Raw genomic sequence first — 56,463 nt, 5'->3', positions numbered from 1 at the left:
TCGCCGGCCTCCAGCGGGGCATAGGCGCCGCCGCCGGCGGCCGCCACCGCGCGCAGCGCCGGCGCGTCGAGGCGGGTGCGGCCGAAACTGCCGTCGTCGCGACGATAGGCGGCACCGGCCGCGCTGCCCAGGCCCAGCACGGACACCCGGTAGCCGTCGGACGCGGCCGCCGCCGCGGCGCGCGCGGCGACGCCCGAGGCCTCGCCGGTCAGCAGCAGGATGTCGCCGCGCTGCGCGCCCGCCTGCCGCAGCAGGCGCACGGCGTGGCGGATCGCGCGCTCGGGCCGGTGGCCGTCGACCGGCATGATCGCGGGCGAGAGCGCATCGAGAAACAGCGCCACGTTGGCCGCGTCCGAGGTCAGCGGCGCGACGGTGAACGCATCGTCCGCCCAGACCACCAGCCCGGTCTGGCCGCTGCCGCGCGCCCGCAGCAGCGCGGCGATCTTCGCCCGCGCCTGCAGCAGCCGCGAGGGCGGCAGATCGTTGGCGAGCGCCGCGCCCGACAGGTCGAGCGCGATCACCAGCGGCGCCGCTTCCTGCGCCAACGGCTGCGTTGCGCTGCGCCAGCTCGGTCCCGCCAGCGCCGCCACCGCGAGCGCCAGCGCCGCCAGCAGCGCGGCCAGCCCCCAGGCGCCGCGTCCGCCGCCGCGCGCGGCCAGCAGGTGCGGCAACAGGTGCGGGTCCACGGCATCGCGCCACGCCGTGGCCCGCCGCCGGCGGCGCAGCCCCCACCAGGCCGCGAGCGGCAGGACCAGCAGCGCCCACAGCCAGGCCGGGCGCAGGAACACCAGTGCGCCGAGCCCGCTCATGCGTCCGCCTCCCGCCGCCGCAGCCGCGCGTTCGGCCAGGGCGCCAGCGCGAGCAGCCCGAGCAGCAGCGCCAGCGCGAGCGGCACGTGGTAGCGCTCGACGCGCGGCCGCACCGCCTCGGCCGGCCGCTCGACCGGCTCCAGCCGGTCGATCTCGGCATAGATGCCGGCCAGCTCCGCGGTATCGCGGGCGCGGAACATGCGCCCGCCGGTCATGTCGGCGATCCGCTCCAGCGTGGCTTCGTCGATCTCCTCGGTGCCGCGCGACGGCAGGCGGAAGCCGAAGACGGACATGCCGCCGCCCTCGCCGCCGAAGGCGATGGTATGCACGCGGACCTGGGCGTCGCGCGCCAGCTCCGCGGCCTTGAGCGGATCGAGCAGCCCGGCGGTGTTGACGCCGTCGGTGAGCAGGATCAGCACCCGCTGCCCGGCCGGCTGCGCGCGCAGCCGCTTCACCGCCAGCCCGATCGCGTCGCCGATGGCGGTCTCGCGCCCGGCCAGGCCGACCACGGCGTCGAGCAACTGTTCGCGCACGCTGTCGCGGTCGAAGGTCAGCGGCGCCACTGTGTAGGCGCGGCGGCCGAACAGCAGCAGGCCGACGCGATCGCCGGCGCGGCGGTCGAGGAAGTCGGCGATCACCGCCTTGGCCGCGGTCAGGCGATCGACCACGCGGCCGCCGAGCAGCATGTCTTCCTCCGACATGCTGCCGGAGAGATCGACTGCCAGCATCAGATCGCGCGCGGCCCGGGGCGGTTGCACCGGCTCGCCCAGCACCTGCGGCCGCGCCGCCGCCACGCACAGGCACGCCCAGGCCAGCGCCGCGATCCACAGCCGCGCCCCGCCACGGCCGCGGCCCGCGCCGCGCGGCGGGGCCACCGCCCGCAGCCGCTCGCCCCAGGGCACGCGCAGCGCGGCGCCGCCCGGCCGCACCGCCGGCAGCAGGCGCCGCAGCAGCCAGGGCAGCGGCAGCGCGAGCAGCAGCCAGGGCCAGGCGAAGCCGTCGAAAAGTCCGCCCAGCGCGCTCATCGCCGCAGGCTCCAGGCCAGGAAGACCGATCGCGCGGCGGCGCGCAGCGCCTCCGCCTCGGCCGGCGCCACATCGCGGCGGTAAGCGCCGTCGCGCAGCAGCCGCGCGGCCTGCGCCGGCAGCCCTGGCAGGCCGCCGCCGGGCTCGCGGACATGGCGCAGCCAGTCCTCGCCGTCCAGCGTCGCGGCGTGCGGGTCGTGCCGGCGCGCGGCGCGGCGCAGCAGTTCGGAGATCGCCGCCACCTGGGCCGCGGGCGTCGGCGCGGCGGCGACGGCCGCGTCGTACAGCGCGCCCAGGCGCCGCCGGTGCCGGCGCGCCCGCCAGCGCCAGGCCAGCAGCGCCAGCGCGACCGCCAGCAGGGCCAGCACCAGCAGCCACCAGCCGGGCGCGGGCGGCCACCACGCCGGCGCGGGCGGCTGGTGGATGTCGCGCAGCACGAGCGCGGAGGGCGCCATCACCGCGCCCGCGATCCCGGCGACGCGGCCAGCCACGCATCGCTGGCCGCGTCCGTGGACAGCGGCACGATGCGCACGCCACGGCCCGGCAGGTCGGCCAGCAACGCTTCCAGCGGCGCCACGAACGCCTCGCGCCAGCGCGCGCGCTGCGCCGGCGCGCCGAGATCCAGGTCGATGCGCCCGGCGCTGTCATCGAAGCCCAGGACCGCTCGCGGCGGATCGGTCTCCAGCGGATCGGTCAGCGCCACCACGGTCACCTCCGCGTGCGCCGACAGGCCGGTCCAGCGCTGCAAGGGGATCGCCGACAGGCTGGCCGGCTCGGCCAGCACCAGCAGGCGCGAGCCGGGCCGCAGCAGGCGCGCGGCGTGGTCGAGCGCCACCGCCAGGCCGGCATCGTCCTCCGGCGGCGCCGCGTACCAGCGCACCAACGCATCCAGCACCCGCAGCGCCCCGCGCGGGCCCGCCCGGGGCGGCACCGGCGGCTCGCGCAGGCTGCCGCGCAGCGCGGCGACGCGATCGCCGTCGCCGATCGCGCGCCACGCCGCCACCGCGCCCGCGCGCGCGGCCTGCACCGATTTGAAGCGCACGCGGGTGCCGAAGTACAGCGCCGGCGCGGTGTCGGCCACGACCAAGGACAGCCGCTCGCGCTCGACCTGGTAGAGCTTGGTATGCGCCTGCCCGCTGCGCGCGGTGAGCCGCCAGTCGATGTGGCGCGCATCGTCGCCGGGGGTATAACCGCGCGATTCGGCGTACTCCATGCCGCGCCCGCGCAGCGGCGAGGCGGCCTGCGCGGCGCTGCCGTGGCGCGCACGGCGCGGCGCGCGACGCCCCAGCGCCGCACCGCGCAGCGCGACGAGCTCGGCGAGCGTCGGCGCCACGCCGTCGTTGCGGTCGATGGGGCTGGGTTGCGTCATCGGTCGTGTCTCTTGGCCACGGATCGCGCGGACCGGCGCGGATCGCTCGACGGGATTGCGCGCGCGCCCGCGCGAGCCGTGGTGGAAATCGCCCCTTATGGCAGCGGCACCCGCTCGATCAGCGCCGCGACCAGGCGATCGCCGTCCCAGCCTTCCGCGGTCGCCTCGTAGCTGGGCAGCACGCGGTGGCGGAGCACGTCCGGCGCCACCGCGCGCACGTCCTCCGGGGTCACGTAGTCGCGCCCGGCCAGCCACGCGCGCGCCCGCGCGCAGCGCTCCAGCGCGATCGAGCCGCGCGGGCTGGCGCCCCAGGCGATCCGGCGCGCCAGCTCGGCGTCGTAGCGCTGCGCATCGCGCGAGGCCAGCACCAGTTCCACCAGATAGCGCTCGAGCTGCGGCGCGAGGTGCAGGTCCAGCACCGCCGCGCGGGCGTCGAACACGTCGCCGGCCGGGATCCGCTGCGGCGGCGCCTGCGCCTGCCGCAACGTCTGCCGCGCCCGCTCGCGCGCCAGGCGCAGGATCTCGGTCTCGGCGGAGGCGTCGGGATAGCCGATGCGCACGTACATCAGGAAGCGGTCGAGCTGCGCCTCGGGCAGCGGGAACGTCCCCTCCTGCTCGATCGGGTTCTGCGTGGCCATCACCAGGAACAGCGCCGGCAGCGCGTAGGTCTCGCGGCCCACGGTCACCTGCCGCTCGCCCATCGCCTCCAGCAGCGCCGACTGCACCTTGGCCGGCGCGCGGTTGATCTCGTCGGCCAGCAGCAGCGAATGGAACACGGGGCCGGGCTGGAACTCGAAGCGCCCGTCCTGCGCGCGCCAAACCTCGGTCCCGGTCAGATCGGCCGGCAGCAGGTCGGGGGTGAACTGCACCCGCGCGAAGCTCGCTTCCAGCCGCGCCGCCAGCGCGCGGATCGCGCTGGTCTTGGCCAGCCCGGGCGCGCCCTCGACCAGCAGGTGACCGTCGGCCAGCAGCGCGATCAGCAGGCGCTCGATCAGCGCGGACTGGCCGACGATCTCGGCCGAGAGGTCGTCGCGCAGCACGCGGAAGGCATCGTGCAGGCGCGGGACATCGGGAACAGGGGGCTGGGCCTGGGAATCCATGGATCGCCGCTCGGCGGCGCGGAGTGCGCCGGGGCCCAGTTTGACCGAAACGGCGCGACAAGGTTCTCCGCCCCCGCGACGATCGCGACGGCGTTCAGATCGCGCACCGGCGCCGGAAGCGCCTCGAAAACGGAAACGGGGCCCCGCGGCCCCGTTTCCGCACGCGGGCGGCGGCGCCTCAGCTGCGCTGCGCGACCCGCATCACCTTCGGCGTCACGAAGATCAGCAGCTCGGCTTTCTCGCGCGAGCGGTTGCGGTTCTTGAACAGGTTGCCGATGATCGGCAGATCCGCCAGGAACGGCACCTTGGATACATCGCTGCGGTCGCGGAACTCGTACACGCCGCCGATGGAAACGGTCTGGCCGTCGTCGATCAGGACCGCGGTGGTGATGCTGCGCTTGTTGAGGTTGGGCACCTCGCCGAAGCCTTCCATATCGGTAAAGCCGCTGATCTCGTCCTTCTTGATCTCCATCGCCAGGAACACGCGGCCGTCGGCGGTGATCGTCGGGGTGACCTTGAGTTCCAGCAGCACGTCCTTGAACTGCACGGTCGGCACGTTGTTGCTCTGTCCGCCCGTAACGGTGAGGTAGCCGACTTCCTGACCCTGGCTGATCACCGCCTCGCGCTGGTTGCTGGTCACGATGCGCGGATTGGAGATCACTTCGCCGCGGCCCTCCTGCTGAAGCGCGGAGATTTCCAGGTCCCAGTTGACGTAGTTGCCGAGGATGGTCAAAGCCAGCGAACCGGCAGCGCCTTCGATATTGGAGACCGGACGGTTGAAGTTGAGGGGGTTCGTGAATACCGGCGGACCGTCGCGGTCGGGATTGTTGAGCGACCGGAGAAAAGACTGGTTGCTGTCGATGCTGCCGGACGTAATGACGCGGTCCTTGGCGCCATACACCCCGAACCGCGCCCCCAGGTCGCGCGCGAACGACTCGTTCGCGATCACGATGCGGGCCTCGATCACCACCTGGTCGACCGGCTTGTCGAGCGCGGCGACCAGCCGCTTGATCTCCTCCACGCGCGCGGGGATGTCGATCGCGAGCAGGGTGTTGGTACGGCGGTCGAAGCTCAGGCTGCCGCGCGAGGACAGGAAGCCGCGGTTGCCGCCGGAACTCGCGCCGGCGCCGCCGCTGCCGGCCTTGCTCTCCTCGGTCAGCAGCTTGGCGATGTCCTCGGCGTTGCCGTAGCTGATCGGGATGTACTCGGTGACCATCTCCGCGCGGTCCTCGATCGCCAGCCGCGCGTCCTCGCGCGCCTGCTCGAACGCGGCGATCTCCGACTGCGGCGCCACCCACACCACGTTGCCGTTGCGGCGCTTGTCCAGCTGCTTGGCCTGCAGCACGATGTCCAGCGCCTGGTCCCACGGCACCTCCATCAGGCGCAGGGTCACGTTGCCCTGCACCGAGTCGGAGGCGACGATGTTGATGCCCGACTCCTCCGCGATCATCTGCAGCACGGTGCGGACCGGGATGTCCTGGAAGTTGAAGGTGACGCGGTGGCCGCTGTAGGTGCGCGGCCCCTCCTCGATCACGCTGGTCGTCGCCGACTGCCCGGCCGCGGGCAAGCCCACGGCGCCGACCGCGCGCTGCGGCGCGGCCGCGCGCGGCACCAGCTCGACGACGTACTCGCGCCCGGACTGGTAGGCCATCGGCTCGAACTCGCCCTGGGCGCTCAGCACGATGCGGGTGCCGGTGCCGCTCTGCACGGCGTCGATACGCTGCACGGGGGTGGCGAAGTCGGTCACGTTGAGCGGGCGCTGCAGCGAGGGCGGCAGGCTGCTGTTGCCGACGTCGATGACCACGCTGTTGCCCTGCGTGCGCATGTCGGGCACCGCGCCCTCGCCGTCGAAGGTGAGGATCAGCTTGCCGGAGCCGCCGTCGCCGCGCTTGAAATCGACCTTGGACACGCCAACCGCGCCGGGCAGGCGATGCGCGGGATCGACCGCCGCAGGCGTCGCCGACTGCGCGGCCAGCGGCGCCAGGGACGGCGCCGGCTGCGCGGCGTTGACCCCGGCCGCGGCCGCCAGCAGCCCCGGCAGCAGTCCGATCAGGACGCCGCGCGCCAGAGGCCGGCCCTGCGCTTTGCTAACGATCATCTCGAATCCCCTTTCAATTGTCATTGAGCGCAATCGACGCCGGCCGTTCCAACCAGCCGCCCGCGCCGTCCGACACCAGTTCCACCAGTTCCACGCGGTCCTCGGCCACGGCGGTCACGCGCCCATCGTTCTGGCCGAGATAGTCGCCCGGCCGCACCCGGTGGGTGACCTTGTCGGGCGCCATCACCAATGCGACCAGGCCGCCGCCGCGTCCGATCGTGCCGACCATGTCCAGACTGTCCAGCGGGAATTCCTCCAGCGGCTGCTTGCGGCGGTTGGAATCCGGCCGCGGGCCGCTGCCGCCGGCATCGGCGGTGAAGGCGTCGCTGAAGGGATCGCGCAGCCCCTGCGCGGCGTACTCGAAGGTCTCGAACTGCTGCATGACCGGCAGCGGCTCCAGCGGCGGCGCCGGACGCGCCTGCACCTCGGCCACCCATTCCTCGAGATTGGGCGCGCCGCCCGGGGTGCTGGTCACGCCGCGGCCGCAGCCGGCCAGCGCCAGGGCGAGGCCGGCGAGCGCGCAGGTGCGCCCCACGATGCTTCGCATCCGCATGTCAGCGCCCTCCCCCGGCGTTCGCCTGTTCCTGCTCGGCGGTCTCTTCCTCGTCGAGGTAGCGGTAGGTCTTCACCGTGCCGGCGAGCTCCAGCGCGCCGCCGGGGCCGATCGAGGCGCCGTCGCGCGGGCGCAGCGAGATGTCGTGCATGGTCATGATCACCACCCGCGGCAGCGAGGCCACGCCGCTGACGAAGGCGCCGAACTGGTGGTAGCTGCCGCGCATCCGCAGCGCGATCGGCTTCTCGGCGTAGAACTCCTGCGGCGTTTCCGGGCCCGGCTGGAACAGATCGGTCTGGATGCCGGTGGCCAGCGCGGTCTGCGAGATGTCCACGATCAGGTCGGGCATCTCGGTGCGGCTGGGCAGCTGGCGCAGCATCTGCTGCAGTTGCTGTTCCATCTGCGCGAGCTGCTGCTTGAGCGGCTCCAGGTTGGCCGCGCGGCCCTGCTTCTCCTCGAACTGCGCGCGCTTCTCGGCCTCCTGCCGCTCCAGCCCCTCCAGTTCGCTGCGCTTGTCGCGGATCACCACCCACCACAGCAGGCCGAAGATCAGCAGGCCCACCAGCACGCAGAACCCGATCTTGTACTCGCGCGGCCAGGACCCGGTGTTGTTGAAGTCCAGCTCGCGGAGCGACATCTTGCGCTTCTGGCTCACGGCGCGGCTCCTCCGGTCGGGGTCGCTTCCGCCGCCTCGTCCGCCGCGCCCTCGGGGGCGCTGGGATTGGCCAGGGTGACGGTCAGCCGGAACGCGTAGGGCAGGCCCGGCATCGCCGCGCCCTCGGCCGCGCGGGCTTCGATGATCGACAGGTCCGGGCGGGTCATCCAGCCGGAGCCTTCCAGGTTGCGCATGTAGGTGCTGACCCGGGCGTTGGACTGCGAACGGCCTTCCAGGGTCAGGCGCTCGCCCTCCTGCTTGAGCGAGGTCAGCATCACCCCGTCGGGGATCGTGCGCACCAGCGAGTCGAACAGGTGCACCATCTGCGAGCGGCTGGCCTGCAGCTTCTCGATCACGTCCTTGCGCGCCAGCAGCCGCGCGCGCTGGCGGTCCAGCTCGTCGATCTCCTTGATCCGCTCGTCGACCTGGGCGATCTGCTGGTCGAGGAAGGCGTTGCGCGCGCGCTGCCCCTCGATCTGGGCGTTGTAATAGGTGTTGACCGCCAGCCACAGGGCGAGGCCGGCGACCGCCGCCAGGGCCAGCATCGCCCCGAATTCCTTCTGGCGCTGCTTGCGGCGCTCGGCGCGCCAGGGCAGCAGGTTGATGCGGGCCATCAGTCGAAGCTCCTCAGCGCGAGGCCGCAGGCGATCATCAGCGCGGGCGCGTCCTGGGCCAGCGCGTGCGCCTGCACCCGCGGCCCCAGGGTCATCTGCGCCAGCGGGTTGGCGACCACGGTCTGCACGCCCAGTTGCTCCTCGACCATCTCCGGCACGCCGGCGATCGCCGCGCAGCCGCCGGCCAGCACCACCTCGTCGACGCGGTTGAACTCGCTGCCGGCGTAGAAGAACTGCAGCAGGCGGCTGATCTGCTGCACCAGCGCCTCCTTGAACGGTTCCAGCACCTCGATCTCGTAGCTCTCCGGCAGGCCGCCCTGGCGCTTGGCCAGGCCCGCCTCCTCGTAGCTCAGGCCGTAGCGGCGCATCACCTCGTCGGTGAGCTGCTTGCCGCCGAACACCTGCTCGCGGGTGTACAGGCTGCGACCGCCGCGCAGGATGTTCAGGGTGGTCATGGTGGCGCCGATGTCGACCAGCGCGACGATGCCGTCGCGCGGCGCCGCCAGCGCGCCGGCCAGCAGCGCGTAGGCGTTCTCGATCGCGAAGGCCTCCACGTCCATCACCTTCGCCGTCAGCCCGCCGAGCTCCAGCGCCGAGGCGCGCATCTCGACGTTCTCCGAGCGCGAGGCCGCCAGCAGCACGTTGACCATCTCCGGGTTGCCGGGCACCGGGCCCAGCACCTCGAAGTCGAGGTTCACTTCCTCGATCGGGTACGGGATGTAGTTGACCGCCTCCAGCTCCACGGCCGACTCCAGCTCGTCCTCGTCGAGCTCGCCCGGCATCGGGATGACCTTGGTGATGACCGCCGAGCCGGCCACCGCGGCGGCGGCGTGCTTGGCCTTGGTGCCCGAGCGCGACACCGCGCGGCGGATCGCCTCGCCCACCGCCTCCACCTCGACGATGTTCTTCTCCACCACCGCGTTGGGGGGCAGCGGCTCGACCGCGTAGTGCTCGACGCGATAGCGCTCGCCCGAGCGCGACAGCTGCAGGAGCTTGACCGCCGTCGAACTGATATCCACGCCTACCAGCGGCGGCTGCTTTTTTGAGATGAGCCCCACAGAAATTCCCCTTGCGTCACGTGCGCTTGGCTGCGCTACGTGCCCCGGCGCATTAAATAACGGACTTCGTGCGCCTTGGCAACAAGCAGGCGGCCGGACCGTGCCCCAGTGCGCGCTTCCCGGGCCCCGGCCCTTCGCGGCCGCGCGGCGCCGCCGGCGGAAGCTGAATGCGCCGGCATCGGTCCCCGGGACGGCCAGCCTCTATACTCCGCGGCCAGACTCCCAGGCCACGCCCCCCGCAGGAAACGCCCTCGATGTCCCGATTCCGCCGCCTGTTGCGCTGGTCCGCGCTCGTCTTCCTCGGAATGGCCGCGCTGGGCATCCTCGCCGCGGCGACGCTGTACTTCGTCGTCTCCGCGCGCCTGCCCGACGTGCAGTCGCTGCGCGACGTCGAGCTGCAGGAACCGCTCTACGTCTACGCCCGCGACGGCAAGCTGATGGCGCTGTTCGGCGAGACCCGGCGCTACCCGGTCCGGATCGAGGACGTGCCGGAGCGGGTCAAGCAGGCCTTCATCGCGATCGAGGACAACCGCTTCTACCAGCACCATGGCGTGGACTACAAGGGCGTGGCGCGCGCGATCTGGCTGCTGGCCACCACCGACGACCGCCGCGTGCCCGGCGGCTCCACCATCACCCAGCAGGTGGCGCGGCAGTTCTTCCTCAGCTCCGAGTACAGCTACACCCGCAAGCTGGCGGAGATGCTGCTGGCGATGAAGATGGAGCGCGAGCTCAGCAAGGACGAGATCTTCGAGCTGTACCTGAACAAGAGTTTCTTCGGCAACCGCGCCTACGGCATCGCCGCCGCGGCCGAGTTCTACTACGGCAAGGCCCTGGACGCGCTGAGCCTGGACGAGATCGCCACCCTGGCCTCGATCCCCAAGTTCCCGTCCAGCGGCAACCCGGTCACCAACCCGGAGCGCGCGCGGATCCGCCGCGACTACGTGCTGCAGCGCATGCGCGAGCTGGGTTTCATCTCCCAGGCCGACGAGCGCCTGGCGCAGGCCGCGCAGATGCACGCCGAGCCGCACGAGCGCCCGGTGGAGGTGTACGCGCCCTACGTGGCCGAGATGGTGCGGCAGGAGATGATCGCCCGCTACGGCGGCGACGTGCTGACCCGCGGCTACCACGTGACCACCACCATCGACCCGGTGGCGCAGACCGCCGCCGACCGCGCCCTGCGCGAGGGCCTGCTGGCCTACGACCGCCGCCACGGCGTGGCCAAGCCGGAACAGCACTTCGAGCTGGCCGACGACGAGGACGCCGCCACCGCGGCCGCGCGCCTGCGCGGCATTCCGGCCCAGGGCGGCCTGCTGCCGGCGGTGGTGATGCGCAGCGGCGGCGGCACCCTGGACGCGGTCCTCGCCGACGGTACCGAACTGACCCTCGACGCGGCGGCCAGCCGCTGGACCAACCGCGCGCCGTCGGCGCTGGCCGTGCGCGGCGACGTGATCCGCGTGCGCCGGATCGAGACCGCCGCCAAGCCCGCGGCCGAAGGCGAGGACGCCCCGCCGCCGGCGATCAGCTACCAGTTCGCGCAGCTGCCGCGCGCGCAGTCGGCCCTGGTGTCGCTGGAATACGACACCGGCGCGCTGCGCGCCCTGGTCGGCGGCTTCAGCTTCGCCGGGCAGAAGTTCAACCGCGCCACACAGGCGCGCCGCCAGCCCGGCTCCAGCTTCAAGCCCTTCATTTACGCCGCCGCCTTCGAGAAGGGGTTCAACCCGGCCTCGATCGTGGCCGACGCGCCGGTGGTCTTCCGCATGCGCCGCGGCCAGGAATGGCGCCCGCAGAACGACGATGGCCGCTTCGCCGGCCCGATGCGCCTGCGCGAAGCGCTGGTGCGCTCGCGCAACCTGGTCTCGGTGCGCCTGCTCGACAGCATCGGCGTGGACTACGCGCGCCGCTACATCAGCCATTTCGGCTTCGAGGAATCCGAGCTGCCGCCGAACCTGTCGATCGCCCTGGGCACGCCCTCGCTGACCCCGATGGAGATCGCGCGCGGCTATGCGGTGTTCGCCAACGGCGGCTCGCGGATCACCCCGTGGTTCATCGACGAGGTCAAGGACCGCGACGGCCGGCAGGTGTTCAAGGCGGAGCCGGCGGTGGCCTGCCGCGGCTGCGGCTCCGACGGCCGCGCCGCCACCCCGGCGGAGACCTACGTCGTCGACGGCTTCAATCTCGGCCCGGCGCAACCGCCGGCGCCGCCGCGCCCCGCGCCGGCGGAGACGCCGCCCGAAGCGATCCAGGTCGCCCGCGACCCGGATGCGCCGGTCGCCCCGCGCGCCATCGACGAGCGCGTGGCCTACCAGCTGGTGTCGATGATGCGCGACGTGGTCGCGCGCGGCACCGGCGCCGCCGCCAGGGTGCTCGAGCGCGAGGACATCGGCGGCAAGACGGGCTCCACCAACGACCATCGCGACGCCTGGTTCTCCGGCTTCGGCGGCAACCTGGTCACCACCGTGTGGGTGGGCCGCGACGACAACCGCTCCCTCGGCTACCGCGAGTACGGCGGCCGCGCCGCGCTGCCGATCTGGATCGACTACATGCGCGCCGCGCTCGACGGCCAGCCGATCGCACCGAACGATCCGCCGGCCGGCATGGTGCAGGTGGCGGTGAGCGCCAGCGGCCGCCTGCTGCCGGGCGGTACCGGCGGCATCCTGGAGTACGTCAAGGCCGAGGACCTCGATCGCATGGCCGCGGAGGCCGACGACGGCTACGACGAGGCCATGCCCGGCGAGGAAGCCTTCGACATCTTCTGAAGCTTCCGGGGCGACGCCCGCGCGCGACGCCTGAACGCACCGGGACCGCGCAGGCGATGCCGCCCTGCCGCGGCATCGCCCGGCACGCGGGTGCGGTACATTCGGCCGAACCCAGCGGGGGACTCCTCATGCATCGCGCCCGCCAGCACGCCGAAACGCGCACCCGCGAACGCCGCCATCGCCTGGCCCACGAGGCCGCGCGGCTGATGGCCGAGGGCGGCATCCGCGACTACTACCAGGCCAAGCTCAAGGCCGCCCACCGGCTCGGCATCCGCGACGACGCCTCGCTGCCGCGCAACCGAGAGATCGAGGCGGCGCTGCGCGAGTACCAGCGGCTGTTCCTGGGCGAGGACCAGGCCGGCGCGCTGCGTCTGCGCCGCGAGGCCGCCGCGCGCGCGCTCGACTTCTTCGCCGCCTTCGAGCCGCGCCTGGTCGGACCGGTGCTGGACGGTACCGCCGACGCCAACTCGCCGGTGCAACTGCAGCTGTTCGCCGACGATCCGGACGCGGTGACCCGCTTCCTCGACGAGCGCGGCATCCCCGCCGAGCTGCGCAGCCGCCGGCTGCGCATGGACCGCGATCGCGTCGAGGACGTCCCGGTGTGGGTGTTCCTCGCCGACGGGGTCGGCTTCGACCTCGCGGTGCTGCCGCGCGTGGCGCTGCGGCAGGCGCCGCTGTCGGGCATCGACGAGCGGCCGATGCGGCGCGCCTCGGCGGCGCAGCTGCGGCAGCTGCTGGCCGAGGACGAGATCGCCGGCTACGAGGCGCGCGGCGCGAGCGGGCGCTGAGGCGCGGCGGCGCGCACCGAACCCGCCCAGCCGAACACGTTGAGCTCGATGACCACGAACGCCGCCAGCCACAGGCTGGCGTCCCAGGCGTCGAGGCGGGCCTCGCGCTGGCCGCCGATCGCCAGCGCCCACCACGCCAGCACGAAGGCCGCGAGCGCGGCGTAGAGCGCCCAGGCCGCCAGGCGACGGGCCCGGTGGGTGCGCCGCCAGTGCGCGGGCATGCGCAGTTCCAGCTCCAACGCGAGCACCACGCCCAGCCAGGTGGCGGCGTTGGCGAAGTCCAGGCGCTCGCCGGCCAGCGCGTAGTCCACGCAGGCCCAGACCACCGCCAGGCCGGCCAGGCCGCGCAGCAGGCGCACCGCCGCGCGCGACCACCGCGGCAACCGCCAGTCGCCGGTCTCCCACTCGAACAGCAGGAGCAGCAGCACCCAGGCGGCGGTGTCGATGGCCTCGGTGGGCGTGCCCTGCAGCGCGTACAGCGCCACGTTGCCCGCCAGCAGCGCGTAGATCGCCCACTTGAAAAGCGCGAAGCCGCGGACGGGCCGCGGCTTCGGGGCGACGGCGATGGCCGCCGGCGCCATCAACGCTTGTCGATGGCCACGTAGTCGCGGGTATCGGCGCCGGTGTAGATCTGCCGCGGACGGCCGATCTTGGCCTCCGGATCGACCTGCTGCTCCAGCCAGTGCGCGACCCAGCCGGCGGTGCGGCCGATGGCGAACATGACGGTGAACATCTCGGTCGGGATCTTCAGCGCCTTGTAGATGATGCCGCTGTAGAAATCGACGTTCGGGTACAGCTTGCGCTGCACGAAGTACTCGTCCTTCAGCGCCGCCTCCTCGAGCTTCATCGCCACTTCCAGCAGCGGATCGTCGATCTGCAGCTCGCCCAGCACCTTGTGGGTCATCTCGCGGATGATCTTGGCGCGCGGGTCGAAGTTCTTGTAGACGCGATGGCCGAAGCCCATCAGGCGGAAGCCGGAGTTCTTGTCCTTGGCCTTGGCGATGGCGCTGTCGACGTTGTCCGGGGTGCCGATCTCCTCGAGCATCTTCAGCACCGCCTCGTTGGCACCGCCGTGCGCCGGCCCCCACAGCGCGGCGATGCCGGCCGCGACGCAGGCGTAGGGGTTGGCGCCGGTGGAGCCCACCAGCCGCACGGTGGAGGTGGAGGCGTTCTGCTCGTGGTCGGCGTGCAGGATGAACAGCAGGTCCAGGGCCTTGGCCACGACCGGGTTCAGCTCCAGCGGCTCGCTGGGCACCTCGAACATCATGTGCAGGAAGCGATCGACGTACTCGAGGTTGTTGCGCGGGTAGCGGATCGGCCAGCCGATCGAATAGCGGTAGGCGGCCGCGGCGATCGTCGGCATCTTCGCCAGCAGGCGGATCGCCGCCATGCGGCGCTGCTCGGGATCGGCCAGGTCGAGGGTGTCGTGGTAGAAGGCCGACAGCGAGGCCACCGAGCCGCACAGCATCGCCATCGGGTGGGCGTCGTGGCGGAAGCCGTTGAGGAAGCTCTTCAGCGCCTCGTGCATCATCGTGTGGTGCGTCACCTCGTGGGTGAAGCGCTCGAACTCCTGCTTGGTCGGCAGCTCGCCGGAGATCAGCAGGTGCGCGACCTCGAGGAAGCTGGACTGCTCGGCGAGCTGCTCGATCGGGTAGCCGCGATACAGCAGCACGCCGTTGTCGCCGTCGATGTAGGTGATCGCGGACTTGCACGACGCCGTGGCGGTGAAGCCGGAATCGTAGGTGAAGCAACCGGTCTCCTTCGGCAGCTTGGCGATATCGATGCAGGGATTGCCGAGGGTTCCGGTCAGCACCGGCAACGTCACCGACTTGTCGCCGGCGCTCAGCGTGACCTGGTCAAGTGTTGACACAGCACACTCCTTACTGAGGGTCGTGGCGGCCCCGGGGGACGCGACGACGGCATGGGTCATGCGGGAGAGAACCGCGGCGCGGCCGCGGGAACCACCATTATCGCATACCGGCGCGTAGGGACTGCTCCGCCATTGGTCGCATGCGCGGACGGGCCGGGCGCGCAAACGCCAGCGGCCGCCACGAGGGCAGCCGCTGGATGCGATCGGTCCGTCGGTCCGCGCCGCGCGATGCGCGGCCGGCGCTTACTTGGCGTAGCGCTTGCGGAACTTGTCGACGCGGCCGCTGGTGTCCATGATCTTGTTCTGGCCGGTGTAGAACGGATGCGTGGCCGAGGACACTTCGATCTTGACCAGCGGGTACTCGTTGCCGTCCTCCCACTTGACGGTCTCCTTCGCCGTGGCAGCGAGGGTCGAGCGGGTCAGGAAGCGGAAATCGGAAGTCACGTCCTGGAACACGACTTCGCGGTAATCGGGATGGATGTCGGCCTTCATGGCGGCACCGGGCTTGCGGGAAGCCGCTTAGTGTAGCGGGCGGACGCGGCGGGCGCAATCGGCCCCGGGCAGCGCCGCTCAGCCGGCCGCGAGCGCGCGGCGCATCCGCTCGTGGAACCGCGCCGGGGCGTAGCGCAGCGCGATCCGGGCGTTGTCCGGGGCGCCGTCCTGGCGCAGCCAGTCCACGACGGTGGCGCCGCGGGTGTGGCGGCCGTCCAGCTCCACCGCCAGCGGCCGCTCGGCCCACGCTTCCACGCCCTCGGGCTCCAGCGCCACCGCCATCGCCAGCGCGTCGGCGGCATGCCAGAGGTCGCCGCGGCGATCGACCGACCACAACCGGGTATGGCGCGAGATGTCGGCGTAGAACCGCGCCCGCGGGGAATCGGCCTGCAGCCAGGCTTCGGCCTCGGCATGCGGGAAGCCATGCGCGATGGTCGCCTCCCAGTCCACCAGGTCGAAGCGCGGAAAGGCCTGGAACACGATGTGCGCGGCCTCCGGATCGAAGGCGATGTTGAACTCCGCCGCGGGGGTGATGTTGCCGTGCGCGGTGACCGCGCCGCCCATCACCACCAGTCGCGCCACCCGCTGCGGCAGGCTCGGGTCGAGTTTCAGCGCCAGCGCGAGATTGGTCAGCGGGCCCAGCGCGACCAGCAGCAACCGGCCGGCGTAGGCATGCGAGAGCCGCAGGATCGCCAGCGCCGCGTGCTCGGCCTCGGCCTGCCGCGCCGCGGGCGCGTAGCCGACGTCGCCGAAGCCGTCCTCGCCGTGCACGTAGCCGGCGTCGCGGGCCGGGTGCAGCAGCGGCGCCTCGGCGCCGGCGAACACCGGCACGTCCAGCCCGCACACCTCGACCAGCTTCAGCGCGTTGCCCACGGTATGGCGCAGGCCGACGTTGCCGGCGGCGATGGTCAGCCCGACGACGCGGTGCGCGGGATCGTCGAAGGCCATCAGCAGGGCCAGGGCGTCGTCGACCCCCGGATCGGTATCGATGAGCAGCGGAATGCGTTCGTCCATCGGGCCATTATGCCCGCGACGCGGGTCAGGCCGCCGCGTAGCGCGAGGCGCCGCCGATCCAGCGCTCCACCAGGCGGTCGGCCACGCCCGGCGCCTCGGCCTGGAGGCGCTCGGCCAGCGCGTGCACCTGCGGCAGCAGCGCGGCATCGCGGACCAGGTCGGCGACGCGGAAACTGGCGATGCCGGTCTGCCGCGTGCCCAGCAGCTCGCCCGGCCCGCGCAGCGCCAGGTCGCGCTCGGCGATGACGAAGCCGTCGTTGGTCTCGCGCATCGTCGCCAGCCGCTCGCGCGCCAGCCGCGACAGCGGCGGCTGGTACAGCAGCACGCAGCTCGACGCGCTGGCGCCCCGCCCCACCCGGCCGCGCAGCTGGTGCAGCTGCGCCAGGCCCAGCCGTTCGGCGTTCTCGACCACCATCAGCGAGGCGTTGGGCACGTCCACGCCGACCTCGATCACGGTGGTGGCGACCAGCAGCCCGAGCGCGCCGTCCTTGAACGCGCGCATCACCGCCTGCTTCTCCGCCGCCTTCATGCGCCCGTGCACCAGCCCGACGCGCACCTGCGGCAACGCCGCCTGCAACTGCTCGAAGGTGCTCTGCGCGGCCTGCGCGACGACCTCGTCGCTGTCGTCGATCAGCGTGCAGACCCAGTACGCCTGCCGCCCCTGCGCGCAGGCCGCGCGGATGCGGTCGATCAGCTCGGGCCGCCGGTGCGCGCCCAGCGCCACGGTACGCACCGGCGTGCGCCCGGGCGGCAGTTCGTCGATCGCCGACACGTCGAGATCGGCGTAGGCGGACATCGCCAGCGTGCGCGGGATCGGGGTGGCGGTCATCACCAGCTGGTGCGGCAGCAGGCCGTCGTCGCCGCCCTTGTCGCGCAGGGCCAGGCGCTGGTGCACGCCGAAGCGGTGCTGCTCGTCGATGATGGCCAGCCCCAGCCGGCGGAAGGCCACGCCTTCCTGCATCAGCGCGTGGGTGCCGACCACGACCTGCGCGCTGCCGTCGGCGATGGCCTCCAGCGCGCGGGCGCGGGCCTTGCCGGAGACCTTGCCGGCCAGCCACGCGGTCTCCACGCCCAGCGGCCGCAGCCAGCCCTGCAGGCTGGCGAAGTGCTGCTCGGCCAGCAGCTCGGTGGGCGCCATCAGCGCCGCCTGCGCGCCGGCTTCGACCGCCAGCGTCGCCGCCAGCGCGGCGACCACGGTCTTGCCCGAGCCGACGTCGCCCTGCACCAGCCGCAGCATCGGCCGCGGCCGCCGCAGGTCGTCGCGGACCTGCGCGAACACCCGCCGCTGCGCCGAAGTCAGCGCGAACGGCAGCGACGCCTCCAGCCGCGCCGCGAGCGCGCCAGGGCCGTCGAATGCCGGCGCGGCATGCCGCTGCCAGGCGATGCGCTGGCGCCGCAGGCTGAGGTGGTGCGCCAGCAGTTCCTCGATCGCCAGCCGCCGCTGCGCCGGATGAGTGCCGGCCGACAGCGCGGCCAGGTCGGCGTCCGGCGGCGGCCGGTGCACGTACAGCAGGGCCGCGCGCAGGCTCGGCACCTCGCCGCGCAGCGCCGCCGGCAGCAGTTCCAGCGCATCGTCGCCGGGCAGGCGCTCCAGCGCGCGCGCGATCAGCTTGCGCAGCAGCGCCGGGCCCACGCCCTCGACCTGCGGATAGACCGGCTCCAACTGTTCGTCCAGCGGCGCTTCGTCGCCGCCGAGCGCGCGGTAGCTGGGATGCACGATCTCCAGGCCGTGCGGGCCCGGGCGCGGCGTGCCGTAGGCCCGCAGCCGCGTGCCGGGGGCGAACTGCGCGAGCTGCGCGGCGCGGAAATGGAAGAAACGCAGCAGCAGGGCGCCGCCCGAGGCGTCGCGCAGCGCCACCCGCAGCACCGGGCGGCCGCGGAAGCCCCGCTCGGCCGCCTCCACCGTGCCTTCCACCTGCGCCGGCACGCCCGGGCGCAGGTCGCGGATCGGGGTCAGCCGGGTGCGGTCCTCGTACTGCCGCGGCAGGTGCAGCCACAGGTCCTGCAGCGTGGCCAGCCCGCGCGCGGCCAGCCGCTGCGCGGTCTGCGCGCCCACCCCGGGCAGCGTCGTCAGCGGCGCCCTGCCCGGTTCGGGCGATGCGGCGCTCATCGCCTCATCCCGCCCCGCGCGCGGCGCGCGACGGCCGCTCAGCGCAGCGCGAGGATCGCATCGACCTCGAACGCGGCGCCCTTGGGCAGCGCCGAGACCTCGATGGTCGAGCGCGCGGGGTACGGCGCGGAGAAGAACTCGGCCATCGCCGCGTTGACCGCGGCGAACTCGCCCAGGTCGGTCAGGTACAGGCCCAGCCGCACCACGTCGTCCAGCGATCCGCCGGCCGCGGCGCAGACCGCCTCCAGGTTGCGGAACGCCTGCCGCGCCTGCGCGGCGACGTCGCCCGGCACCAGTTCGCCGGTGGCCGGGTCCAGCGGGATCTGGCCGGAGAGGAACACGGTGTCGCCGGCGCGCACGGCCTGCGAATACGGGCCGATGGCGGCCGGGGCCTGATCGGTGCTGACGGGAATGCGGGGCATGCGGACTCCAGCGTGATGAGTGGGGCGAGTGGCTCGGATCGGAGGCGATTCTAGCGTTCGCCGAGCGCCGCCGCGTCGTGCGCGGGGCCGAACTCCAGCGCCACCCGCAGCGGACGCTGCTCGCGCAGCAGCAGCGCGCGCGCCTGCGCCGCCGCCTCCGGCGGCAGCGCGTCGTCCACGGCGAGCGCGTCGCCGGCCAGGGTCGCGACCACCCGGCCGTCGCGCAGCACCAGCCGCGCGCCGGGCAGGCGCGGCACCTTGTCGCCCGGCAGCAGGGTACCGGCGAGATTGAGCGGGTCGGACGCGCCGATGCAGACCAGTTCGCCGTCCGCCGGCCGCGCGCGGACCCCGCGCAGCAGTCCCACCGCCTCCGGCAGCGCGTACTGCTCGCCGGACAGCCCGGCCACGAAGCGCCCGCCGCGCACCTCGCCGCGCGCCTCCAGCCGCCGGTACACCCGCACCAGTTCGCGCCAGGGCGGCAGCCAGCGCGGTTCGCGTTCCAGGATCCGCCAGCCGACCACGCCGTAGCGGCGCAACAGCACGCGCGCGGCGTGCTCCACGTCGGCCTCGTCGCGCGGGCCCGACGGCCGCCGCGCCGGCGCCCAGCGGCCGGCATCGGCGATGCCCAGCGCCATGCGCGCCCCGCGCCGGCCGCGGCCGCGCACCGACGGGCGCCGCGACGGCGGCACCAGCAGCGCGCGCAGTCCGGCGAAGCTGTCGCAGTGCGCCACCCCGGCGGCGGCCAGTTCCGACAGCGCATCCTCCAGCTCGGTGCGCAGCAGGCGGGTCTCGTCGAGCAGCTCGTCGAAGAACGCCGCGCCGCCCGCCGACAGCGCCTCGGCCACGCGCCGCGCGCGCGAGGACAGCGCGGCGGCGTCCGCATCCGACTGCGCGATCCGCGCCCAGCGCGCCGCCTCGCGGCGCGGCAGCAGCGCCACCGGCGTCTGCCGCAGGCTGCCGCCGCGGGTCCCGACGCCTGCGTCTGCCCCGCGCGGGCGCAGCCGCAGCCAGGCGATGCGCCCGGCGGTGCACAGTTCGTCGAGCCAGCCGATCGCGTAGCCGCGTACGCGCGCGGCCAGCAGGTCCGCCTCCCACGCCGCCGCCGGCGCCTCGTAGCCTTCCAGCTGCGAGAGTACGCCGGCCAGCGCGTCCGGGCCGGTGCCGCGGGTCGCCGGCGCCACCCGTTGCCAGTCGCAGAGAAAGCGCACGAAGTCGGCCAGCGACACCGGCTCGATCTCGCGCCGAAGCCGGCCCAGGGTCTCGCGATGGATCCGCGCCAGCAGGCCGCGCTCGCACCATTCGATCGCCGCCGCGCCCACGGAAGGCGCGGCGGGCGAGAACCGGCCCTGCGCGGCGCTGCCCTCCCGCTCCAGCGCGAGCAGCGCGGCCTGCACGACGGCGGGGCGCAGGCCGAGCGGCGCGGCCAGCGCAGCGACGGTCGCCGGCCCGAGCGCGCCGAGCCGGCCGCGCAGCAGTTCGCGCGCCGCGTCCTCCGTGCTCCAGTCCACCGCGGCGTAGTCCGGCGGCGCCTGCAGCGGCGGCGCGGCCCCGGCGCCTGGATGCAGCGCACGCAGCATCGGCAGGCGCTCGGCCGCGACCCAGCCTTCCACGCCCGGGCCGGCAGACAGCCGCGTCGCACGCCCCGCGCGCGCCAAGCTCTCCAGCAGGGCGGACGCGCCGGGCATGCGCGCGGCCTCCTCAGCCGTCAGCCAGCCCAGTTGCATCAGCGCATCGTGCAGCTCGTCGGCGTCGCGCGCCTCCGGCCAGGCCTCCGCGCGCACCCGCTCGATCGCCTCGGGATCGAGCCGGCCGAGGTCGTCGGCCTGGGCGGGATCGGCATAGCGGCGATGCTGCACGGCCTGGGTGCGGCGCTCCTCCAGCGGCGCGTCGTCGAGGAACGCGTAGGGCCGCGCATTGACGGCTTCCGCCGCCAGCGGCGAGGGCGCGGCGAGATCGCGCGCCACGACCTCGATCGCGCCGGACTCCATCCCGCGCAGCACCGCCAGCCAGCCCGGCGCGTCCATCGCCTCCTCCAGGCAATCGCGCAGGGTCTGCGCGACCAGCGGGTGGTCCGGGATCTCGCGCTCGCCGACGATGTTCTCCAGGCACGCGACCTGGTCCGGGAACACCGCCGCCAGCAGGTCCTCCGACTTCATCCGCTGCAGCTGCGGCGCGACCTTGCGCCCGCCGGCGAAGCGCGGCAGCGCCAGCGCGGTGGTCGCGTTCCAGCGCCAACGCACGCCGAACAGCGGCGCGTCCAGCAGGGCCTGCACCAGCACGTCGCGGGCGCTGGACGAATGCAGGTAGCGGGCGACCTCCTGCAGCGGGAAGCTGTGCGAGGTGGACAGCGACAGCACGATCGCGTCCTCGGTCGCCGCCGCCTGCAGCTCGAAGTTGAACTGGCGGCAGAAGCGCTTGCGCAGCGCCAGGCCCCAGGCGCGGTTGACGCGGCTGCCGAACGGCGCGTGGATCACCAGCTGGGTGCCGCCGCTGTCGTCGAAGAAGCGCTCCATCACGATCCGCGACTGCGTGGGCAGCGCGCCCAGCGCCGCGCGCGCGGCGGCCAGGTAGTCCAGCAACTGCACCGCGGCGGCCGGCACGACGCCGGGGATTTCCTGCAGCCAGGCCAGCGCGGCGGCGCGCGCGCGCGCGCCGGCGGCCGCGCCCGGCGCATCGAGCCGCGCTTCCACCTCCGCGCGCAGCCGCGACACGCCGGCCGACAGTTCATCGCTGCGGCCCGGCGCCTCGCCGATCCAGAACGGGATGTTGGGCGGCAGGCCCTTGGCGTCCTCCACCCGCAGGCGGCCGGGCTCGATGCGCAGGATGCGGTAGCTGGCGTTGCCGAGCTGGAACACGTCGCCGGCCAGGCTCTCGACCGCGAAGTCCTCGTTGACCGTGCCGATGCCCTGCGCCTCCGGCTCCAGCAGCACTGCGTAGTCGCCGGTGTCGGGGATGGTGCCGCCCGACATCGTCGCCAGCATGCGCGCGCCCTTGCGCCCGCGCAGGCGCCGGTTCACCGCGTCGCGGTGCACGTGGCCGGCGCGCGGTCCCTGGCGCCCGGCGTAGCCTTCCGACAGCATCCGCACCACGGCGTCGAAGTCGGCGCGCGGCAGCGCCCGATAGGGCCAGGCGCGCCGGACCAGCGCGTACAGCGCGTCCTCGTCCCAGTCGCGCTGCGCGGTCTCGGCGACGATCTGCTGGGCGAGCACGTCCAGCGGCACCGACGGGATGCGCAGCGCGTCCAGCTCGCCGCGGCGCACGCAGTCCAGCAGCGCGGCGCACTCGACCAGCTCGTCGCGGCTGGCCGGGAACAGGCGCGCCTTCGGCACCCCGTCCACCGAATGCCCCGCGCGACCGGCGCGCTGCAGGAAGGCGGCGATCGAGCGCGGCGAGCCGATCTGGCAGACCAGGTCCACCTCGCCGATGTCGATGCCCAGCTCCAGCGAGGCGGTGGCCACCAGCAGGTCCAGCTCGCCGCGCTTGAGCCGCTGTTCGGCATCCAGCCGCGCCTCGCGGGCCAGGCTGCCGTGGTGCGCGGCCACGCGATCGCGGCCCAGGCGCTCGCCCAGGTGGCGCGCGGCGCGCTCGGCCATGCGCCGGGTGTTGACGAACACCAGCGTGGTGCGGTGCGCCCGCGCGAGCGCGGCGATGCGGTCGTAGAGCTGCTCGGCCTGGTCGTTGGACAGCACCACCGACAGCGGCGTGGGCGGCACCTCCAGCGCCAGGTCGCGCTCGCGCGCGAAGCCGACGTCGACGATCGCGCAATCGCGCGGCGCCGAGTCCGCATCGGCGCCGGTCAGGAAGCGCGCCACCGCCTCGATGGGCTTCTGCGTCGCCGACAGCCCGATGCGCTGCAGCGGGCGCCCGCACAATGCCTCCAGCCGCGCCAGCGTCAGCGCCAGGTGGCTACCGCGCTTGTCGCCGGCCACCGCGTGGATCTCGTCCACGATCACGCTCCTGACCGTGGACAGCATCGCCCGGCCGGATTCCGAGCCCAGCAGCACGTACAGCGATTCCGGCGTGGTCACCAGCACGTGCGGCGGGCGCCGGCGCATGCGCGCGCGCTCGGCCTGCGGCGTATCGCCTGTGCGCACCGCGGTGCGGATGTCGACCTCGGGCAGTCCCAGTCGCGCCAGTTCCGCGGCGATCCCGGCCAGCGGCGCCTCCAGGTTGATCCGCACGTCGTTGGACAGCGCCTTCAGCGGCGAGACGTAGACCACCCAGGTTTCCTCCGGCAACCGCGCGTCCGGGCGCGCCAGCGCCTCGCGCACCAGCGTGTCGATCGCGGTCAGGAACGCGGTCAGCGTCTTGCCCGAGCCGGTCGGCGCGGACACCAGCACGTCGCGCCCGGCGCGGATCGCCGGCCACGCCCGCGCCTGCGCGCCGGTGGGCGCGGGAAACGCGCTGCGGAACCACTGCGCGACGGCGGGATGGAAGGCGTCGAGAGGCATCTGCCCGGTTCGGAAGGCCGCGCGCGGCGGCGGGTGCGACGGTCGCGCCTTCCGTGGCATCTTCGTTGGATTGCCCGGTCGGCTGCGCCGCATGGCCGGAATGTGCGCCCGTCCGCGGCCGGCTTCAACCGCGCCCGCCCCGGCGGTTCAGGCGCGCCCCTACGTCCAGAGGCCCTCCCCATGCCAAGAATGCTGTTCGCCGCCCTGTCCGCGCTGTGCCTGCTTGCCGGTTGCACCACCGCCCCGCCACCGGCCGACGCGGTGCTGCTCGGCCGCGTCTTCGACGCGCGCGCCGGGCGCGTGGTGGAGGACGGCGCGGTGGTGGTCGCATCCGGGGCGATCCTCTGCGCCGGTCGCGCGCGCGACTGCCGCTGGAATGCACGCACGCCGGTGCACGACTACGGCCGCGCGCTCCTGTTGCCCGGCCTCATCGATCTGCACGTGCACGCCCGGCCGCACTTCCTCGGCGCGTTCCTGCCTTCCGGCGTGACCACGGTGCGCGATGCGAACAACACGTTGGATATGATCGCCGCCATGCGCGCCACGGCGGGCGCGCCGCGCATCCTCGCCAGCGGCCCGATGCTCGACGGCGAAGGCAACGTGTTCTCGGGCGGCCCCTCGCCGCTCGGCAGCCGCCCGCTCGGCGAGATCATGCCGATCACCATCGCCGGCGAGGACGATGCGGCCGCGGCGGTGAACGCGCTGGCCGAAGCCGGCGTCGAGTGGATCAAGCTCTACGAGCAGGTGCCGCCGGCGGCGTTCGACGCCGCGTCGCGCGCCGCCGGCGCGGCCGGCCTGCCGGTCATGGCCGACCTGGGCACCATGCTCACCCGCGGGCTGACCCAGGCCGAGATCGACGCGACCCAGGCCGCGCGCGCCGGCGTGTCGAGCCTCGAACACCTCAGCGGCGCCGCGCTCGCCTACCGCCGGCTCGGCGGCGACCCGCTCGCCGACGCCCTCGACGACGCCTTGCTGGACCGCATCGCCGGCGAGATCGCCGCCAGCGGCATGGCGGTCGTCCCCACCGTAGGCAACGCGCGCCAGTTCGCCAGGCCGGGCAGCCTCGCCCTCGACGACCTGCCGGGCGCCGGACGGATGCGCCCTTACTTCGCCGACTATTGGAAATATCTCGAAGGCGCGGTCTCGGGCGACCGCGCCACGCCCCGTGCCGCCGCCGACCTGCGCTTCGTCTCGGCGCTGCTGCCGCGCCTGCTGGCCGCCGGCGTGCCGATCGGCGCGGGCTCGGACCTCCCCGCCGCGCCGTACATGCTGCCAGGCGGCGCATTGCACCAGGAGCTGGCGGCGCTGGTCGACGCCGGCCTGGAACCGGTGCAGGCGTTGCAAGCGGCCACCCACGTCGCCGCGGACATCCTCGGCCGCCCCGACCTCGGCCGGCTCGAGACCGGCGCCCGCGCCGACATCGTGGTCGTCGACGGCGACCCGCTCGCCGACATCCGCCACACCCGCAGGATCGCCGCGGTGTGGTTCGAAGGCGAACCGCTTGATCTCGACGCGGCCTGGCGCGCGGTCGAAACCGCGCTGCAGGCGGCCACGGATGAGCAGGCCCAGGAAGCGGCATGAAGGAAAGTAGCGGCACCGCTACCGCAGCCGCGCCGGCGGCGCCTTCGCCGCCCCGGGGGCGGACAGCCGCGGCAGCGTATCGCCGCTGGCGCGTGCGCTCGCCGGATGGTGGGTCGTGTTGGATTCGAACCAACGACCAGCGGATTAAAAGTCCGATGCTCTACCGACTGAGCTAACGACCCGGCGCTCGACGAGGCGCGGGACAGCCCGGGCGCCTCGGGGCGGGAATTGTGCCACGCCCGCCCAGGTGGGGCCATCGACGCGGCCGCCGCCAGGCGGCCGGCGCCGTTCAGTCCGCGCGCGCGAACACCAGGCTGGCGTTGGTGCCGCCGAAGCCGAAGCTGTTGGACATCACCGTGCGCAGGGCGGCATCGCGGCGCTCGCGCACGATGGGGAACGCCTCGGCCTCCGGGTCCAGCCGTTCGATGTTGGCGGAGCCGGCGATGAAGCCCTCGCGCAGCATCAGCAGGCTGTAGATCGCCTCGTGCACGCTGGCCGCGCCCAGCGAGTGCCCGCTCAGCGCCTTGGTCGAGGACAGCGGCGGCACCGCTTCGCCGAACACCTCGCGCACGGCCGCCAGCTCCACCAGGTCGCCGAGCGGGGTCGAGGTGCCATGGGTGTTGAGGTAGTCGATCGGACCCGGCGGTTCGTGGCCCAGGCCGGCCAGCGCCATGCGCATACAGCGCACCGCGCCCTCGCCGGAAGGCGCGACCATGTCGGCGCCGTCGGAGGTCACCCCGTAGCCGACCAGCTCGGCCAGGATCTCCGCGCCGCGCGCGCGCGCATGCGCCTCGTCCTCCAGCACCAGCATGCCGGCACCGCCGGCGATGACGAAGCCGTCTCGGTCGGCGTCGTAGGGCCGCGAGGCGGCCTGCGGCGCATCGTTGCGGCGGGTGGACAGCGCGCCCATCGCGTCGAACTGCGCGGTCATCGCCCAGTGCAGCTCCTCGCCGCCGCCGGCGATCATCACGTCCTGCGCGCCGTGGCGGATGAGGTCGGCGGCCGCGCCGATGCAGTGGGCGGAGGTCGCGCACGCGGCGGAGATCGAATAGCTCAGCCCGCGGATACCGAACGCCGTGGCCAGGGTGGCCGATACGGTGGAGCCCATCGAGCGCGGCACCATGTACGGGCCGACCTTGCGCACGCCGCGCGCGCGCAACAGGTCGGCGGTCTCCACCTGCCATTGCGGCGAGCCGCCGCCGGAGCCGGCGATCAGGCCGGTGCGCGCGTCGCGCACCTGCGCATCGCTCAGGCCCGCCTGCGCGATCGCGTCGCGCATGGCGACGTAGGCGTAGCCCGCGGCGTCGCCCATGAAGCGCTTCAGCTTGCGGTCGATGTGCGCGTCCAGGTCGATCCCGGGCACGCCCGCGACCCGGCTGCGCAGGCCGAGTTCCGCGTACTGCGGCACGAAGCCGATGCCGGAACGCCCCGCGCGCAAGGCTGCGGACACGCTCGCGGCGTCGTTGCCCAGGCACGAGACGATGCCCATCCCGGTGACCACCACCCGGCGCATGCTCAGAAGCCCTCCGTGGAGGCGAACAGGCCCACGCGCAGATCGGACGCGGTGTAGATCTCGCGCCCGTCCACCAGCGTGCGGCCGTCGGCGATCACCATCTCCAGCCGCCCGCGCAGGACGCGCCGGATGTCCAGCTCGTAGGCGACGAGCTTCGCGCTCGGCAGCACCTGGCCGGTGAACTTCACCTGCCCCACGCCGAGCGCGCGACCGCGCCCGCTGGCGCCCAGCCACGGCAGGTAGAAGCCGCACAGCTGCCACATCGCATCCAGGCCGAGGCAGCCGGGCATCACCGGGTCGTCCTCGAAGTGGCAGGCGAAGAACCACAGGTCCGGGTGGATGTCCAACTCGGCCTTAACCACGCCCTTGCCGTAGCGCCCGCCTTCGGACGAGACCTCGGTGATGCGGTCGAACATCAGCATCGGCGGCGCCGGCAGGCGCGGGTTGCCGGGGCCGAAGAGCTCGCCGCGCGCGCAGGCCAGCAGTTGCTCGCGGTCGAAGGAAGCGGATCGGGTCATGTCGTCGTGCCGTGTGGAAAGCCGCCTACTTTGCGACATTTCCGCCCGAAAGCCTTGACCGTAATCAAAACATCCGGCATACGCGGGCGTACGCAAGCTGGCCGCCCGCGGCGCACGGGCGCGAGGACCGACCATCGCGGCCAGCCTCGGCACGGCCGCGATCTCCCCTCGCCGCCGGCGCCTGCCGACGGAGGCGGCACCGCCGGCGGCAGGCGTGCCGCGCTCGCGAACGCGACCGGCGGCGTGCGTCGGCGACGTCAGCGCGAAGCCAACGCCCGCACCTCGACCTCCACCCGGCGATCCGGCGCCAGGCACTCGACCAGCGCCGTACGCGGCAGCGCATCGCTGCACGCGGTGGTCACCGGCTGCGATGCGCCGCGCCCCACCGCGACCACCGCATCGGCCGGCACGCCGTGGGCGACCAGCAGCGCGCGCACCGTCTCCGCGCGCTGCTGCGACAGCCGCTGGTTGGCGCTGTCGCTGCCGATGCGATCGGTATGCCCGATCACGGTCACCGTCGCCGCCTGCGCGTCGCCGATCTCGGCGGCGAGCTTGCGCAGCTGCTCGCGGCCGGCAGGCCGCATGTCACGCTCGGCGTGGCCGGCGAACGCGAACAGCGCGTCCGCCGACAGGGCGATCCGGCGCACGCCCTCGGTCGCGGGCGCGGGCGCGGCCACGGGCGCGATCTCGGGCGGATCCAGCAGCGCCGCGCACGACGCCGGCTGCCAGTGGAAGCTGCGGCCGAGCAGATCCTTGTCGAAGATCACCTTGTACTGGCAGGTCTTGACGCCCTCGGGCGTGCGGAAGTGGAACAGGTAGTCCCATTCGCGCACGCCGATCAGGCCTTCGCGGAAGTGGGGCCGCCCCAGGGCTTGGTAGAGCTGGTCCTTGGTGACGCCGGCACCGACCGCGCGCAGGTCGTCGAGATTGGGGAACGTGCCCTGGGCGAGCACGGCGCTGTCGGGATCGGGGAAGACCACTTCGCCGGCCACGCCCTCGGGCGTGATGTCGCGGCTGACGTGGCGGGTACCGCATGCGCTCAGCGCGATGGCCAGCGCCGAGGCGGCCAGGGCCAGGCCGATGCGGGTGTTGAACGGAGTCTTGGTCATGTCGTTGGACCTCTGCGTGGGGAGCGCGCCTGCGGCGCGGCCGGGCGTGCCCGCCCGGGGTTCCCCGTGGATGATGGATGCGGTGGGCCCGGCACGGTGGTGCCGGGCCCCGGGGTTCACCACTGAATGCCGGCGCCGACCGAGAAGCCCCAGTCGCGGGCGGTGTTGCCGCTGGCCTGGGCGCGGTAGACGTAGCGGCCGTTGTCGGTGATGCCCGACAGACCGATCGCCATGCCGTACTCGCTCTGGTAGCCGCCGAAGCCGACCGCCAGCATGCTCTTGCCCGGCAGGTAGGCCTGCGGCAGGCCGGCCATCGCCATCGCCGACGCGGTCGCGCCGCGGTAGCCGCGGTCGATCGTCCACAGATCGCCCTCGATCTGGTTGATGCGACCGTCGGTGTAGGCGTTGGCCGCACCGATGGCGTGGTTCACGCCGGCGTTGAGCTGGTTGACGTTCACCGCATCGGTACCGGCGATACCCGGCGCCACGCCGGTCACCGTGCGCCCGCCGACGTTCACCTCGCCCGTGGACGAACTGTTGCCGACGTAGGCCGCGTTGTAGCTCGCCTGCGCGCCCACCGTGGTGGCCGAGCCCGCGCCCAGGGCCACGCTGTTGCCGTGGCTGGCGGTGGCGCCGTGGCCGAGCGCGGTGCTGTCGGCCGCCGAGGCGGTCGCACCCTGCCCGAGCGCGGTGCTGCCGGCGCCGCTGGCGACGCTCTGGTTGCCGACCGCGACGCTGTCGGCCCCGCTGGCCACCGCGCCGTTGCCGCCGGCGGCCGCATTGGTTCCGGTCGGCGCCGGCGCCACGTAGGGCTCGTCCTGGCTGATCCGGAACGGGCCGCTGGCGCCGTTTTCCAGGTTGGTGATGCGATTGTCGACCTCGACCACGACGCCTTCGATGTCGGTCACGCGATCGCCCAGGTCGGTGATGTCGCCGCGGATGTCCACGATGTCGCCCTGGATGTCGGTGATGTCGCCGCGGATATCGACGATGTCGCCCTCGATCTGGGTCACCCGGCCATCGAGCTGATCGATGCGGTTGTTGACGCCGCCGATCTGGGTGTCGGTGTAGCTGTTGGCCTCGCTGATCGCGTGGGTGACGCCCGCCTGCAGCTGGCTGACGTTGACGCCGTCGGTCGCCGCCGAACCCGCCGCGACGCCGGTCAACTGGCGTCCGCCGATGTTGAGCTCGCCGCTGGAATCGCTGCTGCCCACGTAGGCGCCCTGGTAGCCCGACTGCGCGCCGACCGTGGTCGCCGAGCCCGCGCCCAGCGCGATGCTGTTGGCGTGGCTGCTGACCGCGCCGGCCCCGATGGCCAGGCTGTTGAGCGACAGCGCCTGCGCCTGCGCGCCCAGCGCCAGCGCGCCGGTGCCGTCGGCGCTGCTGCCCAGGCCCAGCGCCACCGCCTGCTCGCCGGCCGCGGTCGCGTCCTTGCCGGCCGCGATCGCGTCCTCGCCCGAGGCGCCGTCGTTGTCCTCGTTGCCGCCGCCGGTGGAGTTCACGCTGTAGTAGCGCGTGCGGCTCGCGGCGACGGTATCGCGCAGCTGGCCGACGTTGACCGCATCGGTGTCGTCCACGCCCGCGGCGACGTTGGTGATGATCGTATTGCCCGCGTCGATGCCGGCGAGGGTCACGCTCGGGCCGCCGACGATCGTCAGGCCGGCATCGCCCAGCCGCACGTCCGGGCCGATCGCCACGCCGGTGCCGTCGATCACGGTGTCGCCCGCGGTCACGCTGTCCACGTCCAGATCGCGGTTGAGGGTGATCGCCACCACGCCGTTCTGGTCGGCGCCGGTCTGGGCCACGCCGATGTTGGCGTCGCCCTCGAACGTCACCAGCCCGTCGGGGCCGATGTTGACCTGGTGGCCTTCGGCATCGGCGAGGTTCCAGCCGGCGTTGGCGGCCTGGTTGACCAGGTCCAGCTGCTCCTCGGTCGCCGCGCGGCCGGAGCCGTCGGCGAAATCGGGATAGTCGATGGTCTGGTTCTGCAGCCCGCCGATGGTGCCGGTGTCGCCGCTGATCGCGATCGGGTTGGCGCCGCCCACCGAGATCGCGTTGCCGCCGATGGTCGTCGTGCCGCCGGCATCGCGTACCGCGATCGCACCCGCGCCCACCGTGGTGGCGTTGCCGGCGCCGTCGTCGACGGCCAGGCCGTCGGTATCGAGCACCGCGTCGCCCGCGGTCACGCTGTCCACGTCCAGATCGCGGTTGAGGGTGATCGCCACCACGCCGCTCTGGTCGACGCCGGTCTGGGCCACGCCGATGTTGGCGTCGCCCTGGAACGTCACCACCCCGTTGGGACCGATCTTGGCCTGGTTGCCGTCGGCATCGGTGACGTTCCAGCCGGCGTTGACCAGGCCGCTGACCACGGCGAGCTGGTCCTCGGTCGCGGCCTGGCCGCTGGTGAAGTTGTCCGGATCGAAGGTGCGGTTCTGCAGTCCGCCGATGGTGCCGGTGGCGCCATCGACCACGACCGGGAACGCGCCGCCCACGGTCAGCGCGGTCGGGGCGAGCGTACTGGTGTAGGTCCCGTCGCCGACCGCCACCGTGCCCGGCGCGATGTTCACCGTGGCGCTGCCGTCGGTCGCGGCAAGGCCGCCCGCGGTCAGGTTGGCGACGTTGCCCGCGCCGTCCTCGATCGTCACGCCGTCGGTGTCGAGCACCGTGTCGCCCGCGGTCACGCTGGCGACGGTGATGTCGTCGGCGAGGTCGAAGGTGAGGTCGGTGCCGTCGCGGGCGACGACGATGTTGCCGTCGTCGTTGGCGAAATCGACGGTGGCGCCGGGCGCCACGACGCCGGCGGCGCCGCCCTGGGCGCTGACGTTCCAGCCCTGTGCGGCATAGCCGATGGCATCGTGGACGGTGTTCTCGCCGGTGCCGCCGATATTGGTCATGGTCACCGTGTGGGTGTCGGGGTCGTAGGCGGCATTGCCGCCCAGCACGTCGGCGATCGATGCGCCCGCGGTGTCCAGGTCGCCGGCCAGCGCGTTCAGCGCCAGATTGGTGCCATACAACTGGCTGCCGTTGATGGCATCGGTGCTGGTGGCGCTGATGCGGCCGGCGGCGACGTTGGTCAGGGTGCGCTTGTCCTGCGCGGTGCCCACGCTGACCGTCCCCACGGGGCTCGCCCCGGCGAAGGCGTAGGTGGTCTTGTCCACCACGACGCTGGCGGTGCCGACCGCCGCCGCGGTGGCCGCACCCTGGCCCAGCGCCACGGAACGCGCATGCCCCGCGGTGGCCCCCACGCCCAGCGCCACGGCATTGGCCGCGGTGGCGGCGGCGTTCTGGCCGAACGCCGCGGCGCCGACGGCGGTGGCGCGCGACTGCGCGCCGACCGCCACCGTGTTGGCGAACGTGGCCTGGGCCGCATGGCCGAAGGCGCTCGCCGACGTGCCCGTGGCCTGCGCCAGGCGGCCCACCGCAGATGCCGACGCCGCCGAGGCCAGGGCGCCATCGCCGTGGGCAAGGGCGGACGCGGCGGTGGCACCGGCGCCGCGACCGGACGCCTGCGCGGCCTCGGCCGATGCCGTCGCGCCATCGCCCTGGGCGATCGACGAGGTCCCGCTGGCGGCGGCGCTGCGGCCCAGCGCCAGGGCCGCCTCCGCCGTGGCGCTGGCGCCGTCGCCGACCGCGGCGGCGGCGACCTGGTCGGCCAGGGCGGCACGGCCGATCGCCGTGGCGTTCTGGTAGACCGCGTTCGCGCCGGTGCCGATGGCGATCGCGTTGACGTTGAGTGCCTCCTGCCCCGGCGCCGGCGCGAAGCCGGACACGGCGCCGGTGCCCAGCGCGATGCCGTCGGCGGCCAGGCCGCGACTGTTCGTGCCGTTCGCGACCGCGTTGCTCCCCGAGGCCCAGGCATCGGTGCCGCTGGCCTGCGCGTTCACGCCGCTGCTGCGCGCGCGCGTGCCGGAGGCCTGCGCGTTGGCGGCGATCGCGTGCGCGTCGTAGCCCTGGGCGACGGCATTGACGTCGGAAGCCAGCGCGTCGTGGCCGATGGCGATCCCGTTGTCCGCGCTCGCCTCGGCGATTGTGCCGATCACGATGGCGTTGTCCACGCTCGCGGCCGTCTGCGGGTCGGACTCCGCGCCGGTGCCGATGACGATGGAGTTCAGGCCGCGGCTGACGGCCGCCTGGCCGACGGCCACGCCGCCCTGGTCGTAGGCGGCCGCGCCGCTGTTGCCCAGCACGGTGGAGTTGATCGCCTTCGCGTTGACGTCGTAGCCGATGGCGACGCCGCGGTGAGCGCCGGCATCGACCACGGCCTCGTGGCCCACCGACAGCGAGGAATCGCCGCCGGCCACGGCCGCGGGGCCGATGGCCATGGCGTTCTCGCCGGTCGCGCCGTCGTTGCCGCGGTTGGCGATTTCCGTGGTGTTGGCGCTGAAGTACTTGTTGCCGTTCTCGTCGATGGCCTGGTTGAGCTGATCGACGTTGACCGCCTGGTTGCCCAGCACGCCCGCGGCCACGGTGACGGTGCCGTCGGCGTTGTAGCGCACCGCATCGGCGGGCAGGATCTCGACCGTCCCGTCGGTCACCGCGCCCAGGGCCTCGACGACGCTGTTGAAGGTCACGTCGTTGCCGGCCGAGTCCTTGACCGTGATCGGACCGTAGCTGCCGTCCGGGTTGACCGCGACGCCGCCGCCGACCAGGTTGGCCACCGCCTGCTGCGCGCCCCGCAGCTGCCGCACGTTGACCGCATCGTAGCCCTGCGCGCCGTCGGCGACGTTGACGATGCGGCGCTGGAAGCTGCCGCCGGCGACCGAGTTGCCCACCGACACCGCGCTGCCCGGCGCGGCCGAGCCGGTCAGATAGCCGGCTCCGCTCACGTCCGCGTCGCGCGCGATCGAGTTGCGGCCCAGGGCGATGTTGCTGCCCTCGGCGACCGCGTGGGCGCCGACGGCGACGCCGTTGCCGCCGGCCGTCGCGTCCTTGCCCAGCGCGAGGCTCTCGCTGCCGGCGGCCTGCGCGCCGCTGCCCAGCGCCACCGAATTGGTGCCCGCGGCCGTGTTGTCGCCGATGGCGACGGCCTGCGCGCGCGCGCCGGCGCCATCGTTGGCGCGGCGGCCGATGGAGATGTTGTTGTTGCCCTGCAGGCCACGGCCGGCCTCGGTGCCGAGCGCGAGGTTGTCGTCGCCCTCAACGCCGGTGCCTGCGTCGTAGCCGATGGCCGTGGTCAGGTTGCCGACCACGTTGCGCCCGGCGCGGGTGCCGATGGCGACGTGATCGGTGCGGTCGCCGGCATCGGTACCCGCCGTGCCCACGCCCGCATCGGTGCCCAGCGCGATGCCGCGCTGAGTGGCGGCCTGCGCGCCCCTGCCCGCGGCAATTGCGTCGACCGCGCCGGCGGTGGCCCGGCCCAGCGCGACGCTGTCCTCGCCGCCGGCGATCGCCTGCGCGCCGATGGCGGTCGCACCGAGGGCGCCGGCCTGCGCGCCGGCGCCGATCGCCGTGGCCCGGCTGCTGAACGCCCCGGCCACCTGCGCGCCGGTGCCGATGGCCAGCGCGTCCTGCGCGAACTCCGACCCCACCGCGGCGCCGTCGCCCAGCGCCAGCGTCCGGTTGCCGGCGGCGGCGGCATTGCGGCCGATGGCGATGGCGCCATCCCCGTCGGGGATATCGGCATCGGCGGTGCCGACGCGGGCCGCCTGGCCCAGGGCGATGCTGCCGGTGGCGCCGGCGGTGGTCGAGGCGGCGTCGCCGGCGGCGAGGCTGCTGTCGCCGGCGGCGATGGTCTCGGGACCGATCGCGATCGATTCCGCGCCCAGGGCCCGGGAGTCGGGGCGCGTCGAGGCGGCATGGAAGTAACGCACGCCGCCGGCGCCCGCCTCGATGAACAGATCGAAGATCTGCTGGCCGGTGACCGCATCCGTGCTGGTCGCGCTCAGCTGACCCGGGGCCACGTTGGTGATCCGCAGGCCGCCGGCGTCGATCCCGCCGGTGGTGACGCTGGGCGCGCCCGGGCCCAGGCGCAGGCCGGTCGCATTGAACGTCGCCGTGCCCACGGCGACCCCGGTGGTGGACACCGTGGTCGCGCCGGTGGTCAGGCTGGTGGCGGTCAGGTTGGGATTCAGGGCCAGCTGCACGCTGGCGGCGTCTTCCGCGCCGCCCAGGGTCACGCTCACATTGCTGTCGCCGGCGAAGGCGACGGTGCCGCCCGGACCGATGTTGTGCGTACCGGCGCCGACCGCGACGTTCCAACCCGCCGCGGCCTGCTCCTGGACCTGCTGAAGCTGGCCGAGATTGACCGCGTGATCGGCCGCCGTGGCGTTCGCCACGCCTGCGACCACCAGGCCGCCGGCGTGGATCCCCGTCGTGCCGATGCTGGGCGCGCCGGCGCCGAGGCTCAGGCCGGTGGCGCCGAGCACCACGTCCGTACCGATCGCCACCCCGGTGCCGTCGATGCGCGTCGTGCCCGCGGTCAGGCTATCGACCGTCAGATCCGGGTCGAGCGCGATCTCCACCACCGCGGCGTCGGCGCCGCCGGTCTGGACGACATCGATGTTGGAACCACCGGAGAAGGTCACCACACCGCCCGGCCCGATGGCCGCCGGCGTGGCGCCATCGGTCACGGTGAAATCCTGGGCGGCCAGCGGCCCGCCGGTCATCGCCAGCGCAAGCAGCGCCGCGGACCCGAGGCTCTTGACGGCGCGGCGCTCGTCGCGCGTCGCCTGCCCGGGCCGATCGCCGCTCGCCAGTTCGGACGCCACGACCCACTGTCCCATGCTGGCGTTCCAGACCTTCCGGAAAATTCTGTTCATCGCTGTTGCTCCGTTCTGTGCATCGGCCGGTGCCGATTGACCTGAGGAAGACAAAAAATTTGATTTCTGTCACAAATTTTTATGAATCCATTAAGCACAAAACGTGCCAACTCGATCACGTTTTTACGGGCCGCGGGCGAAAGGCTCTGCAACAGGAATCCACGTTGGACTCCTGGCGTCGATTTATGACGTTCCCCGTCAATCCGGCTCGCGACGGATTCCGATCACGGGACGGCGCTGCTATAAGAGGCGCATGCGCACTCTCGTCCTCGTCTTCGCGGCCCTGGCCCTCCCGGCCTGCCCGGCCGCCGCCCAGCCCTCGTCCGCGGCGCCCTCCCAGCCCCGCTCCCTCTACGCGGTCAGCGCCGCCGGCCTGGGCAGCGCGATGAGCTACTGCATCGCCAGGCATGGCCGGATGCGGCAGGGGTCCGAGGCGGAACGCTGCTATGCGCGGGCCAGGGCGATCCTCGGCGCAGCGGGCCTGCGCGACCGCGCCGCGCAGGTGGATACGCGCTGCGCCGACCCCGCCACCTTCAACGAGTGCATCACCCCGGAGATCGGCCGCCTGGTGTACGACCTCAACGATCGCTTCATCGAGGAAGGCCTGTAGCGTCCGCAAGCGCGGACACGATGGCGCAGACGCGCGACGGCGCGCTGGGCGCCATGCGACGCGCTACGCCAGCGCGCCCGGCGTCAAGCGCTTCGAATCGACCGCCCGCACTTCGCACATGCCCGAGACGAAGGCCGGCGGGGCGGGCACGCCCAGGGGAACGGCCGCGAGGCCGGCCTTCGCGTCGCCGGCTCGCGGCGAGCGAGCCCATCGGATCGAGGGCGGCGTAGGAGCGGATCGCTCAGCGGATGCCGGACGCCCGCCCCTCGCGCGACCGCGCGACCGCGTCTTCCGGCGTCATCGCACGCACGCGGCTCAGGCCGGCAACGGCGCGCCAGCGACGTAGCGGGTCGGGTCCGGCCGTCCAGCGGCGGCGAATCCGTTCGCACGCAGGCGACAGGCATCGCAGCGGCCGCAGGCGCGGCCGTCGTCGTCGGCGCGGTAGCAGGAGACGGTCTGCGCGAAGTCCACGCCCAGCCGCAGGCCCTCGCGCACGATGTCGGCCTTGCTCATGCGCAGCAGCGGCGCGCGGATGCGCAGGCCGGCGCCTTCGACGCCGGCGCGGGTGGCGAGGTTGGCCAGGCGCTCGAAGGCCTCGATGAATTCCGGGCGACAGTCCGGATAGCCGGAGTAGTCCACCGCGTTGACGCCGCAGTAGATGTCCGCCGCCCCCAGCACTTCGGCCCAGCCGAGCGCGATCGACAGCATGATGGTGTTGCGCGCCGGCACGTAGGTCGAGGGAATGCCCTCGCCGCCCGCATCCGGCACCTCGATGTCGTCGGTCAGCGCGGAACCGCCGATCGCGCGCAGGTCGACCGCGACGGTCTTGTGCGCCACCGCGCCGGCGGCCTGCGCCACGCGCGCGGCGGCGGCCAGCTCGGACGTGTGGCGCTGCCCGTAGCGCACGCTCAGCGCGTGCACGGCATGGCCCTGCTCGCGCGCGATGGCGGCGACGACGGCGGAGTCCATGCCACCGGAGACGAGGACGACGGCTTTCTTCATCGGGGTTGGGGATTCGGGATTCGGGATCGGGGAATCGGAGCGCCCCGGCACCGGGCGCGCGACGCGCCTCATTGTCAGCGCCTGCCGGCCGCGGCGCCAGTCAGCGACCGGGCGCGTCGTCCCACAGCAGCTTGTGCAGCTGCAGCTGGAAGCGCACCGGCAGGCGGTCGGCGACGATCCAGTCGGCGAGTTCGCGCGGCGAGACCTGGCCCTTGCTGGGCGAGAACAGCACGTCGCAACGCGCCGCCAGGGCGTGCTCGTGGAGCACGCCGCGCGCCCATTCGTAGTCCTCGCGGCCGCAGATCACGAACTTGATCTGGTCGTGCGGGGTGAGCAGGGCGAGGTTCTGCCAGCGATTGCGGTGGACCTCGCGCGAGCCCGGCGTCTTGATGTCGAGCACGCGCGACACCCGCGGATCGATCGCGCCGATGTCGAGCGCGCCCGAGGTCTCCAGGGAGACCGCGAAGCCTGCGTCGCACAGCCGCCGCAGCAGGACCGTGCAGCGCTTCTGCGCCAGCGGCTCGCCGCCGGTCACGCAGACGTGGCGCACCCCGTAGGCGGCGACCTCGTCCAGGATGGCGTCGATGTCGCGCCAGGCGCCACCGTGGAAGGCGTAGGCGGTATCGCAGTAGGCGCAGCGCAGCGGGCAGCCGGTCAGGCGCACGAACACCGTCGGCCAGCCCGCGTCGCGGGCCTCGCCCTGCAGGGACAGGAAGATCTCGGTGATGCGCAGCCGATCGAGCGCCGGGGCGACGACCGGCGCCTCGGGCGCCACGGTGTTCATGCCGGCCATTCTACCGGCCGCCCCGCGCGACCGCCTGAAGCCCGCGGGCCGGCGGCGCGGGCCTGGCTAGCGCAGCCGTCCGAGCTGGATCGCGCGCAGGCGGTCCTCGGCGGTACGCGCGGCGTCGGTGCCGGGGTAGCGGTTGCCGACCTCGGCAAGCGTGGCCTCGGCGGCGTCGACCTGCTGGCGCCCGTACTGCGACAGGCCGACCTTGAGCATGGCGCCGGGCGCCTTGTCGCTGGTCGGGTAGCGTTCGAGCAGGGCCTGGAACTGCTGCTGGGCCAGCTCGTAGTTCTGGGTGACGTAGTAGCTCTCGCCGAGCCAGTAGAGGGCGTTGGCCGCGTAGGTGCCCTCGGGATAGAGCTGGAGGAACTCCTGGAACAGGGTCGAGGCGTCCGCGTACTGCCCGGAGCGCAGGGCGTCGAAGGCGATCTCGTAGGCGGCGCGCTCGTTCTCGGCGCCGGCCAGCGCGGAACCCGCGGCCGCGGCACCGCCTGCGGGCGGCGGCGCCGGCAACGCGGACGCGGCGCTTGCGTCCGCGGCTTGCGGCGGATCGGGCAACGTGCCGCCGGCCCCGCCCTCCAGACGGTTGAGACGACCGTCGATGTCGAGGTACTGGGCGCGGCTGGTCGAACGCAGCTGCTCGGTCTGCTGCTGCAGTTCCTCCACCTGCGCGCGCAGCGCCTGCAGCTCGCTGCGCATCAGGTTCATCTGGTTGAGCAATTCGATATTGCCCTGGTTGCCCGCCGCCTGCTGCTCGAGCAAGGCCACGCGATCGGCCAGGCTCGCGCGTTGCGCGAATGCGGGCGCGGCCGCCACGAGGGCGGCCGCGACCAGGGCTGGGGCGATCAGCCTGCGCATGCGGCTCAGCGCGCGGTGTAGACGATCTCGACGCGACGGTTGCGCGCCCAGCAGTCTTCCGTGGACTCGGTGCAGACCGGACGCTCCTCGCCGTAGCTGACGACGGTCAGCTGGGTGGCCGAGCCGCCGTTGGCCTGCAGGGCCGACGACACGGCATTGCCGCGGCGCTCGCCCAGCCCCAGGTTGTACTCGCGGCTGCCGCGCTCGTCGGCGTTGCCTTCCAGGGTGATGCGCGAGGACGGACGGTCGCGCAGGTACTTGGCGTGGCAGGCCATCGCGGCCTGGAACTCCGGACGCAGCGCATCCTGGTCGAAGTCGAAGTACACCACCCGCTGGCGCAGGCAGGCATCGGTGTCCAGGTCCTCCGGGCCGTAGGCGCCGCTGCTGGGCTGCTGGGGCTGGGTGGTCACCGGCGGCGGCGTGGTCTGCGCCGGCGGCTCCTCCTTCACCTTCTTGGAGCAGCCGACAACGGCGACGCACAACGCGGCGGCGAGCAGGACTCGGGTGGTGGTGTTCATCTCGTCGTTCCCTAAGTGGTTGTTCAGGTGATTCAGATTGAGTGGGTGGATGTGCAGACCGCGTCAGCGCTGCTCGCGGTACGGGCCCCAGGCCGGCTCGCGGACATCGCCGTCCGCGAGCACCAGCCGTTGCCGGACCCGACCGTCTGCAGAAACGGCATACAGCACCCCACGCCGCCCCTCGCGCGCCGCGTACAGGATCATGCTGGCGTTCGGGGCGAAGCTCGGCGACTCGTCGAGCGACCCCGGCGACAGCGTGGACCAGCGGGGCGAGCCCAGACTGCGATCCAGCACGGCGATACGGTACACGTTACCTGAACCCTGCGCCACGGCGATCTTCTGGCCGTCGAACGACACGCTGGGGTCGGCGTTGTAGCTGCCCTCGAAGCTGACCCGGCTGGCCCCGCCGCCGGTGGCCGGGACCTGGTAGATCTGCGGGCGCCCGCCGCGGTCGGAGGTGAAGTAGATGGTCGCCCCGTCCGGGCTCCAGGCGGGGGAGGTGTCGATGGCGAAGTGGTTGGTGAGCTGGGTCAGCGCCTTGCTGCCCAGGTCCATGACGTAGATCTCGGGGTTGCCGCTGCGCGAGAGCGTCATCGCCAGGCGGCGGCCGTCGGGGGAGAACGCCGGGCCGCTGTTGATGCCGCGGAAGCTGGCGACCAGTTCGCGGCTGCCGGTATTGATGTCCTGGATGTAGATCGAGGAGTTGCGGCGCTCGAAGCTGACGTAGGCCAGCTTGCTGCCGTCCGGGCTCCAGGCCGGCGACAGCAGCGGCTCGTTGGAGCGGACCACGGTCTGCGGGTTGTGCCCGTCGGAGTCGGCCACGATCAGCGCGTAGCGGGCGCCCTCGCCCACCCCGGTCTGGGTGACGTAGGCGATCCGGGTCCAGAACGCGCCGCGCACGCCCAGGATCTTCTCGTAGATGGCGTCGGCGATCTGGTGGGCGACGTCGCGCATCGAGGCGGAGCGGCCGGTCATCGCCATGCCGATCAGGCGCTCCTGCTTGGCCACGTCGAACAGTTCGTATTCGACCCGGTAGGCGCCGGCGCCGGCGTCGAGCACGCGCCCGACCACCAGGAAGTCCTGCCGCAGCGCGCGCCAGGTCGGGAACTGCACCTCGCTGCCGCGGGTCGGCCGCTCCACCACGTCGCGCTCGGGCAGGGTGCGGAACTGGCCGGAGCGGTCGAGGTCGGCGCGGATCACCGCCGCGATGTCGGTATCGGGCGCGCCGGCCGAGCCCTGGTAGGGCATGGGCACGATGGCGATGGGCAGGGCCGAGGCGTGGCCGCCGACGATGTCGATCTCCAGGCCCTGCTGTTGCGCCGCGGCGAGCGACGGCAGCAACAGGGAGAGCAGGACGAACAGGCAACGCGCGAATGGTTTCATCAGGACACCCGGTCTGGAAGGAGGTTCTGGACGATCCGCGCCGCGGACCGCCGCACAGCTTGGACGCGGCATCCGCAGCGGAAGGTGAACGCGGAACGCGTCAACGATCCTGCGCGGTGAAGTTGAGGTTGAGGCGGCGATTGAACACCGATTCGAAGCCGGCATAGGGCAGCGGCGCGGCGCGGCGCACGGCCGCCTCGACCGAACGCCGGCCGAGGGCGTCGTAGGGGCAGCTCGGGTCGAACTCGACCTCGAGCACCTCGCCGCCCGGCAACTGGGTGATGTAGAGGCGGCAGCGCTGGCCCAGCGGCACGTTGTCGGGCCGCGTCCACTGCCGGGCGATCGCCTCCTGCAGGGCGGCGGCGTACCTGGCGGCGAGGTCGCTGCTGCCGTCCGGCCGGCCCGGCGGGGGGCTGGCGGCCTGCGCCGAGGCCGCGGCCTGCTCGGCGGCCTGGCGCGCGCGCGCCTCGGCGATCTGGCGCAGGCGCTGCTCGGACAGCTCGGCCTCGCGGCGCAGCCGCTCGCGCTCGGCGCGCAGCTTGCGCAGTTCTTCCTCGCGCTGCTGCTGCGCCAGCCGGCGCTTCTGCTCGGCTTCCTCCTGCCGCTGGCGCTCGGTGAGGTCGATCTGTTCCTGGCGGCGGCGCGCCTCCTGCTCGCGCTGCGCGGTCAGCTCCGACTCCGCCTCCCGGCGCGCGGCGTCCTGGTCCACGGTATCGGGCTCGGGGATGCGCTCCTGCGGCTGCGGCTGCGGCTCGACCGGCGCATCCTCCGGCACCGGCGCGGGCAGCGGCTGCGGCGGCGGCACGGTCTCCTGCTCGACCGGCTCGGGCTCGGGTTCGGGCAGCGGCTCGGGCGGCGCCGGCGGATCGGGCAGCGGCTCGGGCTCGGCCGCCAGCGCGCGACGCTGCGCGGCGCTGAGCGCGTTCGGGTCGATGATGTCGGCGCTGACCGGCGAGCCGAACGCGGGCTCGGCGCGGCTGCGGGTCCAGTCCAGGCCGAACACCAGCATCAGGACCAGCAGGACGTGCAGCCCCAGCGCGAGCAGGACCGCACGGACCGTCTCGGCGCGCTGCTGCCGCATCAGCCCCCCGCCTCGAGCGGCCGGCTGAGCAGGCTCACCTTGGTGACGCCGGCCTCGTTGATGGTGCTGATGGCGTCCATGATCAGCTGGTAGCTGGCGGCGCCGTCGCCGCGCACCAGGATGGTCGCCTCGGGGTTGTTGGCGTGGATCGCGCGCAGGCGCGCCAGCAGGTCCTCGCGGGTGACCGACTGGTTCTGCTGCTCGACCATCAGCGCCAGCGCGCCGTCGGGATAGACGCTGACGACCACCGGATCCTTCGGCGCGCCGAGCGAGCGCGCGTTGGAATCGGGCAGGTTGATGTCGGTGCCCAGGTTCAGCAGCGGCGTGGTGACCATGAAGATGATCAGCAGCACCAGCATCACGTCGATGTAGGGCACGACGTTGATTTCGTTCTTGAGCTTGCGGCGCTTGCGGCGGCGCAGGGTGACGGACATGGTCGGTCCTCGCAGTCGGGTCGGGTCAACGCGCGGAGGTCGCGCGCGGGGTCAGCCCTCGCTGGACTGGCGCTCGAGGATCGAGGAGAACTCCTCCGAGAACGCCTCGTAGCGGCCGGCGATGCGCTCGACCTTGGTCGCGAAGCGGTTGTAGGCCCAGACCGCGGGAATCGCCGCGAACAGGCCCATCGCGGTGGCGATCAGCGCCTCGGAGATGCCGGGGGCGACGGTGGCGATGGTCGCCTCGCGCACGTTGGCCAGGCCGTGGAAGGAGATCATGATGCCCCACACGGTGCCGAGCAGGCCGACGTAGGGCGCGATCGAGCCGACGTTGGCCAGGAACTCCAGGTTCTGCTCCAGCCCGTCGATCTCGCGCGCGCCGGCCACCCGCATGCCGCGCTGCGCGGCCTCCAGGCGCGAACGGCTGTCGCCGCCGCGGCGCTGGCGCGAGTACTCGCGGAAGCCCGATTCGAAGATCGCCTCCAGGCCCTCGATCTCGCGGCTGCGCTCGGTCGCCGCGGCGTACAGCTTGGTCAGCTCGGCGCCGGACCAGAAGCGTTCCTCGAACCGGTCGGCCTCCTTCACCGCGCGGTCGAGCAGGCGCTTCTTGCGGAAGATGATCACCCACGAGGCGATCGAGGCCAGCAGCAGCAGCAGCATGACCAGCTGCACGGGGATCGACGCGTGCAGGATCAGTTCCATGACGTTGAGGTCCTGGCCCAGGGCGGCCGCGTCGGCGCCCGCAGCCAGCGCGGGATCGGCCACCGCCGCGGCCTCCTCGGGCAGGGGCTCGACCTGGGTGGCCTGCAGCAACATCGTCAGTGGGATCATGCATCCGCTCCGGTTCTGTTCGGTCCAACGCGCGCGGCCCGCGGCCGCGCCCTCATCGCCCCGCCGCGTGCTCGCGGCGCGGGCGCACTTCGTGGCGGCCGGTGGCGTCCTGTCTCAGTCCGGCCGGACTTGTTTCGATCTGAGCTCCGAGTACAGCGGCTCCGGGATCCCGCGCGGCCTGAAGCCGCTCGCGCCCAGCGCCGCCACCCGCACTTCCGCGTCCAGCAGCAGCTCGCCGTCGCGATGGATCGCCTGCGCCAGCACCAGGCTGGCGCGCCGGCACTCGGTCAGCGCCACCGAGACCCGCAGCGCATCGTCCAGGCGCGCCGGCCGGCGGAAGTCCATGCGCATCGCCCGGACCACGAACACCAGGTCGTGGCGCGTGCGCAACGCTTCCTGTCCGTGGCCGAGCGCGCGCATCCACTCGGTCCGGGCGCGCTCCAGGAACGCCACGTACTGCGCGTGGTACACCACGCCGCCGGCGTCGGTATCTTCCCAGTAAACCCGAACCGGATGGCTGAACGCGTGCTGATCGGAACCGGCGGCGATCGCGCTCATGGCGTGCCCCCGGAAGCGTCTTCCGCGCCCGCCGGCGCGGCATCGGCGAACAGGTCCTCGCGCGGGCCGCGGACCGCCAGCCCGAGGTGGCGGTAGGCGCGGGCCGTGGCCATGCGCCCGCGCGCGGTGCGTACCAGGAAGCCCTGCTGGATCAGGTAGGGCTCGATCACGTCCTCGAGCGTGCCGCGCTCCTCCGACAGCGCCGCGGCCATCGACTCCACCCCGACCGGGCCGCCGTCGAAGTTCTCCACGATCAGCCGCAGCAGGCGGCGGTCGAGTTCGTCGAAGCCCTCCGGGTCCACCTTGAGCATCCGCATCGCCGCGTCGGCCACCTCGCGGTCGATGCGCCCGCCGGCACGGACCTGGGCGTAGTCGCGCACCCGCCGCAGCAGGCGGTTGGCGATGCGCGGGGTACCGCGCGAGCGGCGGGCGATCTCGCCGGCGCCGTCGGCTGCGCACTCGATGCCGAGGATGGCGGCCGAGCGGCGCACGATGCGGGTCAGCTCCTCGACGTCGTAGAACTCCAGCCGCTGCACGATGCCGAAGCGATCGCGCAGCGGCGCGGTCAGCAGGCCCGCGCGGGTGGTCGCGCCGATCAGGGTGAACGGCGGCAGGTCGAGCTTGATCGAGCGCGCGGCCGGGCCCTCGCCGATCATGATGTCGATCTGGAAGTCCTCCATCGCCGGGTACAGCACTTCCTCGACCACCGGCGACAGGCGATGGATCTCGTCCACGAACAGCACGTCGTGTGGCTGCAGGTTGGTCAGCAGCGCGGCGAGGTCGCCGGCCTTCTCGATCACCGGCCCGGAAGTGACCCGCAGGCTGACTCCCAGCTCGTTGGCGATGACGTGGGAGAGCGTGGTCTTGCCCAGCCCCGGCGGACCGAAGATCAGCACGTGGTCCAGCGACTCGCCGCGGCGCTTGGCGGCCTCGATGTAGATGCCGAGCTGCTCGCGCACCGGCTGCTGGCCGAGGTAGTCGGCCAGGCGTTGCGGGCGGATGCTGGCCTCGACGGCCGCGTCCTCGCGGGTGGCGTCGGCGGCGATGATGCGGTCTTCGCTCATCGCGCTATGGTCGCACGCGCCGCGGCGCGCGGCACCCGCTCAACGCCCTCCCCGGCCGCCCACGCCGCCTCCGCCCCGGAAATCGACCCGCCCGTCCCAGGACGTGCGGCGACGACGCCCTACGCCGCGGGGACGTTCCCGCCGCCCGCCCAGGCCTGCGCGGCCAGCTCGAAGCTGCGCAGGCGCGCGGCGTGGTTGTAGATGTTGGCGGTGAGCATCAGCTCGTCGGGGCGGTGCCGGGCGACGAAGGCGCGCATGCCCTCGCCCACCTGCCGCGCATCGCCGATCACCGCGCAGGCCAGCGCTTGCTCGACCATGGCCTTCTCGGCCGGCGTCCAGAACGCCTCGATGTCGTCGATCGGCGGCGGCACCAGCCCGGGCTCGCCGCGGCGCAGGCGCACGAACGCCTGCTGCTGGGTGGTGAACAGCCGCCGCGCCTGGGCCTCGTCGTCGGCGGCCACCACGTTGAGCGCGAGCATCGCGTAGGGCGCCTGCAGCCGCTGCGAGGGCCGGAACTCGCGCCGGTACACCGCCAGCGCCTCGTCCATCGCCGCCGGGGCGAAGTGCGAGGCGAAGGCGAACGGCAGCCCGAGCGCCGCGGCCAGGCGCGCGCTGAAGAGGCTGGAGCCGAGCAGCCAGACCGGCACGTCGGCGCCGGCGCCGGGCACCGCGCGCACCGCCTGCCCGGGCTTGGCCGGCTCGAAGAAGTGCAGCAGCTCGACGACGTCGTTGGGAAAGGCGTCGGCGCTGTCGAAGTAGCGGCGCAGCGCCCGCGCCGTGGCCTGGTCGGTGCCGGGCGCGCGGCCCAGGCCGAGGTCGATGCGCCCCGGGTACAGCGCGTCGAGGGTGCCGAACTGTTCGGCCACCTGCAGCGGCGCGTGGTTGGGCAGCATGATGCCGCCGGCGCCGACGCGGATGGTCGAGGTGCCGCCGGCGATGTAGCCGATCAGCACCGCGGTCGCGGCGGAGGCGATGCCGGGCATGTTGTGGTGTTCGGCCAGCCAGTAGCGGCGATAGCCCAGCCGCTCGGCGTGGCGGGCCAGATCGAGCGAGCGGGCGAAGGCGGTGGGCAGGTCGCTGCCCTCGGTGACCGGGGCCAGGTCGAGGATCGAAAGCGGGAGATCGGCGTGGGTGTCCATTCCGCCCAGTTGGGGACGCGCGGCGGCGTTTGCCAGGGCCGTCCGCGGTTCCTAGCGTTCCAGCACCGGCGGCAGCGGGCAGTGCAGGACGCCGCAGATGGTGCGCAGCAGTTCCGATTCGGCCACCGAGATGCGGCCATCGTGCAGCACCGCGTCGGTGATGGCTTCCACCAGCACCTGCTTGGCCAGGGGGTCGAGCCGGTCGAGCGGCTCCCAGACCGCATCCAGCGCCTGCGCGCCTTCGGCGGGCGGGGCATAGGGCACGTGGTCGCGCGGCAGCACGCGCTGCAGGCCGGCCAGGTACGCGCGGCGCGCGGCCTCGGCGTCGCCGCCGTGCCCGGCCTGGGCCACCACCGCCAGCAGCAGCGCGAACTCGCGCTTGACGTTGCCGGCCTTGCGGCGTCCGAAGCGCGCATGGCGGCCCGGGTCGAGCGACTCCATGACCTGCACCCGCAACAGCTGGCCCAGGCAGTACTCGAACAGGCAGACCCGCGAATCGGCATGGGTCATCGCGTGCACCACGTCGAGGAAATCGCCCAGCTCCGGCCGCGGGCGCAGGCGCAGCACCGGAAAGGCGAGCTGCGCCAGCGGCAAGCGCTGCATCGGGTGCAGTTGCGCCAGCGCCGTGCGCAGGTGCTCGGCCGCCTCGGCCACCGCCGGCCCGAGGCGCGCGGCGATCTCCTCGCGCTGCCGCGCGCGGACCTCGTGCTCGCCGTCGAACAGCAGGGCCAGCAGCAGCGGCACCGCCATGTCGCGCCGGCGCGCCGCCTGCCGCAGGGGCTCGGGGATCGCATCGACGATGGCGCCGGCCCGCTGCCAGTCGTCGTCCTGCGGGGCGGCCACGTGCGCGGCCACCATCGGCGCGGTCACCGCCAGCCGCGCCCGCGCTGCGGGCAGCGGGGCGGCCGTGGCGCCGGCACCGACCAGACCGAGCTGCAGATCCTCCTCCAGCCCGTCCGGCGGGCGCTCGCGCCAGCGCGCCTTGAGCCGGCCGAGCGCCTCGGCGTCGAACGCCGGATCCAGCGCGCGGATGCGCTCGAGGATCGGCGGGTGGGTGGCGAACAGGCCGCGCAGGCCGGTGCCGTCGCCGAACAGCATGTGGCTGACCTCCTCGGCATCGGCTCGCTCCTGCAGGCGCGAGCCCGCCTCCACGCCGGCGATCTTCTTCAGCGCCCCGGCCAGGCCCTGGGCCTGGCGGGTGAACTGCACCGCCGAGGCGTCGGCCAAGACCTCGCGCGAGCGGCTGACGCCGGCCTTGATCATGCGCCCGAAGAACAGCCCGGCGTAGCCGACCAGCATGCACAGCAGCGCCATCACCAGCACCATGCCGGCGCTGCGCCCGCGCCCCCCGCCCCCGCCGTGCACGAGGATCTTGCGGCCGATCAGGCCCAGCATCAGGATGCCGAACAGCACGCCCATCAGGCGGATGTTGAGCCGCATGTCGCCGTTGAGGATGTGGCTGAACTCGTGCGCGATCACGCCTTGCAGCTCGTCGCGGTTGAGCCGCTCCAGCGCGCCGCGGGTCACCGCCACCGCGGCGTCGGAAGGCGAATAGCCGGCGGCGAAGGCGTTGATGCCCGGCTCGTGTTCGAGCACGAACAGCGCCGGCATCGGCACCCCGGACGCGATCGCCATTTCCTCGACCACGTTGCGCAGCCGGCGCAGTTGCGGATCGGTGGTGTCTTCCGGGACCAGCACGCCGCCCAGCTCCGCCGCCACCCGCGTGCCGCCGCCGCGCAGCGAGGCGACCCGGTAGAGCGAGCCGAGCCCGATCACCGCCAGCGCACCGACCGCCGCGACCGCCATCGCGCGCGGACCGCCGCCCAGCAACACCATCACCCCCAGGACCACCAGCGCCACGATGCCCGCCACCGCCAGCGCGAACAGCGCCACCAGCCAGGCCGTGTTGCGGCGCGCCCGGGTCTGGCGTTCGAAGAAGCTCATGGCAGGGCCGGGACTCGGGAACGGGGGTTCGGCATCGGGAAGAGCAGGCGCGACCGGGGCGCGGGGGCGGCGCCACGCGCCGGCCCGCACGCTACCGCCACCAAGCAACCCGACTCCACAATCCCCAAGCCCGGTGCCTCAGAACTGCACCTTGGGCGCCTCGCGGACCTCGGCGCGATCCTCGGGGATGTCGAGCAGCGCGGCGGGCTCGAACTTGAACATGCCGGCGACGATGCTCGACGGGAACACCTCGCGCTTGTTGTTGTAGGCCATCACCGCATCGTTGTAGGCCTGGCGCGCGAAGGCCACCCGGTTCTCGGTGCTGGTCAGCTCCTCGGTCAGCTGCATCATGTTCTGGCTGGCCTTGAGGTCGGGATAGGCCTCGACCACCGCCAGCAGCCGGCCCAGCGCGCCGTTGAGCGCACCCTGGGTCTGCGCCAGCTCGGCCATGGCGGCCGGATCGCCGGGGTTGGCCTTGGCGGCCTGCAGTCCGCCGAGCGCGGCGCCGCGGGCGGCGACCACCGCCTCCAGGGTCTGCCGCTCGTGGCTCAGGTAGCCCTTGGCGGTCTCGACCAGGTTGGGGATCAGATCGAAGCGGCGCTGCAGCTGCACGTCGATCTGGGCGAAGGCGTTCTTGAACGCGTTGCGGGCGGTCACCAGCCCGTTGTAGATGCCGACGCCCCACAGCGCGGCGACCACGACCAGACCGAGAAACACCAGCAGGATCAGCAAGCTACCCATCGAACCTCCCCTTGTTCATGCAAATTGCCGAGCAGGCGCTATGATCGGCCTGCAGCAAGCATACGCAGGGGACAGACCCGATGAAAGACAAGGCGCAGCGCCTCCGCCGCGGGCGGGCCTGGCAATTGGGGCTGGTGAGCATGTTGCTTCCGGTGGCGCTGGGATCGGCGGCGCAATCGCAGCCCGTCGCCGTGGCCGCGTCCGTACAGGACGAGCCGGTAGCGAGCTTCCCCGCGCCCACCGACGGCCGTCCCGAGCAGCGCCCGCCGCCGGTCGCCACGCAGCCCCTGGCGCCCGGCTTCGACGTGCGCGAGTTCGAGGCGATGGCGCAGGCGCTGGTCGCCGATCAGCGCGTGCCCGGGCTGGCGATGGCGATCGTCCACGACGGCCGCGTGCTGAGCGCGCGCGGCTACGGCATCACCGACGTGCGCGCCGCCGAGCCGGTCGACGCCCATACCGTCTTCCGCCTCGCCTCGCTGTCCAAGTCCTTCGCCGGCACCATCGCCGGCGTGCTCGTCTCCGAGGGCGCGCTGCGCTGGGACAGCAAGGTGGTGGACTACCTGCCCGGCCTGCGCCTGGCCGACCCGCAGGCCGCCGAGCGCGTGACCGTGGCCGACGTGCTCAGCCACCGCGTCGGCCTGGGCCGGCACACCTACGACCGCGACATCGAGCGCGGCGCCGACTACAACACCCTGGTGCACAAGCTGTCCGACGCGCCGATGACCTGCGCGCCCGGCGAGTGCTACAGCTACCAGAACGTCGCCTTCAGCCTGGTCGGCGACGTGGTGTTCGCCACCTCGGGCCAGTTCTACAGCGAGGCGGTCTCGCGCCGGCTGTTCAAGCCGCTGGGCATGAACGACGCCAGCTTCGGGCTGGAAGGCATCCAGAGCAGCCCGCGCTGGGCCAAGCCGCACGTGCGCGCCGGGCGCGGCTGGACCTCGCTGATGCCCAAGCCGACCTACTACCGGGTGGCGCCGGCGGCCGGCGTCAACGCCAGCATCAGCGACATGGCGCAATGGTTGATCGCCCACCTGGGCCACCGCCCCGACGTGCTGCCGGCACCGTTGCTGGCGACGCTGCACTCGCCGATCGTCGGCACCCCCGGCGAGATGCGCAGCCGCGCCAGCTCGTGGCGCAGCCAGCGGCTCAACGCCGCCGGCTACGGCCTGGGCTGGCGCGTCTACGACTACGCCGGCCACCGCGTGGTCTTCCACGGCGGCGCGGTGCAGGGCTACCGCGGCCTGATGGCGATGCTGCCCGAGCGCGGCCTCGGCCTGGTGGTGTTGTGGAACAGCGAAAGCAGCCTGCCCTCCGGCCTGATGCCCACGGTGATCGACCGCGCGCTGGGCCTGCCGCCCCAGCGCTGGCTCGACGTCGACGTCGGCGACATGCTCTATGCCCGCAGCCCGGCCGGTCGGGAAGACGCGACGACGCCGGCCGGCCCGGCCGCCAGCAGCGCCCACGCGCAGCCCGAGTAGCGCTGCACCGGCAGGCGACGCCCGCGCTCGTCGATCGCGACCGGAACGGCGATACGGCTCGCCGGCAGCGGCCGCGCACGGGAGCGGCGCGGACTCGCTTGCGGCGGGCGACCGCCCCCCGCGTACCGGCGGCGCGCCGGCTCGGCGTTTCGCATCTATCGTCCCGGCACCGTGCCGGCGAGCCGCCGACGCGGCCCTTCGAGGCAAGCGCCTGCGACCGCAGGCGCCCTCCGCCTTTCGGGCGCCCGGTCGCCTGGGCGCGGTCCGCCCCGGCGACTGGCCGCATGCCTGGGTGCAGGCGATGCACGGCACCGCGACAGCGGACGGCCGATGAGACGCCCGGACCGCGACGACACGCCCGGCCGGACACCCGCGCTCGCCCCTGCGCGCCTCGACCGGCCCGAGCGGGGGCGAAGCACGAAAAAGCCCCCTCCGACTGGGCGGCGGAGGGGGCTATGGCATGACGGCGATCGGGGGATCGCTTACATCAGCGGCGCGGGTGCGGCGGGAATGGAGACCGGCGGCGCCTTCTTCGCGGCGCGCTTGGCGGTCTTCTTGGCGACCTTGCGCGGCGCCTTCTTCGCGGCCGACTTGGTCGCCGTCTTCCGCGTGGCCGTCTTCTTGGCGGTCTTCTTGGCGGTCTTCTTCGCCGCCTTGCGCGGAGCGGCCTTCTTCGCGGTCGACTTGCGCGCGGTCTTCTTCGCGGTCTTGCGCGCGGTCTTCTTCGCGGCGGACTTCTTGGCCACCTTCTTGGCGGTCTTCTTCGCTGCCTTCTTCGCGGTCTTCTTGGCGGCGGTCTTGCGGGTCGCCTTCTTGGCGACGGTCTTGCGGCCGACCTTCTTCGCCGCCTTCTTCGCGACCTTGCGGACCGCCGACTTCTTGGCGACCTTCTTGGCCGCCTTCTTGGCGGGGCGTTTCTTCGTGGCTTTCTTCGTGGCCATGTGATGGCTCTCCTCGTCTGTGGACTTCAAGTACTACGGGCCCAGTACGCAAACGCCGCGGGAGTCGGACCCGCGACCAACCGCCGACGCGCCGGGCGCATCGGGACGGATTCCTGCGCCTCGCAGCGGACATCGGCCTGGCCGGTTCCGCGTCGTGGCGCGTCCGAATGCAGACACCCGCACCGGTACGGCGCGGGTGTCGTCGGAAGGGATGCTGGCTTTTGCAGGGGAGACGAGGACTGGCTCCACCTTTCGGAACTTCGGGGCGGAAGGCTCGGTTGTGTCGCTCGATGTCGTCCCGGTTCGGATCACTCTTCCCTGCGGCGGCGTGGTTTGGGCGAAACCTAATCACGGTTTTTTCCACTGTCAACACTTTTGCGCGCGCGACGACGCGATCGCTTTCGCGCGATCTGCACATCGACGATCGTCTTCGCCGGCGCACGCGTCGGCGCGCGCGCGTCATGGACCGCCGGCCGAAGACGACGCATGGATTGCGGACGCTGTTTTCAAGCGTTTTTTCGTCATCGCGCCGGACGCGCGCGTCGGCGCGCTCGTGCTCACGCGTCGCGAGCGAAGCAGCGGATCGCCGCCGGCGCCGGATGAACCCCGGGCGAAATCCGGCGCGCCCGATGCGCGCCTTATCGCGCTGCAACGACGCCTTTGCGCGGATTTGCGCGAACCTTGCGCACGGGTTTCGACCCGCCGAAGGCATCGAGCGCGCTCCGGACGCGTGCGCAGGACGCGAGCGACGGATGGGGAAGCCGCCTCGCCGGCGAGCATGGGCGGCGCGCATGTCGTGCCGCGACGTGCCGTCGCTCCGCTCGCAGGCCGGGCATGCGCATGGTCTTGGGGCGACGCGCCCGGCGTTCGCCCGCCCAAACGCAACGCGCCGCCCGAAGGCGGCGCGTCGCGAACGGAAGGCGGGTCCGACTCAGTCGGCGTCTTCGAGCAGCGAGGCGTAGTCGTCGGGCTCGAGCAGTTCGTTGAGCTGCTCGGTGTCCTCGATCTGGACCACGAAGATCCAGCCCTCGCCGTAGGCGTCCTCGTTGATGGTCTCCGGCTTGTCGGCGAGGTCGGCATTCACCTCGACGATGGTGCCGGTCACCGGCGAATAGACGTCCGAGGCCGCCTTCACCGACTCCACCACCGCGGCGGCGTTGCCGGCCTCGACGCGGTCGCCGACGTTGGGCAGATCGACGTACACCAGGTCGCCGAGCAGGCCCTGGGCGTGATCGGAGATGCCGACGGTCACCCGGCCGCCGTCCTCGATGCGCGCCCACTCGTGGGACTTCAGGAACTTCAGGTCGCCGGGGATCTCGCTCATCGGGGGCTCCGTATTGGCTGGGGACTGCGGGGCGCTAGTGTAGCGAAGGCGGTCTGCGCGGTGTCGATTCCGGACGCAGGCGCCCTCAGCCGAGCACGCCCGGCTGCGGCTGGCCCTCGCGCACGAACGGGTAGCGCACCACGCGCACCGGCACCTCGCGACCGCGGATGTCCACCCGCACCTGCCCCGGGTCGCCGGCCGGCACCCGGGCGAAGGCGATCGCCTTGCCGAGCGTGGGCGAGAAGGTGCCCGAGAGCACTTCGCCCTCGCCGGCGCCGCTCGACACGCGCTGGCCGTGGCGCAGCACGCCCTTCTCGTCCATCACCAGGCCGATCAGCTGGCGCGCGCTGCCGTCGGCCTGCTGACGCTCCAGCCGCGCGCGGCCGATGAAGTCGCGCCCCTCGTCCAGCGACACGGTCCAGCCGAGGCCCGCCTCGTAGGGCGTGACCGTTTCGTCCATGTCCTGCCCGTAGAGCGCCATGCCCGCCTCCAGGCGCAGGGTGTCGCGCGCGCCCAGGCCGGCCGGCTTCACCCCGGCGGCCAGCAGCGCGTTCCAGAACCCGACCGCGCGATCCTCGGGCAGCACCACCTCGAAGCCGTCCTCGCCGGTGTAGCCGGTGCGGGCGACGAACAGCTCGGCGCCGTCGGCGGTGCGCACCGTGGCGGCGGAGAAGCGCGCCAGGCGGGCGGCGGCCTCGCGGCCGGCGGCATCGAGCAGGCCGAGCACGCGCTCGCGCGCGTTCGGGCCCTGCACCGCGATCATGGCCAGCTCGGGCCGCTCGCGCACCTCCACGCCGAAGGCCTGCGCGTGCGCCTGGATCCAGGCCAGATCCTTGTCGCGGGTGGCGGCGTTGACCACCAGCCGGAACCAGGGCTCGTCCATGAAGTAGACGATCAGGTCGTCGATGACGCCGCCGTCCTCGTCCAGCATGCAGGTGTACAGCGCCTTGCCCGGCTTCTTGAGCTTGTCGATCGAGTTGGCGACCAGCCGGCGCAGGAACTCGCGCACGCGCTCGCCGTGCAGATCGACCACGGTCATGTGGCTGACGTCGAACATGCCCGCGTCGCGGCGGACCTGGTGGTGTTCCTCGATCTGCGAGCCGTAGTTGAGCGGCATGTCCCAGCCGCCGAAATCGACCATGCGCGCGCCGAGGTCGCGATGGGTCTGGTTGAGTACGGTCTTGCGGGTCATGCGGACGCCCTCGTATCGGAAGCCCGGCATTATCCCAGAGCGCGCCGCGGAAAGCCGGCGCGCGGCGACTCATTCGGCCGGCTCGACCCGCAGCGTCATGCCTTCGGCGCCGACCACGCGCACCGGCGTGCCGGCCGGCAGGTCGGGCCCCGCCACCACCCAGAAGGCGTCGCCGATCTTGACCCGGCCCTCGCCGGACACGATCGCCCGCTCCAGCGGCACCACGCGGCCCAGGTGGTGGGCGGCGCGGCGGTTGAGGGTGGGATGGTCGCTCTCCGGCGCGCGCTTGCGGAACCAGGTGCGGTAGACCTGGATCGAGGCGAAGCTCAGCAGCACGAAGGCCACCGCCTGCCACAGCAACGGGATGCCCGGCACCAGCAGCACGATGGCGAAGACCGCGGCGGCGGCGAAGCCCATCCACAGCATGAAGGCGCCGGGCGCCAGCGTCTCCGCCGCCAGCAGCAGCAGCGCCACCGCGGCCCAGGCCACCACCTCCCAGCGCATGGCTCAGTCCCCTCCGCGCTGCTGCGACAGGCGCTCGCGGGTGGCCGCCTGCTGGTTGCCCAGCGCCTCGCGCGCCAGCTCGGCGATGCCGGCGATCGAGCCGATCACGCCGCTGGCCTCCATCGGCATCAGCACGAACTTCTGGTTGGGCGCGGTGGCGAGCTTCTCGAACGCCTCCACGTACTTCTGCGCGACGAAGTAGTTGATCGCCTGCACGTCGCCCTGGGCGATCGCCTCGGACACCATCTGCGTGGCCTTGGCCTCGGCCTCGGCCAGGCGCTCGCGGGCCTCGGCCTCGCGGAAGGCGGCCTCCTTCTGGCCCTCGGCCTCCAGGATCGCGGCCTGTTTGTCGCCCTCGGCGCGCAGGATCTCCGACTGCCGATGGCCCTCGGCCTCCAGGATCACCGCGCGGCGGTCGCGTTCGGCCTTCATCTGCCGCGCCATCGCATCGACCAGATCGCGCGGCGGGGCGATGTCGCGGATCTCGATGCGGGTGACCTTCACGCCCCAGGGGTTGGTCGCGTGATCGACCACGTTCAGCAGCTGGGCGTTGATCGCCTCGCGGCCGCTCAGCGACTCGTCCAGGTCCATGGAGCCGATCACGGTGCGGATGTTGGTCTGCACCAGGGCGATCATCGCGATCTCCAGGTTGGAGACCTCGTAGGCGGCCTTGGCGGCATCGAGCACCTGGAAGAACACCACCCCGTCCACCCGGACCACGGCGTTGTCCTTGGTGATGACGTCCTGGCTCGGCACGTCGAGCACCTGCTCCATCATGTTCACCTTGCGCCCGACCCCGTAGACGATCGGCACCAGGAAATGCAGCCCCGGGCCGAGGGTCCGGGTGTACTTGCCGAACCGCTCCACCGTCCACTCGTAGCCCTGCGGCACCATGCGCACCGTCTTGAAGAGCACGATGATGCCGGCCACCAGCAGTACCCCCGTCAGGAAACCGGTCGCTCCCATGGCGTTGCCTCCTCCGATATTGGTCGCATCCCCGACGGAGTATAGGCGCCCGGTGTGACCTGCACGGGCGCTGCGACGCTTCGCCCGCCCGGCGCATCTGACCTACCGACATGCCGCCCGACCCGCCCCTTCCCGCCGCCCCGCCACTGGGCCCGCCGCCCGCGGCGGCGCCGTCCGCCTCCGGCTTCGCCATCGAGGTGCCCGAGACCTTGCTGGGCCGCGCGCGGCGAGGCGAGCGATCGGCGTTCGAGCAGCTCTACCGCTGGTTCGAGCGCCCCACGTTCACCCTGGCGCTGCGCATCTGCGGCGACCGCGACAGCGCCGCCGACGTGCTGCAGGACACCATGCTGAAGATGATCGACCGCATCGGCGACTTCCGCGGCGCCAGCCCGTTCTGGGGCTGGCTGCGGCAGATCGCGGTCAACGAGTCGCTGATGCGACTGCGGCGCGGGCGCAAGTTCGACGGCCACCTCGACATCGACGAGCAGCCGATCGCCGCGGACACGTCGCCGCCCGCGGCGGCCGCCGACGCCGCCGCGCTGCAGCGCGCGCTGGCGGAACTGCCGCCGGTCACCCGCAGCGTGCTCTGGCTGTACCACGCCGAAGGCTTCACCCACGAGGAGATCGCCGCGCTGATGGAGCGCACGCCGAGCTTCTCCAAGTCGCAGGTCGCGCGGGGCACCCGCCGCCTGCGCGAACGCCTCGATCCCGACCGCCCCACGACGCCCACACCATGAACGCCCCGCTTCCGCCCCCGCCCGAGACCTGGCACGACGCCTTCGCCCGACTGCCCGCCGAACCCCCGCCCGCCGGCGGCTGGCAGGCGCTGCAGGCGCGCCTGCCCGCGCCGCCGCCGACCGCGCGCGCGCGCTGGCCGCTGTGGGGCGCGCTGGCGGCCTCGCTGCTGCTGGCCGTCGCGCTGCCCATGCGCCTGCCGATGGCGCCCGTCGACGACACCCCCGCGCCCATCGCCACGACCGTTCCCGACCCTGCATTGCGCGGGCTGCAGGCCGAGTCGGCGCAACTGGAAGCGCTGCTGCCGCTGCTGCGCGACGACCGCGTCGCCAGCGGCACCGCGGCGCTGATGGCCGGCGAGCTGGAGCTGCGCCTGGCCGAGATCGACGCGCGCCTGCCCGCCGCCGGCGACCCCGCCGCCGAGCGCGCGCTGTGGCGGTCGCGCGTGGAGACCCTGCGCGCGCTGACCCGTCTGGAAGGCGAGCGCGCCTGGCTCGCCGCCCAAGGCGGCCGCTTCGACGCCGCCGTCGTGCGGATCGACTGACCCCTCTCCGACGACCGAGACCGCCATGAACGTTTCCTTCCGCACCGCCGCGCTCGCCCTCGCACTGGCCGCCGCCGCGCCCTGGGCCGCCGTGGCGCAGAACGCCGACACCCGCGACCTGGACGCCGCCCGCGCCGACCTGCAGCGCGCCGCCGCGCGCCTGGCCGAGCTCACCCGCGAACGCATCGGCGACGGCGCTGGCGCCTTCGGCGATCTCTCGCGCCCGGTCCTGGGCGTGGTCCTGGCCGCCGACCCCGAGGCCGGCGTCCGCATCGCCGCCGTCACCCCGGGCGGCGCGGCCGCCGCGGCCGGCCTGCGCGCGGGCGACCGGCTGGTCGCCGTCGACGGCCACCGCATCCTCGGCAGCGACGGCGCCACCCGCCTCGACAATGCCCGCGGCCTGATCGCCCGCCTGGAGGCCGATGCGCCGGCGCGCATCGGCTACGTGCGCGGCGGCCGCGAGGCGACCGTGTCGCTCACCCCCAGGCCCGGGCCGCGCATCGCGGTGCTGTCCGGCGACATCGGAAGCGCCGTGCAGGACGCGCTGGCCGGACTGGACATGGAGGCGCTGCGGCAGAGCGTCGAGCAGGCGAGGATCGACACCGCCGGCATCGGTGCGGACATCGAGCGCGCGCTCTCCGCGGCCGGACTGGACGCCGACTGCACCGGACCCGACTGCGCCATGCCCAGGCTGCTCGCCGCCGCGCGCTGGCGCGGACTGAACCTGGCGGCGGTGGACGCCGAACTGGGCCGTTACTTCGGTACCGACCGCGGCGTGCTGGTGCTCTCGGCCGGGCGCCTGGACGGGCTGCGCGCCGGCGACGTCATCCAGCGCATCGACGGCCGCCCCGTGTCCACGCCGCGCGAGGCGATGCAGGCGCTGCGCGAGCGCCCGGCGAACGCGCGGGTGGAGATCGCCTACCTGCGCGACCGCAAGCCGGGCACGGTGCAGGCGACCGTGCCCGAGGTGCGCAGCCTGCGCATGCCCGCGCCGCCGGAACCACCGGCTCCGCCGGCGCCGCCCGCATCGCCGAAGCCGTCGGCACGGCCCCTCTAGGGTGAATCGACATTCGACCTGCAGCGCCGAAGCTGTCCGTTCGCCCGCAAGCGGGGCCATGCCGTCCCTTCTCCCGCAAGCGGGGGCATGTTGTCCCTTCTCCCGCAAG

The 56,463-nt window shown here is 73.2% G+C and carries 46 protein-coding genes, 1 tRNA gene and 1 pseudogene (1 of these 48 only partly in view); 8 read left to right on the top strand and 40 right to left on the bottom strand.

Features of this window, described 5'->3' with window-relative positions; genetic code table 11:
• From Z164_RS0102940 to Z164_RS0102895, 10 genes and pseudogenes are all read right to left on the bottom strand, one after another.
• On the bottom strand, positions 1-809 hold the 5' portion of the coding sequence (locus Z164_RS0102940) for a VWA domain-containing protein (RefSeq protein ID WP_024889252.1). The gene continues 958 nt to the left of window position 1, outside the view; 809 of the gene's 1,767 nt are visible here — the first part of the coding sequence; the start codon lies at positions 807-809; the stop codon falls past the left edge of the window.
• The gene (locus tag Z164_RS0102935) at positions 806-1,834 is read right to left on the bottom strand and encodes a vWA domain-containing protein (protein ID WP_043689128.1); all 1,029 of its coding nucleotides are present in this window, start codon (positions 1,832-1,834) and stop codon (positions 806-808) included. The genes Z164_RS0102940 and Z164_RS0102935 overlap by 4 nt, the downstream gene beginning before the upstream one ends.
• Positions 1,831-2,289: a DUF4381 family protein gene (locus tag Z164_RS0102930; protein WP_024889250.1), complete on the bottom strand. Its 459-nt coding sequence runs from the start codon at positions 2,287-2,289 to the stop codon at positions 1,831-1,833. Before Z164_RS0102930 ends, Z164_RS0102935 begins: the two co-directional genes overlap by 4 nt.
• Entirely contained in the window at positions 2,289-3,203 is a 915-nt protein-coding gene (locus tag Z164_RS0102925) for a DUF58 domain-containing protein (RefSeq protein ID WP_024889249.1), read from the bottom strand. Before Z164_RS0102925 ends, Z164_RS0102930 begins: the two co-directional genes overlap by 1 nt.
• Before the next feature lie 95 nt (positions 3,204-3,298).
• Positions 3,299-4,303 carry an AAA family ATPase gene (locus tag Z164_RS0102920; RefSeq protein ID WP_024889248.1) on the bottom strand — a complete coding sequence of 335 codons (1,005 nt, stop codon included), beginning with the start codon at positions 4,301-4,303 and terminating at the stop codon, positions 3,299-3,301.
• Positions 4,304-4,481: 178 nt separating this feature from the next.
• Entirely contained in the window at positions 4,482-6,401 is a 1,920-nt protein-coding gene (locus tag Z164_RS0102915; protein WP_024889247.1) for a type IV pilus secretin PilQ, read from the bottom strand.
• Between the two features lie 13 nt (positions 6,402-6,414).
• Positions 6,415-6,948: a pilus assembly protein PilP gene (locus Z164_RS0102910; protein ID WP_152540843.1), complete on the bottom strand. Its 534-nt coding sequence runs from the start codon at positions 6,946-6,948 to the stop codon at positions 6,415-6,417.
• A gap of 7 nt (positions 6,949-6,955) precedes the next feature.
• Positions 6,956-7,591 (bottom strand): type IV pilus inner membrane component PilO, encoded by a 636-nt coding sequence (locus Z164_RS0102905; protein ID WP_043689152.1) that lies wholly within the window; start codon positions 7,589-7,591, stop codon positions 6,956-6,958.
• Between the two features lie 17 nt (positions 7,592-7,608).
• Positions 7,609-8,223, bottom strand: a pseudogene (locus Z164_RS0102900) (PilN domain-containing protein); the annotation flags it as partial.
• On the bottom strand, positions 8,223-9,281 hold the full coding sequence (locus Z164_RS0102895) for a pilus assembly protein PilM (RefSeq protein ID WP_024889243.1): 1,059 nt from the start codon (positions 9,279-9,281) through the stop codon (positions 8,223-8,225). The gene Z164_RS0102895 and the pseudogene Z164_RS0102900, both read right to left, overlap by 1 nt.
• Positions 9,282-9,535: 254 nt before the next feature.
• On the opposite strand from Z164_RS0102895, the gene Z164_RS0102890 reads away from it, so the two are divergent.
• Complete coding sequence (locus Z164_RS0102890) at positions 9,536-12,037, top strand: penicillin-binding protein 1A (RefSeq protein WP_024889242.1); 2,502 nt, start codon at positions 9,536-9,538, stop codon at positions 12,035-12,037.
• Positions 12,038-12,165: 128 nt separating this feature from the next.
• Entirely contained in the window at positions 12,166-12,825 is a 660-nt protein-coding gene (locus Z164_RS0102885; RefSeq protein WP_024889241.1) for a hypothetical protein, read from the top strand.
• On the opposite strand, the gene Z164_RS0102880 is transcribed toward Z164_RS0102885, so the two are convergent.
• The 7 genes from Z164_RS0102880 to Z164_RS0102850 all read right to left on the bottom strand — a co-directional run bounded on the left by Z164_RS0102880 (position 12,795) and on the right by Z164_RS0102850 (position 23,184).
• Complete coding sequence (locus Z164_RS0102880) at positions 12,795-13,406, bottom strand: hypothetical protein (RefSeq protein ID WP_024889240.1); 612 nt, start codon at positions 13,404-13,406, stop codon at positions 12,795-12,797. The genes Z164_RS0102885 and Z164_RS0102880 overlap by 31 nt on opposite strands.
• On the bottom strand, positions 13,406-14,695 hold the full coding sequence (locus Z164_RS0102875; protein ID WP_024889239.1) for a citrate synthase: 1,290 nt from the start codon (positions 14,693-14,695) through the stop codon (positions 13,406-13,408). The genes Z164_RS0102880 and Z164_RS0102875 overlap by 1 nt, the downstream gene beginning before the upstream one ends.
• A gap of 243 nt (positions 14,696-14,938) precedes the next feature.
• Complete coding sequence (locus Z164_RS0102870; RefSeq protein WP_024889238.1) at positions 14,939-15,187, bottom strand: type B 50S ribosomal protein L31; 249 nt, start codon at positions 15,185-15,187, stop codon at positions 14,939-14,941.
• A gap of 78 nt (positions 15,188-15,265) precedes the next feature.
• Entirely contained in the window at positions 15,266-16,201 is a 936-nt protein-coding gene (locus Z164_RS0102865; protein WP_024889237.1) for a nucleoside hydrolase, read from the bottom strand.
• A gap of 25 nt (positions 16,202-16,226) precedes the next feature.
• On the bottom strand, positions 16,227-18,311 hold the full coding sequence (gene recG / locus Z164_RS0102860; RefSeq protein ID WP_024889236.1) for an ATP-dependent DNA helicase RecG: 2,085 nt from the start codon (positions 18,309-18,311) through the stop codon (positions 16,227-16,229).
• A gap of 38 nt (positions 18,312-18,349) precedes the next feature.
• Entirely contained in the window at positions 18,350-18,733 is a 384-nt protein-coding gene (locus tag Z164_RS0102855; RefSeq protein ID WP_024889235.1) for a RidA family protein, read from the bottom strand.
• A gap of 50 nt (positions 18,734-18,783) precedes the next feature.
• The gene (locus tag Z164_RS0102850; protein ID WP_024889234.1) at positions 18,784-23,184 is read right to left on the bottom strand and encodes a DEAD/DEAH box helicase; all 4,401 of its coding nucleotides are present in this window, start codon (positions 23,182-23,184) and stop codon (positions 18,784-18,786) included.
• 180 nt (positions 23,185-23,364) lie between these two features.
• Here Z164_RS0102850 and Z164_RS0102845 point away from each other — a divergent pair, with 180 nt between their 5' ends.
• Positions 23,365-24,765 carry an amidohydrolase family protein gene (locus tag Z164_RS0102845; RefSeq protein ID WP_081770033.1) on the top strand — a complete coding sequence of 467 codons (1,401 nt, stop codon included), beginning with the start codon at positions 23,365-23,367 and terminating at the stop codon, positions 24,763-24,765.
• A gap of 106 nt (positions 24,766-24,871) precedes the next feature.
• Here Z164_RS0102845 and Z164_RS0102840 read toward each other — a convergent pair.
• The 5 genes from Z164_RS0102840 to Z164_RS0102820 all read right to left on the bottom strand — a co-directional run bounded on the left by Z164_RS0102840 (position 24,872) and on the right by Z164_RS0102820 (position 34,663).
• A tRNA-Lys gene (locus Z164_RS0102840) sits at positions 24,872-24,947 on the bottom strand.
• Positions 24,948-25,054: 107 nt separating this feature from the next.
• Positions 25,055-26,278 (bottom strand): beta-ketoacyl-ACP synthase I, encoded by a 1,224-nt coding sequence (gene fabB / locus Z164_RS0102835; RefSeq protein WP_024889232.1) that lies wholly within the window; start codon positions 26,276-26,278, stop codon positions 25,055-25,057.
• A 2-nt stretch (positions 26,279-26,280) separates the two neighbouring features.
• Positions 26,281-26,796: a 3-hydroxyacyl-[acyl-carrier-protein] dehydratase FabA gene (gene fabA / locus Z164_RS0102830; protein WP_024889231.1), complete on the bottom strand. Its 516-nt coding sequence runs from the start codon at positions 26,794-26,796 to the stop codon at positions 26,281-26,283.
• A gap of 257 nt (positions 26,797-27,053) precedes the next feature.
• The gene (locus Z164_RS0102825) at positions 27,054-27,905 is read right to left on the bottom strand and encodes an OmpA family protein (protein ID WP_024889230.1); all 852 of its coding nucleotides are present in this window, start codon (positions 27,903-27,905) and stop codon (positions 27,054-27,056) included.
• Positions 27,906-28,021: 116 nt separating this feature from the next.
• Complete coding sequence (locus tag Z164_RS0102820) at positions 28,022-34,663, bottom strand: YadA-like family protein (protein WP_081770032.1); 6,642 nt, start codon at positions 34,661-34,663, stop codon at positions 28,022-28,024.
• Between the two features lie 253 nt (positions 34,664-34,916).
• On the opposite strand from Z164_RS0102820, the gene Z164_RS22740 reads away from it, so the two are divergent.
• On the top strand, positions 34,917-35,273 hold the full coding sequence (locus Z164_RS22740) for a hypothetical protein (protein ID WP_024889228.1): 357 nt from the start codon (positions 34,917-34,919) through the stop codon (positions 35,271-35,273).
• A gap of 315 nt (positions 35,274-35,588) precedes the next feature.
• On the opposite strand, the gene queC is transcribed toward Z164_RS22740, so the two are convergent.
• The 13 genes from queC to Z164_RS0102750 all read right to left on the bottom strand — a co-directional run bounded on the left by queC (position 35,589) and on the right by Z164_RS0102750 (position 47,613).
• Positions 35,589-36,275, bottom strand: coding sequence for a 7-cyano-7-deazaguanine synthase QueC (gene queC / locus Z164_RS0102810; protein WP_024889227.1), 687 nt, complete (start codon positions 36,273-36,275; stop codon positions 35,589-35,591).
• 100 nt (positions 36,276-36,375) lie between these two features.
• On the bottom strand, positions 36,376-37,059 hold the full coding sequence (gene queE / locus Z164_RS0102805; RefSeq protein WP_024889226.1) for a 7-carboxy-7-deazaguanine synthase QueE: 684 nt from the start codon (positions 37,057-37,059) through the stop codon (positions 36,376-36,378).
• A gap of 66 nt (positions 37,060-37,125) precedes the next feature.
• Positions 37,126-37,920, bottom strand: coding sequence for a tol-pal system protein YbgF (gene ybgF, locus Z164_RS0102800; RefSeq protein WP_024889225.1), 795 nt, complete (start codon positions 37,918-37,920; stop codon positions 37,126-37,128).
• Positions 37,921-37,925: 5 nt separating this feature from the next.
• Positions 37,926-38,438 (bottom strand): peptidoglycan-associated lipoprotein Pal, encoded by a 513-nt coding sequence (pal, locus tag Z164_RS0102795; protein WP_024889224.1) that lies wholly within the window; start codon positions 38,436-38,438, stop codon positions 37,926-37,928.
• Positions 38,439-38,501: 63 nt separating this feature from the next.
• Positions 38,502-39,821 carry a Tol-Pal system beta propeller repeat protein TolB gene (gene tolB / locus Z164_RS0102790; RefSeq protein ID WP_024889223.1) on the bottom strand — a complete coding sequence of 440 codons (1,320 nt, stop codon included), beginning with the start codon at positions 39,819-39,821 and terminating at the stop codon, positions 38,502-38,504.
• Between the two features lie 100 nt (positions 39,822-39,921).
• Positions 39,922-40,902: a cell envelope integrity protein TolA gene (gene tolA, locus Z164_RS0102785; protein ID WP_043689126.1), complete on the bottom strand. Its 981-nt coding sequence runs from the start codon at positions 40,900-40,902 to the stop codon at positions 39,922-39,924.
• Positions 40,902-41,336 (bottom strand): ExbD/TolR family protein, encoded by a 435-nt coding sequence (locus tag Z164_RS0102780; RefSeq protein ID WP_024889221.1) that lies wholly within the window; start codon positions 41,334-41,336, stop codon positions 40,902-40,904. Before Z164_RS0102780 ends, tolA begins: the two co-directional genes overlap by 1 nt.
• Positions 41,337-41,387: 51 nt before the next feature.
• A complete protein-coding gene (gene tolQ / locus Z164_RS0102775; protein ID WP_024889220.1) occupies positions 41,388-42,167 on the bottom strand; it encodes a protein TolQ in 780 nt (259 codons plus the stop codon).
• A gap of 114 nt (positions 42,168-42,281) precedes the next feature.
• Positions 42,282-42,725, bottom strand: coding sequence for a tol-pal system-associated acyl-CoA thioesterase (ybgC, locus tag Z164_RS0102770; RefSeq protein ID WP_024889219.1), 444 nt, complete (start codon positions 42,723-42,725; stop codon positions 42,282-42,284).
• On the bottom strand, positions 42,722-43,789 hold the full coding sequence (ruvB, locus tag Z164_RS0102765; RefSeq protein WP_024889218.1) for a Holliday junction branch migration DNA helicase RuvB: 1,068 nt from the start codon (positions 43,787-43,789) through the stop codon (positions 42,722-42,724). Before ruvB ends, ybgC begins: the two co-directional genes overlap by 4 nt.
• A 119-nt stretch (positions 43,790-43,908) precedes the next feature.
• A complete protein-coding gene (locus Z164_RS0102760) occupies positions 43,909-44,928 on the bottom strand; it encodes an LLM class flavin-dependent oxidoreductase (protein ID WP_024889217.1) in 1,020 nt (339 codons plus the stop codon).
• A 51-nt stretch (positions 44,929-44,979) separates the two neighbouring features.
• Positions 44,980-46,872 (bottom strand): M48 family metallopeptidase, encoded by a 1,893-nt coding sequence (locus Z164_RS0102755; protein WP_024889216.1) that lies wholly within the window; start codon positions 46,870-46,872, stop codon positions 44,980-44,982.
• Positions 46,873-47,010: 138 nt separating this feature from the next.
• Positions 47,011-47,613 carry a LemA family protein gene (locus tag Z164_RS0102750; RefSeq protein ID WP_024889215.1) on the bottom strand — a complete coding sequence of 201 codons (603 nt, stop codon included), beginning with the start codon at positions 47,611-47,613 and terminating at the stop codon, positions 47,011-47,013.
• 80 nt (positions 47,614-47,693) lie between these two features.
• Between Z164_RS0102750 and Z164_RS0102745 the strand changes: the two genes are divergently transcribed.
• Positions 47,694-49,091: a serine hydrolase gene (locus tag Z164_RS0102745; protein ID WP_043689124.1), complete on the top strand. Its 1,398-nt coding sequence runs from the start codon at positions 47,694-47,696 to the stop codon at positions 49,089-49,091.
• 482 nt (positions 49,092-49,573) lie between these two features.
• Here Z164_RS0102745 and Z164_RS21650 read toward each other — a convergent pair whose 3' ends face one another.
• The 5 genes from Z164_RS21650 to Z164_RS0102720 form a co-directional block, all read right to left on the bottom strand.
• Positions 49,574-50,032, bottom strand: coding sequence for a histidine biosynthesis protein HisIE (locus Z164_RS21650; protein WP_081770031.1), 459 nt, complete (start codon positions 50,030-50,032; stop codon positions 49,574-49,576).
• Between the two features lie 931 nt (positions 50,033-50,963).
• Positions 50,964-51,356 carry a glycine cleavage system protein GcvH gene (gene gcvH, locus Z164_RS0102735; protein WP_024889212.1) on the bottom strand — a complete coding sequence of 131 codons (393 nt, stop codon included), beginning with the start codon at positions 51,354-51,356 and terminating at the stop codon, positions 50,964-50,966.
• Positions 51,357-51,441: 85 nt separating this feature from the next.
• Positions 51,442-52,548, bottom strand: coding sequence for a glycine cleavage system aminomethyltransferase GcvT (gene gcvT / locus Z164_RS0102730; RefSeq protein ID WP_024889211.1), 1,107 nt, complete (start codon positions 52,546-52,548; stop codon positions 51,442-51,444).
• Positions 52,549-52,617: 69 nt separating this feature from the next.
• Positions 52,618-53,052 (bottom strand): NfeD family protein, encoded by a 435-nt coding sequence (locus Z164_RS0102725; protein ID WP_024889210.1) that lies wholly within the window; start codon positions 53,050-53,052, stop codon positions 52,618-52,620.
• A gap of 3 nt (positions 53,053-53,055) precedes the next feature.
• Entirely contained in the window at positions 53,056-54,018 is a 963-nt protein-coding gene (locus Z164_RS0102720) for an SPFH domain-containing protein (RefSeq protein WP_024889209.1), read from the bottom strand.
• 110 nt (positions 54,019-54,128) lie between these two features.
• Here Z164_RS0102720 and Z164_RS0102715 point away from each other — a divergent pair, with 110 nt between their 5' ends.
• From Z164_RS0102715 to Z164_RS0102705, 3 genes are read left to right on the top strand one after another with little or no spacing between them, the layout of a single operon-like run.
• On the top strand, positions 54,129-54,755 hold the full coding sequence (locus Z164_RS0102715) for an RNA polymerase sigma factor (protein WP_024889208.1): 627 nt from the start codon (positions 54,129-54,131) through the stop codon (positions 54,753-54,755).
• The gene (locus Z164_RS0102710) at positions 54,752-55,297 is read left to right on the top strand and encodes a hypothetical protein (protein ID WP_024889207.1); all 546 of its coding nucleotides are present in this window, start codon (positions 54,752-54,754) and stop codon (positions 55,295-55,297) included. Before Z164_RS0102715 ends, Z164_RS0102710 begins: the two co-directional genes overlap by 4 nt.
• A gap of 25 nt (positions 55,298-55,322) precedes the next feature.
• The gene (locus Z164_RS0102705) at positions 55,323-56,354 is read left to right on the top strand and encodes a PDZ domain-containing protein (RefSeq protein ID WP_024889206.1); all 1,032 of its coding nucleotides are present in this window, start codon (positions 55,323-55,325) and stop codon (positions 56,352-56,354) included.
• The last annotated feature ends 109 nt before the right edge of the window (positions 56,355-56,463 follow it).

Source organism: Luteimonas huabeiensis HB2 (genome assembly GCF_000559025.1).
GTDB lineage: Bacteria > Pseudomonadota > Gammaproteobacteria > Xanthomonadales > Xanthomonadaceae > Luteimonas > Luteimonas huabeiensis.
Note: the sequence above shows the minus strand (reverse complement) of the source record. Positions and strands in the feature narration are given on the sequence as shown.

Bases quoted from the DNA above. Each gene is read 5' to 3' on its own strand.
- Z164_RS0102935 (WP_043689128.1), bottom strand. From the start codon at position 1,834: ATGAGCGCGCTGGGCGGACTTTTCGACGGCTTCGCCTGGCCCTGGCTG.
- Z164_RS0102930 (WP_024889250.1), bottom strand. From the start codon at position 2,289: ATGGCGCCCTCCGCGCTCGTGCTGCGCGACATCCACCAGCCGCCCGCG.
- Z164_RS0102925 (WP_024889249.1), bottom strand. From the start codon at position 3,203: ATGACGCAACCCAGCCCCATCGACCGCAACGACGGCGTGGCGCCGACG.
- Z164_RS0102920 (WP_024889248.1), bottom strand. From the start codon at position 4,303: ATGGATTCCCAGGCCCAGCCCCCTGTTCCCGATGTCCCGCGCCTGCAC.
- Z164_RS0102915 (WP_024889247.1), bottom strand. From the start codon at position 6,401: ATGATCGTTAGCAAAGCGCAGGGCCGGCCTCTGGCGCGCGGCGTCCTG.
- Z164_RS0102910 (WP_152540843.1), bottom strand. From the start codon at position 6,948: ATGCGAAGCATCGTGGGGCGCACCTGCGCGCTCGCCGGCCTCGCCCTG.
- Z164_RS0102905 (WP_043689152.1), bottom strand. From the start codon at position 7,591: ATGTCGCTCCGCGAGCTGGACTTCAACAACACCGGGTCCTGGCCGCGC.
- Z164_RS0102890 (WP_024889242.1), top strand. From the start codon at position 9,536: ATGTCCCGATTCCGCCGCCTGTTGCGCTGGTCCGCGCTCGTCTTCCTC.
- Z164_RS0102885 (WP_024889241.1), top strand. From the start codon at position 12,166: ATGCATCGCGCCCGCCAGCACGCCGAAACGCGCACCCGCGAACGCCGC.
- Z164_RS0102880 (WP_024889240.1), bottom strand. From the start codon at position 13,406: ATGGCGCCGGCGGCCATCGCCGTCGCCCCGAAGCCGCGGCCCGTCCGC.
- Z164_RS0102870 (WP_024889238.1), bottom strand. From the start codon at position 15,187: ATGAAGGCCGACATCCATCCCGATTACCGCGAAGTCGTGTTCCAGGAC.
- Z164_RS0102865 (WP_024889237.1), bottom strand. From the start codon at position 16,201: ATGGACGAACGCATTCCGCTGCTCATCGATACCGATCCGGGGGTCGAC.
- recG (WP_024889236.1), bottom strand. From the start codon at position 18,311: ATGAGCGCCGCATCGCCCGAACCGGGCAGGGCGCCGCTGACGACGCTG.
- Z164_RS0102855 (WP_024889235.1), bottom strand. From the start codon at position 18,733: ATGCCCCGCATTCCCGTCAGCACCGATCAGGCCCCGGCCGCCATCGGC.
- Z164_RS0102850 (WP_024889234.1), bottom strand. From the start codon at position 23,184: ATGCCTCTCGACGCCTTCCATCCCGCCGTCGCGCAGTGGTTCCGCAGC.
- Z164_RS0102845 (WP_081770033.1), top strand. From the start codon at position 23,365: ATGCCAAGAATGCTGTTCGCCGCCCTGTCCGCGCTGTGCCTGCTTGCC.
- fabB (WP_024889232.1), bottom strand. From the start codon at position 26,278: ATGCGCCGGGTGGTGGTCACCGGGATGGGCATCGTCTCGTGCCTGGGC.
- fabA (WP_024889231.1), bottom strand. From the start codon at position 26,796: ATGACCCGATCCGCTTCCTTCGACCGCGAGCAACTGCTGGCCTGCGCG.
- Z164_RS0102825 (WP_024889230.1), bottom strand. From the start codon at position 27,905: ATGACCAAGACTCCGTTCAACACCCGCATCGGCCTGGCCCTGGCCGCC.
- Z164_RS0102820 (WP_081770032.1), bottom strand. From the start codon at position 34,663: ATGAACAGAATTTTCCGGAAGGTCTGGAACGCCAGCATGGGACAGTGG.
- Z164_RS22740 (WP_024889228.1), top strand. From the start codon at position 34,917: ATGCGCACTCTCGTCCTCGTCTTCGCGGCCCTGGCCCTCCCGGCCTGC.
- queC (WP_024889227.1), bottom strand. From the start codon at position 36,275: ATGAAGAAAGCCGTCGTCCTCGTCTCCGGTGGCATGGACTCCGCCGTC.
- queE (WP_024889226.1), bottom strand. From the start codon at position 37,059: ATGAACACCGTGGCGCCCGAGGCGCCGGTCGTCGCCCCGGCGCTCGAT.
- ybgF (WP_024889225.1), bottom strand. From the start codon at position 37,920: ATGCGCAGGCTGATCGCCCCAGCCCTGGTCGCGGCCGCCCTCGTGGCG.
- pal (WP_024889224.1), bottom strand. From the start codon at position 38,438: ATGAACACCACCACCCGAGTCCTGCTCGCCGCCGCGTTGTGCGTCGCC.
- tolB (WP_024889223.1), bottom strand. From the start codon at position 39,821: ATGAAACCATTCGCGCGTTGCCTGTTCGTCCTGCTCTCCCTGTTGCTG.
- tolA (WP_043689126.1), bottom strand. From the start codon at position 40,902: ATGCGGCAGCAGCGCGCCGAGACGGTCCGTGCGGTCCTGCTCGCGCTG.
- Z164_RS0102780 (WP_024889221.1), bottom strand. From the start codon at position 41,336: ATGTCCGTCACCCTGCGCCGCCGCAAGCGCCGCAAGCTCAAGAACGAA.
- tolQ (WP_024889220.1), bottom strand. From the start codon at position 42,167: ATGATCCCACTGACGATGTTGCTGCAGGCCACCCAGGTCGAGCCCCTG.
- ybgC (WP_024889219.1), bottom strand. From the start codon at position 42,725: ATGAGCGCGATCGCCGCCGGTTCCGATCAGCACGCGTTCAGCCATCCG.
- ruvB (WP_024889218.1), bottom strand. From the start codon at position 43,789: ATGAGCGAAGACCGCATCATCGCCGCCGACGCCACCCGCGAGGACGCG.
- Z164_RS0102760 (WP_024889217.1), bottom strand. From the start codon at position 44,928: ATGGACACCCACGCCGATCTCCCGCTTTCGATCCTCGACCTGGCCCCG.
- Z164_RS0102755 (WP_024889216.1), bottom strand. From the start codon at position 46,872: ATGAGCTTCTTCGAACGCCAGACCCGGGCGCGCCGCAACACGGCCTGG.
- Z164_RS0102750 (WP_024889215.1), bottom strand. From the start codon at position 47,613: ATGGGTAGCTTGCTGATCCTGCTGGTGTTTCTCGGTCTGGTCGTGGTC.
- Z164_RS0102745 (WP_043689124.1), top strand. From the start codon at position 47,694: ATGAAAGACAAGGCGCAGCGCCTCCGCCGCGGGCGGGCCTGGCAATTG.
- Z164_RS21650 (WP_081770031.1), bottom strand. From the start codon at position 50,032: ATGGCCACGAAGAAAGCCACGAAGAAACGCCCCGCCAAGAAGGCGGCC.
- gcvH (WP_024889212.1), bottom strand. From the start codon at position 51,356: ATGAGCGAGATCCCCGGCGACCTGAAGTTCCTGAAGTCCCACGAGTGG.
- gcvT (WP_024889211.1), bottom strand. From the start codon at position 52,548: ATGACCCGCAAGACCGTACTCAACCAGACCCATCGCGACCTCGGCGCG.
- Z164_RS0102725 (WP_024889210.1), bottom strand. From the start codon at position 53,052: ATGCGCTGGGAGGTGGTGGCCTGGGCCGCGGTGGCGCTGCTGCTGCTG.
- Z164_RS0102720 (WP_024889209.1), bottom strand. From the start codon at position 54,018: ATGGGAGCGACCGGTTTCCTGACGGGGGTACTGCTGGTGGCCGGCATC.
- Z164_RS0102715 (WP_024889208.1), top strand. From the start codon at position 54,129: ATGCCGCCCGACCCGCCCCTTCCCGCCGCCCCGCCACTGGGCCCGCCG.
- Z164_RS0102710 (WP_024889207.1), top strand. From the start codon at position 54,752: ATGAACGCCCCGCTTCCGCCCCCGCCCGAGACCTGGCACGACGCCTTC.
- Z164_RS0102705 (WP_024889206.1), top strand. From the start codon at position 55,323: ATGAACGTTTCCTTCCGCACCGCCGCGCTCGCCCTCGCACTGGCCGCC.